Source organism: Micromonospora sp. NPDC050495, assembly GCF_040655175.1.
In the GTDB taxonomy this organism is placed as follows: domain Bacteria; phylum Actinomycetota; class Actinomycetes; order Mycobacteriales; family Micromonosporaceae; genus Micromonospora.
This window is the reverse complement of the sequence record NZ_JBFAJK010000013.1, coordinates 1-55017: the sequence shown is the minus strand read 5'-3', so window position 1 is coordinate 55017 and position 55017 is coordinate 1. Positions and strand designations below refer to the sequence as shown.

Sequence of the window (55017 nt, the reverse complement as noted above, 5' to 3'; positions counted from 1 at the left end):
CTGGAGACCGACCGCTCGTGCCGGGCGATCGTGCTGGCCGGCGCGGGCGGCGCGTTCAGCGCCGGGCAGGACCTGCGGGAGCACGTGCAGACGCTGGAATCCGCCGACGCCGACCCGCTCGGCACCGTGCGGGCCCACTACAACCCGATCGCCGCCCGGCTGGCCAACCTGCCCAAGCCGGTGGTCGCCGCGGTCCGGGGGATGGCCGCCGGGGCCGGCGCGTCGCTGGCGTTCCTCGCCGACTTCCGGATCGGCGGGCCGAAGACCCGCTTCCTGATGGCCTTCGCCGGCGTCGGGCTCGCCGCGGACACCGGCGCCTCCTGGACCCTGCCCCGGCTGGTCGGCCACGCCAAGGCGGTCGAGCTGCTGATGCTCGCCGAGCCGGTGGGCGCCGAGGAGGCCTGCCGGCTGGGCCTGCTCACCAGGCTGGTCGAGGACGACGCGCAGGTGCTGCCGACCGCTCAGGAACTGGCCGCCCGGCTGGCCGCCGGCCCGACCGTCGCGTACGGGGCGATCAAGCGGCAGCTCTCCATCGCCGACGCCGGCACCCTGGCCGACGCCCTCGCGGCCGAGGCGCAGGCCCAGGCGATCTGCGGCGCCACCGCCGACCACAAGGCCGCCACCCTGGCCTTCGTCAACAAGCAGAAGCCGGTCTTCGAGGGCCGCTGACCGCCCGGCCGGGCACCGGTCAGTCGTCCTCCTCGGGATCCTGGTTGGCCTCGACGCCGAGCACGAACGCCTGCATGGCCAGCTCGTCCCCGGACGGCGAGACAAAGGCCGGCAGCTCGCGCGGGCCCAGCTCCTGGACGTACGACCAGAAGAGCCGGACCGCCTCGGCCGGTGAGGCCGCCTCGATCGGCAGGTCGAGGCTGACCAGCCAGGACCGGCGGGCCGGCGGCGGGCCGATCCGGTCCGCCAGCGACCGCCAGCCGGCCGGGTCGAGCGCGGTCACCGGCCCGGCCAGGGTCAGGCCGGTGACCGGCACCGGCTCGTCGAGCGTGCGCCGGGTGTACGTCACCACGAGCGCCCCCGGCCCGGCCTCGGACTGCGGGTCGTCCGGGTCCTCCCGGGTCTCGCCGGTGGTCAGGGCGACCCGGCCGAGCGCCACCAGCCGCAGCGGCTCGTCGACCAGCACCGCGACCGGCTCACCGGGGCGCGGCCGGGCCGCGCCGTCCAGCCCGGTCAGCTCCAGCGTGTCGTGGTGGACCAGCCGCTCGGCGCCGTACCGCTCGGCGGGCAGCAGCACCGCCCAGGCACCGGCGGCCTCCGGCTGCTCCGGCTCGGCGCGCCGCGACCAGCCGTCGGGGCCGCCCTCGCTCGTCCCGCTCGTGCGCGGCTCGGTGTCGGTCATATCCCAATCCCATCACGCCGGGCCCGGGCCGGTACCGGCACGTCCACCGCCTGCGAGCACGCCGGCCCGACGCGCCGCCCGGGCCACGTGGCAGCCGGCGAGGTGGTCGTCCACCATGCCGGTGGCCTGCATCAGCGCGTACGCCGTGGTGGGGCCGACGAAGCGGAAGCCGCGCTTCTTGAGCGCCTTGGCCAGCGCGGTGGACTCGGGGCTGATCGCCGGCACCTCGGCGAAGGAGCCGGGCCGGGCCGCCCGGGCCGGCGGGGCGTACGACCAGAGCAGGGCGGAGAGGCCGTCGGGCAGTTCCAGGGCGGCGCGGGCGTTGGCGACGGCCGCCTCGATCTTGGCCCGGTTGCGGACGATCCCGACGTCGGCCAGCAGCCGGGCGACGTCGGCCTCCCCGTAGCCGGCCACCTTCTCGATCCGGAACTCGTCGAAGGCGAGCCGGAACGCGGGGCGCTTGCGCAGGATGGTCAGCCAGGACAGCCCGGACTGGAACGCCTCCAGGGTCAGCCGCTCGTAGAGCGCGTCGTCGCCGCGCAACGGCCGGCCCCACTCCTCGTCGTGGTAGACGGCGTAGTCCGGGGTGCTCGCTCCCCAGGCGCAGCGGGCCAGCCCGTCGGCGCCGGTCACCAGGTCAGTCACGCCGTACACGGTAGGCCGGCCCACCGACAGTCGACGACCGCCGGCGGTCAGGGCAGCCGGCGGGTCAGCGCAGCCGGCGGTCAGGGCAGCCGGCCCTGCTCCACCAGCCGGGCGAACTTGCGCAGCGCCTGGGTCAGGCTGAGCTTCGAACCGGGCCAGAGCACCGGCCGGGCCACCCGGCCGGCCGGCCCGCCGGGCAGGTGGAACCACTCGTGCCAGACCACCTGGGTCCGCTCCCGGTCCATCGGGGTGCACCGCAGCACGCCCGGCCCGCGCAGCAGCTTGCCGCAGTGCACCACGCCGACCTCGTACGGGGCGTCCACCCGGACCACCCGCATCTCGTCGCGCAGCGCGGCCGGGCCGAGGGCGGTGACCGCCTCGATCAGGCTTCCCTCGCCGCCGTCGCCCTCGACCACCCGGACGGTGGTGAGCGGGATCCAGTCGGACTGCCGCTCCCAGGCGGTGAGCGCGGCGAAGACCCGCTCGGCCGGCGCGTTCACCACCACCGTCGCGGTGACCTCGCCGGCGCCGGGCTGGGCCGCCTCGGCGAGCCCGTCCGACCGGTCGGGGCCGCCGGAGCCGGCCCGGCCTGCGGGGCCGGTCACGCGGACTCCGAGCGGACCACCGGCCCGCGGTCCCGGTCCCCCTCGGTGTCGGCGTCCTTCTCGGTCCCAGCGTCGCCGGCATCGGCAGCTTCGGTCCCGGCATCGGCCCCATCGGCAGCTTCGGTCCCGGCGTCGCCGGCATCGCTGTCGGCCTCGTGGGCGGGCTCCGGGTCGGCGGCGTGGCCCTGCTCCGGCTCGGCGCCGGCGGGGTCGACCGGCGGCCGGAGGCTGACCCCGACGGCGGCCGGGGCGACCGGAGCCGCGACCGGGGCGATCGGGGCCGGTCGGCCGGCGGCCGGCACCGGACCGGTCGGGCTCGGCCGGGCCGCCACGTCCTCGACGGCGGCGGCGGCCGGCGCCTCCGCCACGCCAGCCTCGGCCGGCAGCACCTCGACGGGGCCCACCGCGGGGCCGGGCTCCGGGGCGGTCGGGGCGTCGTCGGCCGGGCCGGTGGCGGCGGCCTCCTCGCGGGCCCGGCGCAGCGCGTCGGCCTCCTCGATCCGCCCCTCGCGCAGCGCGTCGACCTCCGCCTCGAGCACCCCGATCAGCTCCGACTTGTAGCCGATGTCGTACGCGGCCCGGCGCAGCGCCTGGTCGACCTGGGCCATCCGGTAGCCCCGCAGCGCAGTGTCGAAGCGCACCCCGGCCACGTCTGTCTCGGCCAGTGGACGGCCGCCGGGCAGGGGCACGGCCCGCCCGTCCGGCTCGGCCGGCGCCAGGCCCGGATCACGCCCGGAGACCAGCATCGTCACCCCGAACACCACCACCGCCACGGTCAGCACCACGGCCAAGAGGAGCAGAACCTCACGCATGGGGAGATCGTGGCACGCGGGACGGCGCGGGGCGAGCCCTCCACCGCCTCCGGTCTGAAGATCCCGGCGTACCGCCGGGGCCGGCCGTGGGGCGCCGGGATAGCGTCGGGGGCGGACCAGCGGAGATCAGGAGGACGGGATGGCCGGCACGCTGCGGCTCGGTGGACGGACCTTCTCCCCCGATGAGCTGGTGGTGATGGCGATCGTCAATCGCACGCCCGACTCGTTCTTCGACCGGGGGGCCACCTTCGCTCAGGACAGCGCGCTGCGGGCGGTGGAGCGGGCGGTCACCGAGGGCGCGGAGATCATCGATATCGGTGGAGTGAAGGCCGGGCCGGGCGACGAGGTCGACGTGACCGAGGAGATCCGCCGGACGGTGGACACCATCGCGGCGGTCCGGGCCGCCTTCCCGGACGTGGTCATCTCGATCGACACCTGGCGGGCCGAGGTGGCGGTGGAGGCGGTGGCCGCCGGCGCCGACCTGCTCAACGACACCTGGTCGGGGGCCGATCCGGCGCTGGCCCGGGTCGCCGCGACGACCGGCGCCGGGCTGGTCTGCTCGCACGCCGGCGGGCTCGCCCCGCGTACCCGGCCGCACCGGGCCGCCTTCGACGACGTGGTGGCCGACGTGCTGACCACGGTGACCGGGCTCGCCGACCGCGCGGTCTCCCTCGGCGTACGGCCGGACGGGATCCTCATCGACCCGGCGCACGACTTCGGCAAGAACACCCGCCACTCGTTGGAGATCACCCGGCGGCTGGGCGAGCTGACCGCGACCGGCTGGCCCTTGCTGGTCGCGCTCTCGAACAAGGACTTCATCGGCGAGACGCTGGACCTGCCGGTGCCGGAACGCCTGGAGGGGACGCTCGCGGCCACTGCCGTCTCCGCCTGGCTGGGCGCCCGCGTGTTCCGCGCCCACCAGGTACGCCAGACCCGCCGGGTGCTCGACATGGTGGCCTCGATCCGGGGCGACCGCCCGCCCGCGCTGACCCGGCGCGGCCTCGCCTGAGCGGGGCTCAGGTCCAGCGGAGGATGTTCCGGCGCCAGGCGTAGAGGATGCCGAGCGCCACCACGGCCACGAAGACCGCCATCTCCACCACGGTCGTCACGCCGAACCCGGGGCGGTCGAAGACCAGCGCCCAGGGGAAGAGGAAGACCGCCTCGACCGCGAAGAGCACGTAGAGGTACGCGTAGACGTAGTAGCGGATCTGCATCTGCGCCCAGTCGCCGCCCACCGGGTCGAGGCCGCACTCATAGCTGGTTCGCTTGCCCCACGGATCGGCCGGACGGCCAGGACGTAACACCCGGTTGGCTGAAAACGCCGTAACGAAGAAGAGCACGGCAGCGAGCAGCAGGAGACCGAGCGTGGCGTACGAGCCGAGGTATCCGGTCACGGTCGGGAGCCTACCGGGCCACCCGGCCGGGCCGCCCCGGACACGTTACGGATTTGTTTCCTCAGCAGACTAGTGCTGGATGGCAACTGTTGCCGAATAATGACAACTCACTGAGCGTCACGGAGGAGAGATGGCCCGCCCCCGCGTACGCCCCGCCCGGCGGGTCGCGCAGCCTCGAATGTCTGTACTGCTCATGCGCGCCCTGGCCGCCGGGTTGGTGGCCGCGGTCGCGGTCGCGCCCGGCTTCGCGGCGGCCTCGCCGACAGTGACCGGCGCGGTCCGGGCCATGGCCGAACCGCTGCCCGGCGAGCCGAGCGACCCGGTCGGCGGACCGGGCACCGATCCGACCGACAGCACGCCGACGGCCGACCCCACCGACACCGGGCCGGCGCCCACCACCGCCCCGCCGACCGAGAGCGCCCCACCGGAGACCACCCCGCCGCCGCCCACCGAGCCGGCCCCGGCCACCACCGCCCCGGGCGATCCGGTCCCGACCACCACCGCGCCGAGGACCACCGCGCCCGCGCCGCCCCCGCCCCCGCCCGGCCGGCCCGCGCCCGCGGGGAGCCCGCTCGGGGTGCACGTCACCACCGGGGACGTCGCCCTGCCGCCGGCGTACTGGAACGCGGACAGCACGGTCACCACGCTGCGGGTGACCGTGACGAACACCGGCCGGGTGGCGGAGCGCATCGGGCTGGGCTACACCCTGCCGGCCGGCCTCGCCGACGCCGGCACCCCCGGCTGCGCCCCGGCCGGCGGCGGCGCCTACCGCTGCGGCGAGTGGACCGCCGCGCCCGGCAGCCGGTTCAGCAGCCGGATCCGGCTCCGGGTCACCGGTACGGCCTGGCGGTCCATGCCGCTGAGCGGGACGGTCCGGGTGACCGCCGGCGCGGCGGGGGTCACCGGCACGGCCGGCGACGACGAGGGCTTCGCGGTCCTCTTCCCGCCCGGCCCGCCGGTCCCCGGCATCGCGCTCCGCGCCGACGAGGTGGTCTTCGACATCACCGGCGCGCCGACCACCCTCTCCGTACACCTCGGCAACACCGGCCGGGTCGACGCCGCCGGCCGGGTCGAGGTGGTCCTCCCCGACGGGGTGGCCGTCACCGACCCGCCGCCCGGCTGCGCCGCGGCGGCCGCCGACCGGACCCGCTGCGACCTGGGCAGGGTGGCTGCCGGCCGCGGCGTCGACCTGCGGCTGCCGCTGAGCGCCACGGCGGAGGCCCAGCACCGGGCCCCGCTGGCCGGCGCCGTGATCGGGTGGCTGGACCCGCGCAGCGGCCGGGACCGTCAGGTGCAGATGAGCTTCCGGATCGCCGCCGCCGCGGCGCTGAGCACCCCGCCGGTCACCTCGCCCACGGCGACCGGCTCCCAGGGCGTGCTGGCCGCCGCCGAGCAGGACGCCGAGCGGGAGCGGGACGGCACGGCGCGGCGGACCGCGGTCGCCCTGATCGTGGTCTCCGGGCTCCTGGTGGTCCTCGCCCTCGCCCTGGCGACCACGTCGCTGCGCCGCCGGCTGAGCGATCCGCCCGGCGGGGACGGCGGGGACGGCACCCCCCGCTCGCCCGGAACTCGGTGATCTGAATTACGGGTCGCGGTACTAAACGGTCCATAGCCGGGCATACACCGACCCGATCAGTTCCCATACGTCGGACCTCCACCAAGGTTGCCCTAAGCAGTCGACGTACGCTCTGACGTGAGAATCGGAGCGGGCCGCACCGGCGACGGACGGCCGGCGGCAGCGGCGCGTCGAGGAGGGCACGTGGCGGGGCAAGGCGGGGTCACCAACATGTTCAGCCGCCCCTGCGACGGCGCTGAGCGAAGCGAGGTGCGGGCGTGACCAAGCAGATCCGTCAACTGGACCGGGTGGTGATCCGGTTCGCCGGTGACTCGGGTGATGGCATGCAGCTCACCGGTGACCGGTTCACCTCTGAGACGGCCCAGCTGGGCAACGACATCTCCACGTTGCCCAATTTCCCGGCCGAGATCCGGGCGCCCGCCGGCACCCTGCCGGGCGTGTCGAGCTTCCAGGTGCACTTCGCCGACTACGACATCCTGACCCCCGGTGACGCCCCGAACGTGCTGGTGGCGATGAACCCGGCGGCGCTCAAGGCCAACCTGGCCGAGCTGCCGCGCGGCGCGGACATCATCGTCAACACCGATGAGTTCAACCGGCGCAACCTGGCCAAGGTGGGCTACACCACCAGCCCGCTGGAGGACGGCTCGCTGGCCGGCTACGTGGTGCACCCGGTGGCGCTGACCTCGATGACGGTCGGCGCGCTGGCCGAGCACGACGTGTCCAAGAAGGACGCCGAGCGGGCCAAGAACATGTTCGCTCTCGGCCTGCTGAGCTGGATGTACTCCCGCCCCTACGAGTCGACGCTGCGCTTCCTGGAGCGCAAGTTCGCGGCCCGTCCCGAGCTGGTCGCGGCGAACATCGCGGCCTTCCGGGCCGGCTGGAACTTCGGCGAGACCACCGAGGACTTCTCCGTCCGGTACGAGGTCAAGCCGGCCAAGATGCTGCCGGGCACCTACCGGAACATCACCGGCAACGCGGCGCTCTCGCTCGGCCTGGTCGCCGCCGGCGTCCGCTCCGGGCTGCCGGTCTTCCTCGGCGCATACCCGATCACCCCGGCCTCGGACATCCTGCACGAGCTGAGCAAGCACAAGAAGCTCGGTGTGGTGACCATGCAGGCCGAGGACGAGATCGCGGCGGTCGGCGCGGCGCTGGGCGCGTCCTACGGCGGCTCGCTCGGGGTGACCACGACCAGCGGTCCCGGGGTGGCGCTGAAGAGCGAGACGATCTCCCTGGCGGTGGCGCTGGAGCTGCCCCTGGTCATCGTCGACGTGCAGCGCGCCGGGCCGTCCACCGGCATGCCGACCAAGACCGAGCAGGCCGACCTCAACATGGCGCTGTACGGCCGGCACGGCGAGGCCCCGGTCGCGGTGATCGCGCCGAAGTCGCCGGCGGACTGCTTCTACGCGGCCCTGGAGGCGGCGCGGATCGCGCTGACCTACCGCACGCCGGTCATCCTGCTCTCCGACAACTACGTGGCCAACGGCTCCGAGCCGTGGCTGCTGCCGGACGTGGCGAGCCTGCCCGACCTGCGGGTCGAGTTCGCCAGCCAACCCAACGGCGAGGACGGCACCACCTTCCTGCCGTACCTGCGGGACCCGGAGACCCTGGCGCGGCCGTGGGCGGTGCCCGGCACGCCGGGCCTGGAGCACCGGATCGGCGGCCTCGAGAAGGCCGACAAGACCGGCGACATCTCGTACGACCCGGCCAACCACGACTTCATGGTGCGTACCCGGGCGGCCCGGATCGAGACCATCCCGGTGCCGGACGTCGAGGTGGAGGACCCGGACGGCGACGCGCGGGTGCTGGTGCTCGGCTGGGGCTCCACGTACGGCCCGATCGGCGCCGCGTGCCGGGGGCTGCGGCAGCGCGGCCTTTCCGTGGCCCAGGCGCACCTGCGCCACCTGGCCCCGATGCCGGCCAATCTCGGTGAGGTGCTCCGCTCCTACCAGCGGGTGGTCATCCCGGAGATGAACCTCGGCCAGCTCGCCCACGTGATCCGGGCGAAGTACCTGGTCGACGCGGTCGGCTACAACCAGGTCCGCGGCCTGCCGTTCACCGCCGCCGAGCTGGAGACGATGCTGGAAGAGGTCGTGAAGAATGTCTGAGCCCATCGCCCTCAAGCTCACCGCCAAGGACTTCAAGTCCGACCAGGAGGTGCGCTGGTGCCCCGGCTGCGGTGACTACGCCATCCTGGCCGCCGTCCAGGGCTTCATGCCGGAGCTGAACATCCCCCGGGAGAACATCGTCTTCATCTCGGGCATCGGCTGCTCCTCGCGTTTCCCGTACTACATGAACACGTACGGGATGCACTCGATCCACGGCCGGGCCCCGGCGATCGCCACCGGCCTCTCCACGACCCGGCCCGACCTGTCGGTCTGGGTGGTCACCGGGGACGGCGACGCGCTCTCCATCGGCGGCAACCACCTGATCCACGCGCTGCGCCGCAACGTCAACCTCAAGATCCTGCTGTTCAACAACCGGATCTACGGGCTGACCAAGGGGCAGTACTCGCCGACCTCCGAGGTCGGCAAGATCACGAAGTCGACGCCGGTCGGCTCGGCGGACGCGCCGTTCAACCCGCTCTCGCTGGCCCTCGGCGCGGAGGCCACCTTCGTGGCCCGGACCATCGACTCCGACCGCAAGCACCTCCAGTCGGTGCTGCGGGCCGCCGCCGCCCACCAGGGTTCCGCGTTCGTGGAGATCTACCAGAACTGCAACATCTTCAACGACGGCGCCTTCGACCCGCTCAAGGAGCCGGCGACCCGGGACGACCACCTGATCCGGCTGGAGCACGGGCAGCCGATCACGTTCGGCAAGGACGGGCAGTTCTGCGTCGTCCACCCGCCGGGCGGCTTCGGGCTGGAGGTACGCGAGACCGCGGCCACCCCGGCCGAGGAGATCGTGGTGCACGACGCGACGGTCAAGGACCCCGCGTACGCCTTCGCGCTGTCCCGCCTGCCCGGCCTGGACCTGCGCAACACCCCGATCGGCGTGTTCCGCTCGGTGCAGCGGGCGTCGTACGACAGCGTGGTGCAGGAGCAGGTGGCCAGCGCCCGGGCGGCGGTCAGCGAGACCCCGGAGGAGCAGCTCGCCGGTTTGCTCGCCGGTGGCGACACCTGGACGATTCTCTGACCGGTCGGTACTGACCGCGAGAGGGTGGCGCTCCGAACGGAGCGCCACCCTCTCGGTCTCTCGGACGGCCCTGGTCAGGCCGCGGCCGAGGCGGGCACCCAGAGCTCGTCGATCTCCCGCTCCGCGGTGGCCAGGCTCGCCTCGTGCAGCGGGATCAGCTCGGCCATGGCCGGGTTCACCGGAGCCAGCGTCAGCTCGGCGGTGATGAAGCGCGGCTGGATCCCGGTCAGCGAGAGGCCGTGCGGCAGCCAGGGCTCGGCGTGGTCCCAGCCCGCACGCGGCGTGCCCGGGCCGTAGCCGCCGCCCCGGCTGGCCAGCACGATGAACTCCCGGTCGCCCAGCAGACCGGCGTTGGTGACCGGGTCGTACGCGATGCCCGGCGCGATGAGGTGGTCCACCCACGTCTTCACGCTGCTGGGCGCCCCGTAGTTGTAGAGCGGCAGCCCGAGCAGGACGGTGTCGGCCCGCTTCACCTCGGCCACCAGTTCCTCGGAGAGCGCCCACGACGCGCGCTGTTCCGGACTGTGCTGCTCCGCCGGCACCATCCGGGCGAGGCCGCCGGCCTCGTCCAGGTGGGGCAGCGGGTTCCGGCCCAGATCCCGGTAGGTCACGGTGCCGCCGGGATGGGCGGCGCGCCAGGCCGCGGCGGCTCGGGCGGTGAGCCGCCGGCTGATCGAGTGCTCGCCCCGGATGCTCGAGTCGATGTGCAACAGCTGTGCCATTTGGCTAACCCTCCAAGGATCGTTTGTGAAGCACGAACTATTTATAGCAGGCAGATCTTCCGCTGGCTCGGTAAACTGGGTCACATGCCTGCCGTGCCGGTCGACGAGTCGGAGCGCCGCTCCGGGGCGCTCCTGGACCACCTGGCCCGGCGGATGCGGCTGCGGTCGGAGTCGGTGCTCGCACCGCTCGGCCTGCGGCCCCGGCATCTCGTCGCGCTCACCGTGCTGCGCGACGCCGGGGACATCAGCCAGCAGGGCCTGGCCAGCACGTTGCAGATCGACGGCACGAACGTGGTCGGCCTGCTCAACGACCTGGAGGCGGCGGACCTGGTGGAGCGGCGGCGCTCAGCGGCCGACCGGCGCCGGCACGTGGTACACCTCACCGAAACCGGCGGAAAACGCCTCCGGGAGGCGGAATGCGCCCTCGCCGCCGCCGAGGCCGAGGTGCTCGGCGCCCTGGAACCGGCCGAGCGCGACACGCTCTACGAGTTGCTCCGGCGCGCCGCCAGCGGCGCCCCGGTCACCTGCACCGACGCCATGACGGACGGCGGGGAACCGGACACCGCCTGCTGAGGGGCGTCGACGCGATGAGGGCCGGCGCAGGCACCGACGCGATGAGGGGCCCCAGCGGCGCCGACCGGGCCCGGTCAGCTGACCGTGGCCGAGTGCGGGCGGTCGTCGCGGACGTGCACCAGCATGTCGCCGGTCTCGATCACCGCGGCCGCCCGGTCGTTCAGCGTGACCACCTTGCCCCGGCGGACCAGCGCGATGACCAGCGACTCCAACTCCCGGGGCGACTTGCCCACCTCGCTGCGCTCGGCGGACCGCATGGCCAGCGCCATGCCCTGCCCGGGGGTGAGCAGGTCCTCCACCACGTCGATCAGCGGCGGGGCGGAGGTGGAGAGGCCGAGCAGCCGGCCGGCGGTCGCCGAGGAGACGATCACGTGGTGCGCGCCGCTCTGCTTGAGCAGGGGCGCGTTCTCCGCCTCCCGGGCGGCCGCGATGATCCGCACCTGGCCGGCGGTGAGTTGGCGGACGGTCAGCGCCACCAGCACGGAGGCGTCGTCACTGTCGGTCGCGATGATCACCGACTTGGCGGTCCGGACGTGGGCCTGCTCCAGCACCGACGAGCGGGTGGCCGAGCCCTCGATCGCGACCAGGCCGGCCGAGGTGGCCTGCCGCAGCGCGGGACCGCTCCGCTCCACCACCACGATCTTGGACTTGTCCGCCCCGTTCTCCAACAGGGCGGAGACCGCGCTGCGACCCTTGGTGCCGTAGCCGCAGATGATCACGTGGTCCTTCACGGTCCTCCTCCAGTGCGACAGGCGACGGCCGGTCCGGTACTGCTCGGTCAGAACTTCCAGCGTGGTGCCGACCAGGATGATCAGGAAGAGCACCCGGGCCGGGGTCACGAAGAGGACGTTGACCAGGCGCGCCGACTGAGCGGACGGGGTGATGTCGCCGTACCCGGTGGTGGAGAGCGACACCACCGCGTAGTAGAAGCAGTCGAGCACGGTGAGCCCGTCCTCGTTGACGTCGCGGTAGCCGTCCCGGTCGAGCCAGACCACGAACACCACGGCGAACACCAGGCCCAGGGCGGCGAGCAGGCGCAGACTCAGCGCGCTCAGCGGCCCCCGCCGTTGCGCGGGAAAATGGATCACTGTCGGTCCCGCTCCGCCGCCGTCGCCTGCACTGGCACAAGATAGCCGGTACGCCGCCGCGCGGCCTCCCGGGCCAGGTTCCCCGCGCCCTCCGCACCAACGGTAAGGATCTCGTCACATCCGTGGCCGTGCCGGCCGGCGACACTCGGGGGCGTCGATCGTCGTCACGAGGGGAAGCCGGATGCGCAACCGCAGGTTACTGGCCACGGGTGCCGTGGTCCTCGGAATGGTGCTGACCAGCGCCGCGCCCGCGGTGGCCGGCCGCCCGGGCGCCTCGCCGAAGCCCCGGCCGTCGAAGCCCACCAGCTCACCGTCGCCCACCGGCTCACCCGCGCCGTCGCCGACAGCGGCACCAACGCTGTCGCCGACCGCCACGTCGTCGCCGACCCCCACGACGCCACCGACCACCCCTTCGTCGCCGACCCCCACGACGCCCGCGCCGATGCCGACCGCCGCCCGCACCCCGGTCCTGCTGCCGTCGCTCGATGGCCTGAGCGCCGGCGCGAAGGACATCAACGGGCAGGGCGTGGTGGTCGGTGCGGCCCGGCGGGCGACCGGATACTGGCACGCGGTGCGCTGGGTGGACGGGCAGATCGAGGATCTCGGCACCCTCGGCGGCCCGAACAGCCAGGCGGAGGCGGTCGACGAGCGCGGCCGGATCGTCGGCATGAGCCAGGACGTGGACGGGCACACCCACGCCGTCGCCTGGGTGGACGGCCGGATCCAGGACCTCGGCCGGCTCGGCGAGTTCGGTGCCATCGCGTACGACACGGCCGGCGACCGGGTGGTCGGCAACTACAACGTCGTCGACGACCCGTCCGGCCGGCGCGCGTTCGTCCAATCCGGCGACCGCACCGTCACCCTGGACGTCCCGTCCGGAGCGAGCGCGTACGCCGTCAACGAGGTGGGCCAGGTGGCCGGCACCTACGGCTTCCAGTCCTGGGACGACCCGCGGCCCTACCACTACCAGGCGTTCGTCTGGCAGAACGGCGTGACCCGCACCCTCGGCACCCTGGGCGGGCCGACCAGTAACGCCAACGGACTGAACGACCTGGGCCACGTGGTGGGCACGAGCGTGACCGGGACGGGCCAGTTCAGCTCGTTCTTCTGGGACGGTACGGCCCTGCGTCGCCTGGCCACCAGTGCCGCCTCCCCGTCCGCCCAGGCGGTCAACGACTCCGACCTGGTGGTCGGCACCGACGGGGCCACCGGACTGGCGATGATGTGGCCGGACCCGTCCGCCTCGTCCCAGCTGCTGCCGCTGCCCGACGGCGCGGTCGGCAGCACCGCGATCAACGTCAACGACCAGGGGGCGATCGTCGGCGAGGTCTCCTACGTCGCGCCGAGCTGGCATTCCCGAGCGGTCGTCTGGCGCTGACCCCGGCCGGCCCGGCCGGTGGCGTGACCAGCAGGCGCGCGACCGGCCGGGCCGGTGCCGGCGGCCCGGACGGGGCATGATGGGGGCGTCCCCGAACGACGACCGCGAGGAGGCCCGCATGTCGTTGCTGCGCCGGGTGATCGGTGGGGTGCTGCGCCGGGTACGGCTGCGGCAGGGCCGCACGCTGCGCGAGGTCGCCCAGGTGGCCGGGGTCTCGCTGCCGTACCTCTCGGAGGTCGAGCGCGGGCGCAAGGAGGCCTCGTCCGAGGTGCTGGCGGCGATCTGCCGCGCCCTCGGCATCCACCTGTCGGACCTGCTCGAGGAGGCCCGCGACGAGTTGCGCCGGGTGGAGCGGCGGGCACCGGTGACCTCCGGGTCGGGCCTGGTCCGGCTGGAGCGCGCCCCGGCGGGCCGGGACGGCATACGCCTCCAGGTCGGGTCGCGGCGCTCCCGGCCGTCGGCGCACGTGGTGTGCCGGCCGGCGGCTCCCGCCGGCGGGCTGGGCACCCCGCTGCTCGGCGCCCGGGGCATGCTCGGGGCGTCGTTCGGGCCGGCCTCCGGCGGACCCGGCGGGTACGCCACGCCCATGCTGGGCGCGGGCACCCGGTTCTGGCTGCTCCCGCCGCCGCCCCGCCGCCGCCCGCGCCGGTCGATCATCCGGCGGCGGACCGCGGGCGTCTGACCGCACGGCACGGGCCGACCCGGACCGGAGCGCCAGACACGCGGCAGCCGGCGGGGCTCGGCCCGCGGCCTTGCGGTGCCAGCCGGCTCGGCCGTGGCGTCCCGATGCCGGCTCGGCCATGGCGTCCCGGTGCCAGCTCGGCCCGTGGCGTCCCGGCAACGGCTCGGCCCTGTGGCGTCCCGGTGCCGGCCGGTCAGGCGGCCGGCACCGGGCTGCGGCCCCCCGAGGGGACCTGCCCCGGGCACGCTGGGAGGAAGCCAGCGCGCCCACGCTGCCGCCCTGCCACCCGACGGGGTGAGGCTCGGCGCGGGTAGTCACCACCGGCAGTGGTGCCCACTGGGGCAGACGATATACAGCCGCCGATGACCGGTAAAGCCCTGACAACCGTCGATGCCTGTGATTGATCTCCCGTGCCGCTGCCCCGGCAGCTACGGTGTGTGCCATGACCGGCCTGACGCCCCTCGTCGACGCCCTCATCGGGCTGGGTCTCACCCAGTACGCGGCGCGCGCGTACCTCGCCCTGGTGACCCGCGAGCGGTACACCGCCGCCGAGCTCGCCCGCGCCTCCGGCGTACCCCGGCAGCGGATCTACGACGTGCTGAACTCGCTCAGCGAGCGCGGCCTGGTCCGGGTCCGCCCCGGCCCGGTGGTGCGCTACGCGGCCGTGGACCCGGAGGCCGCGGTCAACCGGATGATGGCCGTGCACCGCAGCGCCTACGAGCGGCGCGAGCGGACCGGCGCGGAGCTGGTCGACCAGCTCACTCCGCTGTGGACGCGCGGGCGCGCCGAGGACGATCCGCTGGACTATGTGGAGGTCATCCGCGACCGGGAGCTGCTCGCCGAGCGCTTCGCCGAGCTCCAGGCCGGCGCTCGGCACCAACTGCTCACCCTCGCCAAGCTGCCGTATCTGGTGGCGGAGAACCCGACCGGCCTGGAGGTGGCGCGCCGGCTGTCCCGCGCCGGCGGTGACGTGCGCTGCGTCTACGAGCACGCCATGCTCGATGACCCGGCGAAGGTCGCCCACGTCCGGGGGTTCGTCGGCGCCGGCGAGCGCGCCCGGCTGGTGCCCGAGGTGCCGATGCGGCTCTGCATCGCCGACGGCGCCCGGGTCCTCATGTCGATGCGCGACCCGCGGGCGGACGAGGCGTCGAGCACCTCGCTGCTGATCGAGCACCCAGCGCTGGCCCAACTGCTGATCCAGGCGTACGAGACGATCTGGGCCGGGGGCGTCGACTTCGCGACCGCGACGGCCGGGGCGGCCGCGCCGGCCGGCTGAGCCGTTCTGCCGACGGCGGATCTGCCGCCGGCAGAAATGCTGGGCCGCCCACCTCCGCCCGCCGCAGGCTGGAGACCGCCGGTGTCCCGGGCGGTCCCGCCCGGCCGGCGCATGGAGGGGGTCAGGTCATGGGGTACGGCATCTGGATGCTGGACGAGGGACAGCCGGCCCTCGGCGACCGGGTCTTCGAGAAGCTGCTCGCCGAACGCATCATCTTTCTCGGCACCGAGGTCACCGACGCCTCGGCCAACCAGATCTGCGCGCAGATCCTGCTGCTGGCGGCCGAGGATCCGGAGCGGGACATCTTCCTCTACATCAACTCGCCGGGCGGCTCGGTCAGCGCCGGGATGGCGGTCTACGACACCATGCGGTACGTGAAGAACGACGTCGCGACCCTGGCGCTCGGGCTGGCCGGCTCGATGGGTCAGTTCCTGCTCTGCGCGGGCGCGGCCGGGAAACGCTTCGCGCTGCCGCACTCGCGGATCATGATGCACCAGCCCTCCGGCGGGATGGGCGGCACGGCCGCCGACATCACCATCCAGGCGGAGAACATGCTGCACGTGAAGCGGACCATGCAGGAGCTGACGGCCCGGCACAGCGGGCGCACCGTGGACGAGATCCAACGCGACTGGGACCGGGACCGCTGGTTCACCGCCGAACAGGCCCGCGAGTACGGCCTGATCGATCAGGTGGTCACCCGGGCCGAGCAGCTTCCCGGTTGAGCCCGGGTGTCCCGGGCCACGGGGGCTGCCCGGCCGTCCCGCGATCGCGGCACGGCCGGGCCGGGTGCCCGGGTCAGGGGTAGCTGACCACCGGGCTGGTGCCGTAGGAGCCGACGACCGGGGTACCGGCCTCGTTGATGGTGCGCTCGATGCCGCCGTCGCCGTCGAGGAAGACGGTGATCGCGTCGTGGAAGCGGACACCGGCCCGGCGGGGCGCCTCGATCGCCCGGTCGCAGCGGATGTCCACCTGCTGATTGAAGTACGAGTAGACGCCGAGCCCCCAGGCCTCGTGCTCGCGTACGTCACCGGCGACCTGGTAGGAGGCCCAGCCGTTGCCGGTGGGGCTGCGCCAGGCGGCCTGGCTCGGCGGGTCGTAGGGCAGCTCGCTCTGGTAGAAGACGGTCCGGCCGCGCTCGCCGGTCCAGATGGTCTGCCAGCGCTGGTAATGCTCGACGAAGAGCCCGTACGCGGTCACGTCGTCGCCGTTGACCACCACGCCGGTGGCGGCGGTGTTGACGGTCCAGCCGATGGTGCCCGGCTTGCCGTGGTCACCGCGCCACGCCCAGATGTTGTCGATGATGGTGTGCCGGCTGTTCACCACCAGGCTGGTCACCGCCCTGCCGACCTGCGGGCCGCCGATCCGGAAGAAGACGTCCTGGAGGGAGATCGGGTTGGTCGCGTGCGACCGGTGGCTGTGCCGCTTGCCGACCTCGACCAGCACCTCGGACTCGACCGGCCCGGCGTCGACCAGCAGCCCGGCGATCCGTACCCCGTCGACGTCCTCGATCCGCAGGGCGGCGTCGCCGGTGGTCGGGGCGAGGCTGGGCATGCCGAGGCCGAGCACGACGGTGTCCGGGTGCTTCACCCGCAGCGCCCGGTCCAGTCGGTAGACGCCCGGGGTGAGCAGCAGGTGCCGGCCCCGGGAGAGTTCCTGGTTGATCCGCTTCGCGGAGTCGGTGGGCCGGGCGATGAAGAAGTCGGTCAACGGCAGCGACGGCACCGGTGCCGCGCCGGCGCCCCAGGTGGTGCCGGCGGTGTCGCGGCGCAGCCGGGGCACCGCCACCCGCCACCGGCCCTGCCCGTCGACGAAGAGGTACGGCTTCTCCCGGGTCACCGGGCTGGTCGGCAGGGTGGTGTACGGCGGGTCGGGGAAGCCCTGCGCGGGCGCGCCGACCACCCCGGAGAAGACCTGGTTCCAGACCCCGTTGGTCCAGTCCCCGCCCAGCTCGCTGTCCCGGGTCAGCCACTGCTGCTGGGAGCCGTTGATGGTGATGCCGTCCACCTTGGAGTCGGCGATGTAGCCGCCGCTGGAGTAGCCGCCGTTGCCGGGCTCCAGCCAGAGGATGCCCTTGATGTGGACCCGGCGCATCGGCGAGGCCTGGGAGACGGCCCACTGGTTCGACCAGTCGGTCGGGGTGACGGCCAGGTTCTCCGCCGAGCGCCAGAAGTTGGTCAGGGCGGAGATCCCGGCCTCGGAGTTCGGGTCGGGCTGGCCGATCACCCGCACCGCGCCGTGGATCTCCACGTCGTCGGGGTGCGCGCCGAGTCCGGCCACGGTGGTGTAGTAGCCGAGCCGGGCGTTCACCTCGTACCGGCCGGGCTTGAAGAGCACGGCGTACCGGTCGCCGCCCATCTCGTTGTGCTCCTGGGCGGCGAAGAGCCGGTCCAGGGTGGACTGGATCTCCTCGACCGGGCTGGTGGGGTCGTACACGAAGACGTTGGGGCCGAGGTCGGGCTCGGCGTCGTGGCCGTGCTCGTGGCCGGCCGGGGACGCGGCGGCGGCCGGCAGCGCCGGCAGGCCGAGGGCGGTGAGCGACGCCGCGGAGGCGGCGGTGACGGTGAGGAAACGGCGGCGGGAGGGGTCCATTGAGCTCATCTGCCTGCCTGTTCGGTGAGGGTACGGGAGAGCGCTCTCAGCGCGTTCCTACCGCATCGACACCGATCCCGCCAGCCTCCGCCGGTTCCGGAACCGCCCGCCCCCGGCCGCCGTCCCTCGGTCCGGGGGGCGGTCAGGCCGGCTCGGTCCGCAGCTTCACCAGGTCGTCGACGAGGGTCTCCACGTAGTCGGCGGTCTCCTCCCAGCGGGTGACGGCGACGCACCGGATGCCCATGGCCTTGACCGGGTAGTCGTTACCGCCCACGTCGAGCCGATCACCGACGAAGAGCACGTTGTCGATCTTCAGGTCCAGGCACTCCAGCAGCTTGCGCATGCCGTACGCCTTGTCCACGCCCTTGCGGGTGACGTCGATCGAGGTCGAGCCGCCGCCCCGCACCTCCAGGTCGGGCAGCTTCGCGGCGACCGCGTCCCGCAGCCGCTGCTTCTTGCTGCCGTCCGGGTCCCAGCCGTACTTCGCCGCCGGCGGTGCGGACTGACCCAGCGCCGAGAAGGTGATTTGGCTGCCCCGGTCCTCGATGATGTCGCCCCAGGGCTTCGGCTCCCAGAGGTCCAGCGCCTGCGCCGACTCGGTGAGCGCGGCAACGACCCGGGCCTTGTCGGCCTCGCTGAGGTCCTCGGCGTAGACCTGCCGCCAGTCCCCGTCCAGCCAGCGGTAGTAGCGGGTGCCGCAGGTCGGCATCAGGTGCAGCCGGCCGCGCTGCTCCTCGGTGACGTCGAGGTGGGCCAGCAGCTGCGTCACGAACTGCTCGAACCGGCCACCGGAGATGACCAGCACATCCACCTCGGTGAGCAGGTGGCCGAGGAGTTCCGCCATCCGACGATCGACCTGGGACTTGGAAACCGCCAGCGTGTCGTCCAGGTCGAACGCCACCACTCGAAGATCGTTCACGAAGTACCACCATGTCGTCGCGGGCAGGCCAGGACTAGCAGGGTACCGACTGACCCACTGCCACCCCGACGGCCCGGGGCTGGCGCCCGGTCGGGGCCGCCGACCACCCGGCGCAGCCCCTCGCACGCAGATTAACAGCGCGGACCGGGAGACATCGGCCGGTTTCCGGAGGCCCGTCCCGCACGGCCGCGGCATCGCCTGGACCGGTAAACCCGTTGCACCGGATCCGCCTCGGCGGCGATCGTGGCACCGTGCGCCAGGACGAGATCTGGGACGCCGAGGCGGCCCAACGCTACGACACACCGGGCACCGGGATGTTCGCACCGGAGGTCCTCGGGCCGACCGTGGACCGCCTCGCCGCGCTCGCCGGCGGCGGGCGCGCTCTCGAGTTCGCCGTCGGCACCGGCCGGGTGGCCGTCCCGCTGGCGCAGCGTGGCGTGCCGGTCACCGGGATCGAGCTGTCCCTGCCGATGATCGAGCAGCTCCGGACGAAGGCCGACGAGGCCACCGTCCCGGTCGTCGTCGGCGACATGGCCACCGCCACGGCGCCCGGTGAGTACAACCTCGTCTACCTGGTCTACAACACCGTCTCCAACCTGCTCGACCAGGCGGAGCAGGTCGCCTGCTTCCGCAACGCGGCCCGTCACCTCCGGCCCGGCGGGCGGTTCGTCATCGAGCTGTGGGTGCCCGAGCTGCGCAAGCTGCCCCCGGGCGTGCAGGCGACGGTGTGGCACACCGAACCCGGTTACCTCGGTCTGGACACCTACGACGTGCTGCGCCAGCAGGTCGTGTCGCACCATTTCCGGTTCGGCGAGGGCAGCGAGGCGCGGTTGTACCGCAGCCCGCACCGCTACATCTGGCCCGCCGAGCTGGACCTGATGGGCCAGCTGGCCGGCTTCGAGCTGGAGTCCCGGCACGCGGACTGGTCCGGGGCCGAGTTCACCGAGGAGTCCCGCTCCCACGTCTCCGTCTACCGCCTGCCCGGCTGACCCGTCCTCGGTCGGATCATGATGCCGGCACCCGCCCGGTCGCCGACCCGGGCGCGGTCCGACGCGCGCTCACACCGACCACGGCGAGCAGGAAGACCGTGCACATGGTGAGCATCGGCGGCAGCAGCTTGATCGAGTCCTCGAGCTGCCGGTACGCGCCGTCGACCAGGCCCGGATCCCACCAGCTCATCGTGGACAGGTACCACAGCGGCGCGTTGTGCCGCGGGGCGCGCTCAGCCGGCAGCGCGGTGAACACGTACACGGCGGTGACCGCGTCGAGCAGCAGCAGCGCCCCGATCCCGCTGCTGAGCCAGGCAGCGGCGCGGCGACCCCGGCGCAGCAGGACGCGCACCGCCCAGCCGAGCACGATGGCGCCGAGCGCCCAGCAGGCCACTGCCGCCAGCGATCCGGCCCGCACCTCGCCGAGCACCTCGCCGACGGGCCGCACGGCACAGATGCCCGCGACGCCCAGCGCGAGCGCCGCCGGGACCACGACAGCGGCCGCGACGATCGGCTCCGAGCGGGCCATCCACCGGCCGAACCACCACATCAAGGCCGCGGCGAGCGCCACGGCCAGCGCGTACCCGTAGGGCGCGGCTTCGTACGCCCCGGTCGCGTCGGCCAGCAGACCCGCCGTGGTCAGCAGCAGCAGGAGCAGCACGCCGAACGCGAGCGGCGCGACGACCAGCTTGATCACGGTGAACGCGGCGGTGCGCGCCTGCGCCACGGTGATCATGCCCGGCCGCCGGGTGAGCCGGTCGTGCACCGCGCACCGGGCGGTGTCGGCCAGGTCCCGGACCGGGGTGTCGCTGGCGGCGAGCAGTTCCGCGATCTCGTCGCCGTAGCGTTCGCGGATCGCGGCCGGATACAGCGCCAGCACGGCGCGGATGATCCGGGCGCGCATCAGGCAACCGCCAGCCGGCGCAGCCCGGTCGCGGCGAGGGACCGCATCCGCTGCAGCTCCGCGCCGAGGGCGGCGCGGCCGGCATCGGTCAACCGGTACGGCTTGCGCCGGTCCTGCTCGGGCAGGGCCTCGATGTATGCGTGCTCCTCCAGGCGTCGGATCGCGCCGTAGAGCGTGCCGGGGCCGGGGCGGGCGCCGGTGAGCTCACCGATGTCGTCCTGCATGGCGTACCCGTGCTTGGGCCCCGCGGCGAGGCTGATCAGGATGTGCAGGGCCGGTTCGGAGAACCGGCCGAGGTCGGCGAGTCCGGCCATGGCGGCCTCCTTACTTACTACGTCCGGCGTAGCATCGCAGTACGTAGCAACCCCGTCAAGCCGCATCGCGCCGCAGCTACCGAATGTTAGGGTCACGCGATGCCTTCACTCCTTACCAAGCCCTTCCCCGCCGGACGCACCGCGTTGATCGTCGTGGACCTGATGCCGCGCATCGTCGAGCAGGACATGGGTCCCCACAAGGGGGCCGACGTGGTGGCCCGGGCAAGCCGCCTGGTGACAGCGTTCCGCCGGACCGGCGGCACCGTGGTGCTGGTCCGGGTGGATCGGCCGGGCGTTGCCGAGCAGCCGCCGGGCAGTGGGTTCGTCCCGGAAATGGAGCCGCAGCCCGGCGACATCGTTGTGGTGAAGCAGACCATTGGTGCGTTCTACGGCACGGGCCTGGCCGACGAACTGCGCAAGCGCGGCGTGCACTCAGTGGCCATGACCGGCCTTGCCACGACGATGGGCGTCGAGTCGACTGCGCGCGCCGCGTCCGATCACGGGTTCGAAGTCATCTTCGTGGCCGACGCGATGAGCGGTATGACGGCGGCGGAGCATGACCACGCACTGACGGTGGTCCTGCCCCGGTTCGGCGAGGTCGTCACCACTGACGAGGTGCTCAACTGGCTCAGTTGACGCCCGTCCCGCTGACTGGCCGGTGGATTCTTGCCTCGCTCGGCGTCGTCACCAGAACGCGCATTCCCAGGCCGTGGCCGACGAGCGGCTCCGGGTGGCGTGGGCTGCACACCTGATCGACGGTGCGATGGCTTACCCGCAGGCCAGAGGGGCGAATTGCCTGATCCTCGAGGTGCCCCCGGCAGGATTCGAACCTGCGACACACGGTTTAGGAAGGGAGTAGCGCTCGCTGCGCATACCCTCCTGCGACCTGGGCCTACGCCCTACCCCTTGCCGGCCCAACCCATGATCATTCCGCACATGTTCCGGATCTTGATTCAGGGCACTGCCAGTATGGGCTCACGGTCGTTTAGGCGCACGACTTTGGCCATTCGATCATCGATCGTAGCGATCTCGGTGGTTTCAAAGCGCTCCGCCGTTGCGATCACGGCAGCGTCAGCAGCACCCAACGGCAGGTCAGCGTATTTCCGGACTAGACGAGCCATTCGGGCCAAGTCGGATCGCCCGGGTGAAAACAGACGAAAGTCTGCTGGCGTTCGCGCTAGCTCGTCCAGAAAGTTGGCCTCCGCATCACTTCCCGCTGTCGTTCCCAAGAGGTAGCAAACCTCGGTCACGATCGGCATCGGTATGATCAACTTTCGACGTCGAGCCAGCGCCCTCGTTAGCCACTCAACACAAGCTGCATGATGCTCGTCGTTAGCGTTGATCAGGGCGACCAGGGGGCCGGTGTCTACGACAACTGCCGACCGTCGATGTGGAGTAACGGTCACTTGTCGGTGTGACCGCCACGAACGATGTCCTTAGCGCGCGCCGCAAGATCGCGTTGCCCGTCCTTGAGCATCCCTACAAAGCCAGGCAGGCGTACTTGATCAGATTTGAAGGTTGACTTGGGAGAGGAAGGTCCCTTCTCCAGCTCAGATACCTTAGCGCGAGCGCGGACCGCTCGTTCCTTCATGCGCAAGAGAACGCTCTTCTCGCGTACGGCAGCCTTCTTGGCATACCGAACGACCGCCCGCCGGGCGGTTGACGCGGAAGCCTGCTTTCTCTGCGGCATGCAGCAAGAGTAGCTTCTCGGGACAGCGGAGTACATCGACAACAACGACACGAGAGCGAGTATCTCCATCCCGTCTGCCGCCGACCCGCCCTCCGGGGGAGCGGGCCGCCGCCCGGCCCGCCACGTCAAGCGGACCTTGACGCACGGACGGACGCTGGCGGGTCGGGCGGTGGTCTGCTCGGCTTGCCCGGGTCGGTGGCAGACGGGATGGCTCTGCGCAACCACCCACGGACCGCAACGCGCGGACGGAGCCCCGGCCATCCTGGAGTCGTTGCGCCCCCGCCGGAGGCGCAGTAACCGCCACCCCGCGACCGCCGCCAGCTCGCCGACGCTGCCGGCGTGCCCTTCCCTACGCCGCGCGGGCTCGTGGCCGCGCGGCCCGGCCGGCTGCCGGCCCACCACACCAACGGTCAACGGCCTGTCGTTCTGCGGCGGCCCTCCGGGCTTCCCGCTCTCCGCGCCAGCCGCCGGGCGTTGGCGTGACGGCCGCAGAGCGACAGCGGCAGCGGCCGGCGCGCGCCCAGGCGGCGGCGCGTGCGGCCCGTTGCGGGCCGCCTTGAAGACGTACAGAAACTTTGAACAACTTCGCCGGCAGGCCGGCCGGCCTACTCGGCCCGGGACCAACCGCGGCTTCCGGATCAGGCGCTGGCGGCGGGATAGGGCGTCTGTAACGCGACGGCTCGTGACTCAATGAGCTGCATGCGAAGCTGCCACTCTTCGGTCGCAGTCCAGTCGCTCTGGGCGGTGATCTGGTCGGGGTGCTTGCGGTACAGGAGCCCTGGTTCTGCGATGAAGTATCCGTCGGTGACGACTGATGCGGCGATCAGTAGGCCGGTGTCTTCTCCTCCGGGTAGGGCCATCCAGCCGCCGAGGGCGAGCGCAAGGTTGCGTCGGATGCACAGCGTCGCTGGGTGGATCGGAAGCCGGTAGCCGTTGGTGCGGAAGTAGGTCAGCACGTCGCCCTGGTGGAGGGTGCCGCCTGGTGGGTCGGCGTGTTGCCAGCCGATCGTTGATCCGTCGGGCATCAGGTCGAGCACGCTGCATGTTGTCCAGCCGACGTCGGGTCGGCTGGCAAGTATCTCGATCTCGCGTGCGAGGGCGCCTGGTGTGAGTTGGTCGTCTGCGTCCAAGACTCGCAACAGGTCGCCGTCGCTGCGTGCCATGGCCATGTTGCGGGCGGTTCCTGGACCGCCTGGTTTACCGGTCCCGCTGAGGACGCGCGGGTCAGCGGGCAGGGAGGCTGCGACCTTGCCGGTGCGCCCGTCCTCTTGGACTAGCCACTCCCAGGTCCATCCATCTGGCAGCTCTTGAGATCGGAGTGATTCGTAGGCGTCGGCGAGGTAGGGGATGCTCGGCGGGTGAACCGGAGTGATGACGGAGATTTTCACTCGGACCACCGCGTGAGCTTCGTTGTGTAGACGAACTCGGTCCGGTCGCCAGGAAGTACAACGTTCGAGACCTCGACGACGCAGTCCTTGGTGTCGATGGAAATCTTGCGAAGGATGAGCACTGACACTCCTGGGGGCAGCTTCAAGGCTTCGGCTTCGTCTGCCGAGGGCGGCCGTGCGGTGATCTCGTCAACGATCCGGTCTAGCTCAATGCCGATGGTGAAGAGCTGGTTCTGAGTTCCGCCGGGCCATGGCTCATTGTGGGCGTCGATCAGCGCGGGGTTCTCGGCAACCACGTCGTAGACCATGTAGGACGTGTTCAAGCTGAGCGGCACCCGTTCCTTGCGCGAGCTCGTGCGGTAGACGCGCTCCAACATCTTTGCCCCGACCGGAACGCCGAAGAGCCGAGCCAGGTCGGCGCTTGCCGGGACGGTCCGGTACTCGGCCGAGAACTCAAGGTCTTGCATGGTCAACCCCGTGTCACGCTCGGTCGCACCTGTGCGGCGTCGCTGGGACTCGGGCAGTCGGGCTCGATCCTTCTCCCACTGATACCGCTCGGGAGAACGGCGTACTCGCTGCCGGGGTGCTCGAACGAAGGTGCCTCGACCGTGGCGGCGGTCGACCAGACCTTCTGCTTCGAGCGTGTCGAGCGCTTGCCGAACGACGGGCAGGCTGACCTCGTAGTCGGCCTTCATTTGCTGCTCGTTTGGCAGCCTCTTTCCCGGCTCGATTTCGCCCGAATGTATCTTCTCACGCCACTCTGCGGCGATTCGCTCCCACTTAGCCATGTCGTCACACTCCTTCACGTCGACCTCCAGTTTAGGTCTTCATGAAGTCTTGACGCGACCGAACGAAGCGTCGTACGTTGTCTCCACGTCTTCATGAAGACATGATGACGACGGAGTGCATCGGCAAGCGGTGCCCCAAGCAGACAGGAGACGGCCTTGAAGCTGTACGTGGACACCACGAGCAAGCAGGTGACGGCGTCGAAGGACCCGGAGCCGAAGAACGACCAGAACGGCAACCAGAAGTCCGAGAAGAACACGGGCCGGCCCATGTGGTCCACCCAGGTCTTCGTGCTCGACGAGACGGGCGGGGAGGTCATCACCATCACGACGGCGGGTGAGAAGCCGAACGTGAAGGTGGGGGACTTCCTCGCGGTCGAGCAGTTGGAGGCCATTCCGTGGGCGACCAACGGGCGTAACGGCGTCGCGTTCCGGGCGGTGTCGCTGAAGCCGAAGACTGGTTCTCCGGCCAAGTAGGTCTCTTCGCACGTCGTGCTGTGTGAGCCGCCGGTGTCCGTGGCTCGCTGAGGCGGCCTGATGGTCCGCTGATCCAACCCATGCGGTTCCGGGAGTGTTCCTGACTCCTACGTTCCCGGTCCGGTCGCCACGACAGGTGGCGGCAACACAGGAATTGGCCCGGGGTCGGTACTGACTCCTACATCTGCCGACCCCGGTGCCGTCCAACTCATCCGATCCCAACTTGCACTTGGGAGGACTCGTCGTGTCCAAGTCTAGCCCCCGCCGGTTCGCCGGCAGGTCAACCGGAACGGTGACGGTCATCGAGGCCAAGGTTCACCGTTCCTCCGCGCGGAACGCCAAGGTGGCGTTCATCCTGACGGCGATCGTGGTGGGTGTGCTCGCGGCCGTGGTGGCCGCCGCCTACTGGCACCCGATCGTGGCCCTGTTCGTCGGTGCCCTCATCGGCGTGCCGACTGGTGCCGTGGCCTGGCTGCTCGTGCGCATCTGGCCGGTACTGCGGCTGGTGTGGTGGTGGGCGACGGAGATCGTCCTCGCGGCTGGTCTGCTCACCGCCTGGGTGCAGCTCGCCGGCCACGCCCCCACGGTGGTGACGCTGCTCGTCGTCGCCCTGGTCGTCGGCGTCCCGGCCGCCGTGCCGGTGATCCGCCGCCAGGTCATCGCCTGGGCATGGTGCCTGATCGTGCGGCACCGGCTGCGGGTGTGCTTCGCGCAGTTCATCATCGCCAACCAGTCCGGCAGCCTGCCGCTGATCCTGTGGGCTCGTCCCACGCCGGTCGGTGAGCGAGTCTGGGTCTACCTGCGTCCCGGCCTGTCGGCCAAGGACCTGGAAGGCCGCCTCGACAAGATCGCCGTGACCTGTCACGCCTCCACCGTGCTCATCGAGCGCGCAGCGGACAACAACGCCGCCTATCTGCGGTTCGACATCAAGCGCCGAGAGGTGCTGACCGCCCACGTGGGCTCCCCGCTGGTCGACGCCATCGACCGCAACGCGCCCGTCTCGGCGTCGCCGCTGACGGTGCCCACCGCCCTGGACCTGCCGGACGTCGACGCTCCGACGATCACCCTTCCGACCCAGGGCAAGCCGGCGCGCAAGCCGCCGGCGACCACCGCCAACGGCAGCAAGCCCGCGGCTTCGTCCTCGGCCCCTGAGGACGACGTCTCCGACTGGATCTGATCCCAACTCAACCCGGGACGCGAGGAGCCATTGCGGCTCGTTCGTGTGGCTTCTCGCGCCCACTTTTCCGCCCAAGGAGGGCAGTCATGACCACCACGATTCCCACCCCCGCCGCTGGGGTGCCGGTGGGTCCTGGCCTGTCGATGTTCGACCCGATCTTCATCGGGATCGACGAGTTCGGCCAGCCCGTCTACCTGGACGTCATCTACCGCAACATCCTCATTGCCGGGGAGCCGGGCGGCGGGAAGTCCGGCCTGGTCAACAACATCTGCGGCCACGGCGCGCTGTGCGACAACACCCGCCTCGTGCTGTTCGACGCCAAGCTCGTCGAACTCGGCCCCTGGCGCAACCTCGCCGACGCCTTCATCGGCCCCGACATCGACCAGGGCATCGAGGTGCTGCGCCGCCTCCTGGTCGTGGCCACCAACCGCTACACCTGGCTGCTGGCCAACCGGCGCCGCAAGCTCGCCCCCGGCGACGGCATGTCGGTCATCGTCACCATCATCGACGAACTCGCCATGTTCTCCACGGTGCTGGGCACCAAGCCCCAGCAGGAGGAGTTCTCGTCGCTGCTGCGCGGGCTCGTCTCCCTCGGCCGGGCCTGCGGCATGCCCGTCGTGGCCGCCACCCAGCGGCCGTCGTGGGACATCATCCCCGCCAGCCTGCGGGACCTGTTCGGCTACCGGGCCGCGTTCCGCTGCACCTCGTTGAACAGCTCCAACATCATCCTCGGCCAGGGCTGGGCCGAGCAGGGCTACACCGCCTCCGACATCTCGCCCACCAACCAGGGCGCGGCCTACCTCCTGGCCGAAGGCGGCGTTCCCCGCCGCATCAAGGCCGCCTACCTCACCGACACCGACATCTACAACATCGCCGACTACGCCGCCTGGACCCGCCGGCCGACCCCGGCCGGCAACCCGAGCCTCAACCCCACTGAGTGGGAGATGGCGGCATGACCACCCGCGAGCGCACCTACGCCAAGGCCAACAGCCAGCGGGCCGCCCAGTACACGGAACTGTGGATCGTCGGCCGTCCCGAGGACATCGCCGCCATGGTCCAGGTCGCCTCCGCCAGCGGCCGACTCGTCTACCTCTCCGCACCGCGCCCCATGGGCGGAGACGACACCCGACAGCGCCGCTACCTGCGGCTGCGCACCACCTGAAATCGGCCGACAGGACCAGGTCTCGCCTGGCAGCAGTGCTGGTCCTGCCGACCTCCACCAACAGCCCCGAAAGGACGTGGCTGCCATGAAGGCTACCCAGAAACCGCCCGCGCTCGCGCCGGTCACCCCGGCCGACCTGCTGCGGATGGCTGCCCTCTACCTGCGCCGGCACGGCTGGCACCAGGGCACCTACTACAACGCACTCTTCCCCTCTGACTTCCCGACCCCGCCGGCCTGCGCCGCCGGGGCCATCGGCATCGCCTGCGCCGGCCACCGAGTCGAGCACTTCGCTCAACTCGACCCCGACGCCCTCGCCGACTACCTCGCCACCCTCGCCGCACTCGTCGACTACCTCGACACTCACGAGCCCCTGTTCCTCGTCGACGAGGACGGCTTTGTCATCGACGAGCACACCTCGCCCTACTCGTGGAACGACGACCCGGCGCGTACCGCCGAGCAGGTCATCACCGCCCTCGACGCGGCTGCCGATGAGTGGGACCGCCTCCACACCCAGGGGGGCGAGAACTGATGTTCACCGTCAAGGCGTCCTTGACGCACACCCCGTCTCGCCGGAAGCGGCGTGAGGTCGTCGAGAACGACTCCTTCGCCGCGTTCGCTCGCCGCATCATCCGCGCCCACGGCCGTCGCGTCGCCGCCGGTGACGTGGAAGCCCTCCGCGACCTCGTCGCGCTGTCCGCGTCCATCGATGACGCGATCGGTGAGGCCGTCGTCGGGCTGCGGGCCTTCGGCTACTCGTGGGCCGAGATCGGCTCCCGGCTTGGCATCTCCAAGCAGGCCGCCCAGCAGCGCTGGGGAGGCCAGTCATGACCGTCACCTACGACGCGACCGGGTTCGACACCTTCGCCTACCGGATGGCCCCGGAGGGCCTGGCCACCCGCCGGCAGCTGCGCGCCGCTGGCCTTCGTCCCGGTGGTCATGACCCGGTCGCTCAGATCTTGTGGCGTCGCGGTAAGCGCGTCGCCTACCTCTACCGCCTGGACCTGGCCGCCCCGAAGCGGGTTGCCACTCCGGCCCAGCGGGCCGCCATCGCCAAAGCCCTTCGGGCTCGCCGTACCTGCCGCCTCTGTGGGCTGGTGCAGCCCTACTACATCCCCCGCCGCTACGGCTGCTGCTTCGACTGCCACGAAGGGAGTCCGTCGTGACTTTCCACCTGTCTGACCCGTGCCTGTGGTGCATCGAGGGCAGCAGCCCTGCCGGCATCCACGACGTTCTCGGCCCGGTCTACAAGCCCTGCCCCGCCTGCCTCGGCCGCTGCGCCCTCTGCGAGGGCGAGGGCCTGTTCCCGGCCGACTTCACCTGCCTGCCCTGCTTCCGGCAGCAGCTCGCCGCCCAGGGCCTGGCCCCGATCATGTGCGCCCACTGCTCCGGCGTGGTCGACCTCATCCCCCTCGACTCGATCCCGGCCCCGGAGGTGACTCCCCATGTCGAGCACTGACCCGGCCACGGTCACCGAACAGTTCGCCGCCGAGTACGCCCGCAACGCCGTCCCGGCCATGCTCAAGGCGATCGGCTCCATCAAGCGCTACAACCGCTTCGTCCTGCTCGGCGCACTCGCAACCAGCTACCTGCACCAGGGCCACTACCTGTGGACCCAGAACGCCGGCTACTTCGCCTACCTGGTGCCGCTGATCTTCGACGCCGCCATGGTGTCCATGCTCACCGTCGTCCGCACCTCCGGCATCGCCCGCGACGCCAAGCGCGGAGCACTGGTCGTGTTCGCCGCCGCCGCGCTGCTCTCGGCCACCATCAATTTCGCCTCCCCCGGCAGCCTCGGCCTCCGGCTGGTCTTCGCCCTGGTCGTCGTCCTCGTCATCGGCGTCGAACTCGTCGCCGGACGCATCCGACCCGACTTCGCCGCCATCCAAGCCGAAGCCGCCGCCCTGCTCACCGCCGCCCGCGACCTGGCGACCACGAACGAGCCCACCACCAAACCCACCGACACCACCGCTGGCGTCGCCCAGCTCGTCGACGAGCCGCCGGCTGCCGACATCCCGCCGGCCTCGACCCCGACCGTCGACACTCCGCCGGCTGCGCCGGCCGCCATCGAGGCACCCATCAACTCGCTACCCATCGCCCGACCCGAGGTGCCCGCGCACCTGGTACCCACCGCCCGCTTCGTCATCGGCCGACACGAGCAGAGCACCGGCCGGCCCATCACCACCGATGAGTTGGCCGCTCTGCTGTCGGTCACCCCGGACATCGCCCGGGAACTGCTGCACACCCTCGGCGGCCACACCCCCGTGAACGGCACCCCCGTGGCCGGTGGTGCCCGATGACCATCCACGTCGTCGACATCGAGCAGGTCACCCACACCTGCCCCGCCTACCCGAACGAGCCGCACCCCTACGACACCCGACGCACCGTCATCCACGTCATCCCCGGCGGCCCCTGCCGGACCCCGGTCACCATCCGCTGCGGCCAGGTGACCACCACCATCGCGTGCCACCGGCACGAACCGGCCGACCGCCAGTGCGGAGCCTGCCGGACCATCGTCACCCAGCACTCCATCACCGACCGGCCCGAGGTGGCCGCCTGATGGCGTCGACGCTGGACCTCACACCCCGGACCGCTCTGGCCCGGGGTGTGGGCTCGAACGCCGACACCACCACCCCCGTCTACGCCTACACCGCCGCCGGCTCCGCGTTCCAACGCGCCACCCAACCCGACTACTTCGGCTGGCTCGACCACATCCGGGCCGCAGCCGGCTGCACCCGACCCATCCGCCTCGCCGGCCAGCTCCTCACCGTCGAACCGACCACCGGACGCATCCTCGACCAGCGGCACACCGACGCCATGCCCGACGCCGCCATCTACAAGGCGTGCGGCAACCGCCGCGCCACCGTCTGCCCCGCCTGCGCCACCGTCTACCAACGCGACGCCTACCAACTGCTGCGCGCCGGCCTCATCGGCGGCAAGGGCGTCCCCGAAACCGTGTCCCGGCACCCGGCCGTGTTTCCCACCTTCACCGCGCCGTCGTTTGGGCCGGTTCACGCCCGGGTGGTCAAGAGGCACACCTGCGCTGATCGCCGCCGCTGCGACTGCCGACCCGACCCCTGCCACGCCCGCCGCGACACCGGCCAGTGCGAGCACGGCCAACCCGCCGTCTGCTGGGCCAGACACGAACCCGATGACGCCCTGCTCGGGCAACCGCTGTGCCTGGACTGCTACGACCACGACCACCAGGTCGTGTGGAACCTCTTCTCCGGGGAGCTGTGGCACCGCACCAAGCAAGCCGCGGAACGCCACCTCGCCAAACTCGCCCGCCGCCGCGGCATCCCCCGCGTCCAGGTCGCCACCCCCTCCGGCAAGACACGCACCGTGTCGCCGGTCCGGCTCTCCCACGGCAAAGCCGCCGAATTCCAGGCACGCGGAGCCGTCCACTTCCACGCCCTGGTGCGCCTGGACGGCGTCGACCCCACCAACCCGACCGCCGTCATCCCCCCACCCGCCAGCTTCACCGCCGCCGACCTCGTCGACGCGCTCCACGCCGCCGCCGAACAGGTCACCTTCACCACCCCCGGCCACCCCGACCGGCCCCAGGGCTGGCCCATCACCTGGGGCGACCAAGCCGAGATCCGCCCCATCTCGCTGACCGGCCGTGGTGAGGTCACCGACAGCATGGTCGCCGGATACCTTGCCAAGTACGCCACCAAGAGCACCGAGGTAACCGGCCACCGCTCCGTCAGGCTCACCGCCGACACCATCGGCGACTACGCCGACCCCGACGGCGACCACACCGCCCGCCTCATCGACGCCTGCTGGCGACTCGGCCGACCCACCGACACACCCGCCCCGCTGTCCCAGCGGCCCCGCGACCAACGGCCCGCGCCCGGCTTCGTCGCCCCGTGGGAGTGCCCCGACTGCGGCACCCACACCCGCTACGCCGGCTGCCCCGTCTGCGTCGCCCACCGTCAAGCCAACCTTGACGCCCAACCGGCGAAACCGGCCGACACCAACCCGTACACCCGGCTGCGGCGGTGGGCGCACATGCTCGGCTTCGGCGGCCACTTCCTCACCAAAGCCCGCCGCTACTCCGTCACCTTCCAACTCCTGCGCGACACCCGCGTCACCTACCGCCGCAGCGAGGACCACGACCAGGGCGCCGGCGAACCCATCCACGCCGTCGACCACCTCGACGACACCACCCTCATCGTCGGCACCCTCACCTTCGCCGGCGTCGGCTGGCACACCACCGGTGACGCGCTCCTCGCCAACACCGCCGCCGCCCTCGCTCGCGAGCGGCACGTCACCGGCCGCGAGGAAATCGCCCACGAACTCGGCACAACCCCGGCCGGCTCCACGCCGGTCGCCGCTTGATTCGACAGGAGGAAGGACCCGACCGTGGATGACGACCTGATGACGGTTCCGGAGGTGCTCGCCGCGCTCAACAACGTGTCCCGCCGGACGTTCTACCGGTGGCGTGAACTCGGTATCGCCCCGGCCTGCATCCGGCTTCCCAACGGAGAGCTTCGGATTTCGAGGAAAGACCTCCGGATCTGGCTGGAGCAGCGGCGCGAGGTGGCGGCGTGAAGTCCCGTCGCGTCCGCATCTGGGCGATCAAAGCCAACACTGCCGCGCCTGGCGGGTCGAAGAAGGCCAAGCGGTCGTACACCGTCCGGTGGGTGGTGGCTGGCCGCGAGAAGTCCCGCACGTTCGTCACCCGGGCCTTGGCCGACAGCTTCCGCTCCGATCTGATGCAGGCAGCCAACCAGGGCGAGGCTTTCGACACGGACACCGGGCTACCGGACTCGCTGACGGAAACCCCGGCGGCCACAACCTGGTTGGACTTCGCCAAGAAGTACGTCGACATGAAGTGGGCGGGCGCTGCGGCCAAGTCCCGCGACAGCATGACCGAAGCGCTCGCCGCCGTTACAGCGGCACTCGTGAAGGACGCCACCGGACGGCCGCCGGTCGAGCTGCTTCGCCAAGCGCTGCGTAACCATGTGCTGCCGCCGCCGGCTCGTGGCCTGGACATGCCGCCGGACATCGCTGACGCGGTGCGCTGGCTGCGCCACGCTTCCCTGCCGCTGCCTGACCTCCGGGAAGCGGGGACCGTTCGGAGTGCGCTCGACGTCCTGGTGGTGAAGCTCGACGGCAAGCCAGCCGCCGCGACCACCGCGCGTCGGAAGCGGTCGGTGTTCTACAACGCGCTTCAGTACGCGGTCGAGCTGGAAGAGTTGGAGTTCAACCCGATCGACAAGCTTCGGGTGCGGTCGCAGCGGAAGAAGATTGCCGAGGTCGTCGATCGCCGGGTGGTCGTCAACCAGCGCCAGGCGCTGGAACTGCTGATCGCTGTCACCTATGTCGGCCAGCGGGGACGGAAGGCCAAGCGCGGTGAGCGCCTGGTGGCGTTCTTCGCCTGCCTGTACTTTGCCGCGCTTCGTCCGGCAGAGGCGTTGGCGCTGCGAGAGCAGGACTGCGACCTACCCGAGACCGGATGGGGTCGGCTGACGCTGGCCAAGAGTCGACCCCAGGCGGGCAAGCGGTGGACCGACAGCGGCGAGGTTCACGACGATCGAGGGCTGAAGCACCGCGCCGAGGATGAGCCGCGTAGCGTGCCGATCCCGCCCGCGCTCGTGGCGATCCTGCGCGCACACATCAAGCGGTTCGGGGTCGCGAAGGAGGGCCGGCTGTTTCAGAGCGAGCGGGGCAACGTCGTAGCGGCCTCGACGTACTCGCGCGTCTGGGATGAGGCGCGCCGGCTGGCGTTGACGCCGCGCCAGGTTGACTCTCCGCTCGCCGGTCGGCCGTACGACCTGCGGCACGCTGCCGTGTCGCTGTGGCTCAACGCTGGTGTGCCGGCAACCGAGGTAGCCGACCGGGCCGGGCACTCCGTGGACGTACTGCTGAAGGTCTATGCCAAGTGCATCGACGGTGCGGAGGCCACTGTCAACGACAGGATCGCTGAGGCGCTGACCGGGGTGGCGTGGCCCGCATGATGGTCGCCGTTCCGGATCTTGCCCCGTTCATGTCGGCTGACCTGGGCAGATGGCTTCAAGGTCATTCCGCGCCTGTTCCGCGACCGGCGACAAACGGCGGCTTCCGGTGACCTACGGCTGCACACCTGTTCTAATTGAAGGCCGTGTGTATTGCCAGCTCAGATGGCGTTTCAGCTGCGTATTGATGTGCCCCCGGCAGGATTCGAACCTGCGACACACGGTTTAGGAAACCGATGCTCTATCCCCTGAGCTACGAGGGCGCGAGGACCCAGTCTAGCGACCTGGGGGTTCACCTGGGGTGGCAGGGAGTGGCCCGCGTTCACCCACGTTCCCCGGACCGCCGTTGTCCCAGCCCAGGACCACACCCGGAGCACACGAACCCGGGTTTGCGACCGGCGGTCGGCCGGGGTGACCCGCGTTGGCACGGGTTGACCCGGGTTGGCATCCGCTAGAGAGCACACACCGCGCACATCATCGAACATGATGGTGCCGTCTGCCCCCGCTCAGGGGTCGCCAGCCGGCAGGAGCGGCCGGCGGCGGTACTCCCCCTTAAGCTTCAGGCGCCGGCTCAGGCACGAGGCCGAGGCGGGCCGGCGTTCGGTTGAGCAGTGGCAGGCGATTCGCTGCCCGGCGATTTGCCGCTGGGTCATGGCGGTGTCAGATGAGGCCGTTGCGCAGCGCGTACGCCACGGCGTGGCAGCGGTTGCGGAGGTGGAAGCGGTTGGTCAGGTCGTGGAGGATGGTCTTGATCGTCCGTGGGGAGTAGGAGAGCTTGGCGGCGATTTCGGCGGTGTTGAAGCCGTCGGCGAGGAGCCGCAGTACCTCGATTTCGCGGTCGCGTAGTCCGGTGATGGTCAGGCCGCGCGGCGTGAGCAGGTCTCGTTGCAGCGCTGCGACGTGGTGGAGTAGTCGGCCGAGTAGGTCTGGTGGGAGGCTGCCGTCGCCGTCTGCGGCGGCGCGGATGACCGTGATGAGGCGGTCCGCGTCGGCTTCGCAGCGGCGGATGATTCCGGCGATGCCGTGTTGGGCGGCGGTGATCAGCCCGGCGTCGTCGACGTGGGTGACCACCAGTACGAGTGCGGGGGCCGCCGTCCGGCGGCGCAGCGTGCGTAGGGTTCGCAGGGTTGGTTCGTTGATGCTGTCGCAGACGACGAGCGTCACCTCGGCTTGGTCGGCTTCGGCCTCGTCGAGTAGCAGTACCTCTGGGCGGGGGCGGAGCTGACTGACCAAGCCGACGCGGGTGATGGCGTCGGTGGAGATCAGACTGATCGGGGTGCGGGGCATGAGGGCTTCCGTGGTTGGGTGTTTGGTGATCGCGGGTGAGGGGTTGCCTGCTGGTGTTCGCTGGTTGGTTCGCTGCGGAATCGTCGTCGCGATGCCAGCGCACGACGTCCCGCGTCGTCTGCTTCCCGCCGTCTGCGACGTAGCAGGCGCGGTGGCGCGACCAGGTCGAACCGGCCGCCGACGTGGTCGCAGTCAGCGGCGGTGCGGTGGTGGGACGTTGGCAGGTATGCGGTGGCTCATGCCTTGGGGTCTCGTCCGCTTGCGGGCACTGCTGCCCCTACGTCCGCACGGCCGTTCGTGAGCGGCGCGAGGCAGAGTGAATCGATGACCGCCACGAAATTGGATTCGGCCGACATGGAAACGTCAAGTCGTTTTGTTGGCAGGCCCGGCCAGTCGCCAGAGATATGCATCTCGGCGGCGAATGCTTGCAAATATCCCAGGTATCCGGGCGTCACGGTCTGAGACGATGTGAGGCGCGGAAGGGCCGTCTGGAGCGCCTTCTCGCCCTCGCCAAGTTCGATCGCCACGCAGGGTTGGACGTTGGTGAGTGCTCGGACCGAGGCGGCCAGATTTTCCCGAAGAGGTTCGAATGCCGTGTGTCGTTCGTGGGCGTGGGCGCGGGCGGATGCGTAGACGGTCTTCGGCCCGCGATCAACCAGGTGCACGCGGTCTTGTGCGACGCTCAGGTCGCGTAGATCATCGAGACGATCAATCATTGCCCCGATGAGCGCCTCTGCAACGTCCATACCTGTGGTATTGACGACCCAGGAGGCGAACTGTTCCGGCGCGGCGATCGTGGGGAGGTAACGCCACAGTGGGCTGGAGACGACTGCTTCAGTGCCACTGCGGTTCAGGCCGGTGGCAAGGTGTCTGATGAGAGTCGTCTTCCCGCTACCATCGATCCCGTCGATGAAAATGATCATAGGGATGCCGACTCTTCGAGCATGCTCCTCACGGCCACGAGCGCACTTGGCACCCGTGCGGCGAGCAGTTCGGCCTGTGCTATGTCGTCTGCGCCTGTACGGCGGTAGGCGTCGTAGTCTTCAAGGAGCGATCTGAGTTCGGTGTCCGGCCAGTCGCGCAGCGCCTCGACCACCTCGGGAAGCCGCAGGCCTACCTCTGGCGCTCGGTGTGCGACAAGCAGCCGACCGGCACTCGACAGCACCGACAACACCCGGCGTGTGGCGTCCTCGCGCTCCGATTCTGTGTGGTGGCTCGCGGCCAGACGGGCGACGGCGAACTCGTGCAGCATGGCAACGTCACCAGCGAGATCGGTCAACTCTGAGGCGACGGCCGGCGTAGGGGCGGCGGCACCTGCGATCACGGCAGTGTCAAGCCCTACGCGGCGCAGCACCATCCGCATCTTCATGTCGTAGAGCGGACCGAGGCGACGGGCGTCGCCCCCATGGTTGTCCGCGAGGTGCAGTGACGCTCGAGAACCGTGGCGTCGGGCCGCTTCACTGACGATCTCGTAGAGCGACGTGGCGGCGGCCGACGTGGGGGGCAGGTTCCAAGCGATGAAGTCGACATCGCTCCAGCCCTTGACGAAGTCTCCTCGTGCGGCGGATCCGCACAGCCCCACCCCGGCATCCGGATGTCCGGCGATGACGGCCTGGGCCTCTGCCGCTACCTGGTTGACCAGGAAACTGAGCTCCCGGCTGAAGGGCAAGGGATGAGCGGCACGCCAGGTGATGACGGCAAGGGCACGATCCAGCACCTGCTGGAACTGGGGATGGCTGGCGGCCTGCCGGGCGGCGGAAGTCTCGAGCCAGCGGGCCTGGACGAAGCCTTCGTCTCGGGCCGGCGTCGTGGCGGTGGTGGATGTGGTGAAGAGGAACCAGTCCACGATCTTTGCCGCTGGCGTGCCGTCGTTGTCGGTGAACGTGTAGGCCTCCTGTCCGAGATATGCGCTGTAGTACGTCCTGCTGAGGCCGGCTTCCTCGGCCACCTCCCTCTTGGCGGCGAGAAGCGGGGCCTCGCCCGGCTCGAGTCGGCCTTTCGGGGCGACGGTCTGTCGTTCGCCGGTCTTCCGGACCTGATCCAGGAGCAGGACTTCCGGAGACCTGAGGTCGTCGGTCGCGACGACGGCACCGGCGGAGGCGTATCGACGGGTCATGGCTGGAGGCCTCCTGAGGTTGTCTGCATGGTCTGGAACACGTCGCGGAGACGAGCCCTGAAGGTGATGATGTTGGCAGTGTTGTCGACCCAATGATCGGTAATTGCGCGCCAGGCCGGAAGCTGTTCATGGACGCGTTTCCGCTCGTCTTTGCGTCGGATGATGCGTCGGGCCTCGTCGGCAGTCAGCCCTCTGGCCTGCGCGAGGCGTTTGACGCGGACGGGTTCTGGTGCCGTGATGAAGATGATCGAGCATGGCGCCGGCCACGTGCGCTTTACAGTCATAGCCAAAGCGGCGTCGATGAAGCTCTCGACTGCCAAGGGTGTCTCGCCGCGGTCGGAGAGTTCGAGGAGTTTCGAGACGAACTCGTCGTACCCGAAGCCTTCCCGCGTCTCCACGCCCTCGTGGTAGGCCTGTCGACCCGAGGTAAGTTGCACAAGGATCGTTCTGATCTTGACGCGGCGGGCGCCAAGGGCGGCCAAGTACTCGCCCGCGCTCGACTTTCCGGCCTCGCTAGTGCCTGCGAGGAGGAGTATCGATGGCGCGGCTAGCTGCCGCATCACGAATTTCCTCTTATCCGACGGATCACCGCGGCAACGCTGGTGGGTAAATCATCTGGTTTGCCGATGCCGACGCGGACGACCGGTACAGCGGCCAGTGCGTCAAGCGCCTTCTCTCCGAAGTTGAATGCGGGAAGGCTGCCCCTGATGGTGACCTCGTCAGCCGAGGAAAAGATCGAGACGTGGTCCAGAGTCGGATCGCGTAGCTTCGCCTCGTGGTCGGTCACCGCCACGCGCACCAGATCGCGGGCTGATGGAGCAGGCGTCTCGCGCAGTTCGCCCGGCGCAAGGCCTTGATCCGGAATGACGATGAGGCTCAGCGGCAGCGGGCGGTTTCCGGCGGTGGTGGGGGCGGGGAGATCTACCGCGTAGAGGAGCCGTTCGGTGGCGTGAGGTGCCAGCAGCGGTGCCATGTCGGCGCGAACATGCCAGGGCAGGGTGGGCATCGGCACCACACAGGGCTGACCGCAGGGGAAGGCAGCGAAGGTGAACTCGTCGACCAACAGGCTGCCTTCGTGAGCGGCGACGCCCAGCGCGAGTGATGTCTTGCCCTGCCCGCGTCCACCGTCCAGCACCGCTATGGCCGACCGTCCGCCGTTTGCGGTCACCGCACTCCCGTGCAGGAGCGCCAGTTCGCCGTCCCCCATGACGGCCAAGGAACGTGCTGCGGCCTGGAGCAGCCCGATCTCCAACGTGGCGGGATCGCCAGCCAGCTCCGCAGCCAGTTCCAGGAGGACCTCACCTCTATTGACGTCGACGGTCAGCCGGGTTCGGCGCCCACCACGTACCTGCATGCCCTGCCCGGTGGGTATGGTCGGCAGTTCTGTGCCAGCGAGTCGGGCGACAAAGCGCCGCAGGCAGCGTGGTGCCGACCCAGCGACCCGGATGTCCAGCGTGCGGTTGTCGACTCTCAACAAGCTCATGACCGCTCCTCGGGCTTACGGAGGACAAGCCACATCGAGTACCGGCGGTGTCTGCCGCGTACCGGGAGCGCGGGGGTCGACAGGACACCCTCCTCCGATGTCACGGTCGCGTACTGCCGGATCCCGCACGCCGCTGTGAGGAGGTACAACTCATGGGCGGTGGTGAGGTGGGCGTAGCCGGGCGCGGCTCCGCTGGTCTTGTTGGCGAGGTAGATGATGTCGCGCGCTGGCAGGGGCCGTGAGCCGCTGCGACGCTGCCCCCGCCATCGCGCGGCGCGGGCGGCCAGGTCCAGCAGATTGGCGATACGCACAAGCCCGAGCCGGCCGGCGTAGTGCCAGTTGAACGTCTCCACCAGGACGGTGCCTCCCGGGGCACACACCCGCCACATCTCGTGCAGGGTCTCCACCCGTTCGGCCTCGGTTGCCAGCGCGTTGAAGGAGAAGCGCAGGCACCACACCTGGTCGAAATTGTCCGTCGGTAGTGGCAGGGCGTTCATGCTGCCGTGCACGAAGGTGCCGTTCGGGCACGCTGCTTGGGCAACGGCCAGGGCCGCGTCGTTGATGTCGACGCCGACGATGTCGCCGCCCAGTGCGGTTATCGCCCGGGTGACGCGACCTGCACCGCATCCCACATCGAGGATTCGCGCCCCCACACCGAGCCGGTCGTAGAGCGCCTCCTCGCAGGGGCGCAGCGGTGCGTTGTTGTAGAACGACGTCTCCCCCGCGTAGTGGACCTGGTTCAGGGCGCGGATCATCGCTGCGTAGTCGATCTCGGTGATGCCGCCGTGGGTAGTCGTCATCGCAGCCCCAGTCCTCCGTCGACGTGCAGCGTGCTGCCGGTGATGTACGACGCCTCCGGTGACAGCAGGAACATGATCGTGTCCGCCACCTCCTCCGGTTCACCGCAGCGCCTGGGAAGGCAGCGGTGACCGGCGGCCTTGTCGGGGGTCATCTGTGTGGCGATCGCACCCGGCACGACGGTGTTGACGCGGATGCCTCGATCGGCCAGTTGTCGGGCGGTCGCTCGGGTGAGCGCCTCGACGCCACCTTTGGCCACCGCGTACCCGAGTCGCTCCGGGTGCCCGTAGTGGGCGTTGACGGAACTGACGTTGACGATGGCGGCAGGAGCGGCGGCATACGCGACGAACTCACGGATCACCAGGAAAGCCGAACTCAGATTGACCGCGAGCATCCGCTCCCACTCCGCGATGCCTGCGTCGATGATCGAGGTACGCTCCACCGCTCCCGCACAGTTCACCAACCCACCCACCGAACCCGGCTTGACGTGATTGGCGAAGAACGACTGCACCTGCTGCTCGTCCGCGACATCGACGTCATGCCAGGAGGGGCCCTGGTCTCCGCGCGGAACGTCTGCGGGCACGTGAACATCCAACCCGTACACATGAAGGCCCTTGCTCATGGTCGCTCGCACGGTGGCGAGTCCGATACCCCGCCCGGCACCCGTCACGATCAGGGCGGATGGAACTACTTCGTGCTCCACTGGCACCTCCCAGGGTCGTGAAGAACCAGGGCGGATCTGACGAGTGGTCGCGCCCCGTTCTCCTCACACTCGCCCTCGGCGCCGCTGTCGTGAATGCTGGGCATGCGGACGAAGGGGTTGTCCGCATGCGGCGCGCCTCTTGGCCCGAGGGTCATGCGAGGTAGTTGGTGGCGATCCTGGTTGCGCCGCGCTGAACACTGGGTGACCCTAGGTGCGCGATGTCCACGCTGCTCAACGCCGCCGACGGCGAGCAGCCCGAAAGGCGGTGTCATGGGCCAGACCCCGCGGACGCTCCAGCCATTCCTGTCCGAGCGCCACTTCTTCGGTGCTGAACTGCGCCGGCTCCGCGAACGCACCAACCTCTCGCAGGCGCGGCTCGGCATCATGATCCGTTTTAGTGCCGATCTCGTGCGTCGTGTGGAGACGGCCGACCGGTTCCCCTCCCGCGAGTTCGTTGAGGCCTGCGACAAGGCGCTGATGGCCGGCGGCTCCCTGATACGCCTGCTACCGCTGCTCGACAAAAACCGGACCAGCGACGGCCGGCCGAGTACCCCCTCACCGGCCGGAGCACTCAGCAGCGCCCTGTCCAAGCGCCCGGCAGAAACGTTGGGGCTGGCCGAGATGGTCGCTCACGTTCCGTTCCAACCCGGTGTCCTCGATCGCGCCGCCCTTGACTGGCTGAACGCTGCGGCGGGACTCCGGCCGCCCGTGGCCCGACGACCTGGCTTGCCTGACCAGGTTGATGAGGAGGATCTTCATTCGGCGGAGACCGCTCTGGCGATGTTCCGGCAGTTGGACCACACCCACGGCGCCGGACAAGTCCACGCGCAGGTGCAGCGGTACGTCGAAGGCGAGCTGAACCGGCTGTTGGCGAACACTCCCACCTCCGAGGCTGTCGGCCGCCACCTGTACACGCTCGCGGCGGGATTCTTCGAGCTCTGCGGGTACCAGGCGGTCGACACCGGTGCCCATGGCCTCGCCCAGCGCCGCTACCTCCGCGCTCTACGTCTGACGGAAGCCGCCGACGACCGCCTGTACGGCAGCTATCTGCTCGCCGTGAACATCGGCCACCTCGCACTACACTGCGGCCATCCCGAGCCGGCACGCCGGATGGCGCTGACAGCGGTGAGAGGAAGCGAGACCCAGGCGACGCCCGCCGTGGCAGCAGCGCTGCACGCGGTGGTGGCGCGCACGCAGGCCCGCCTTGGACGCGAAGACGACTGCCTGACCCACCTCGACATCGCGGAAAGGCAACTGGCCCGTGCCAAGCCCGAGGACGAGCCGGCGTGGATCGGGTACTTCGACGCGGCGTACCTCGCCGACGAGATCGCCCACTGCTTCCACGACCTGGGCCGACCGCAGCACACCCAACGGCACCTGGGCGACGCCCTCACCGCCCTGAGCCCCACCCACGTCCGGCGACTCGCCATCGACACCGCGCTCCTGGCCTCGTCGCTGGCCGCCGCCGGCCGCATCGACGAAGCCTGCGCCACCGCACGCGAGGCAGTCGACCACGCCGCACGAACCACCTCACACCGCTGCCTGCAGCGCATCGTCGAGGTGCAGGCCGACCTCGAGCCCTACCGGTGCGAGCCGGAGGTCCGCGAGTTCGGCGAGTACGTGCGTCACCGACTACCGCTGGCGGCCGTGTAGCCCCCGTTAGTCGTTGGCCGCATCCGCCATCACCGAGCGGTAGTGACCCAGCTCCGCCTCCAGCGCCGCGCCCGCTCGACGGGACGACGCCACATAGTGGCCGACATCGGCAAGAAGCAACACCTCAGGTGCCATGCCGAGAGACGTCAACTCGTCGGCGAGTTCGCGGACATCCTCGACCACGGCCACCTCGTCGGCGGTGCCATGAATGAGCAGCACCGGCCGTTGCACAGCAGCGGCACGGACACGGCCGGCACCACCTCGCAGCCGCATCGCGTGCGCCCGCTGGAACCGGGGCACCGTCTGCGCCCACCGGTCAGGATCCACGATCGCCGACACGGCCGTGGCAGCGGCGAACGGGCCGTCCTGGGCCACCGCGTGCAACGCGGTGTAGCCGCCGGCGCTGGCACCACGGATGAACACCTGCCCCGGCACCGCCCGTCCCGTCGACAGCAGGTGAACCGCCACCGCCGCGCAGTCGCCGACATCGTCCAGGCCCCACCGGCCGTACAGCGATTCCCGGAACGCGCGGCCGTACCCGGTGCTACCCAGGTAGTCGACATCAACAACGGCGAACCCGCGGCTGGTGAAGAACTGTGCCTGCCAGTCCAGGCGCAGCAGGCAGGACGCGGTCGGCCCGGGATGCGCCCGGACGATCACCGGCGCCCGCCAGTCCGCCGCCGAGCCCGTCGGCGGATACACCAGGGCAAGGACCTCCCGCCCACTGGCCACTCGGACGCGCAGCTCCGTTGGGGTCGATACTCGCGCGCGGTCGAGTGCGGCGTGCTCCGGCCTGGCAAGCACCTTCACCTGGGGGTCAGCCTCAGCCAGGTCTACGAGCGCGACCTGTGGAGCTACGGTCGGCGATGATCCGATCAACGCCACCGTCGTCCCTCGGAGGGCGAGGTACGGCTTGATCGACGTGTACGGCAGGTCGACCGGGCGGACAGTGCCGTCGGGCTCGATGACGACAAGGCGGTGTCGCGGCCCCTCCTGCACCACCAAGACAATCCGACCACCGTCGAGGAAGCCATACGACGCGTAACTCAACTCCCACGGCTCCGCAGCGCACTCACCCGCGATCGGCGCCACCGCCTTCACCCTGTGGCCGTCCCACCGGTAGAGGTTCCACCAACCGCTGCGGTCCGAAACGAAGTACAACGCCCCGTCGGGTCCCCACCGCGGCTCCACCGCAGACTCCTCCGGACCGCCGGCCAGTCTCACTGCGCCGTCGACCTGATGACGCGGTGAGTAGGACGCCACCCATATCTCACACGCGTCCCAGGGCATGTCGCGCTCGCTCCACCTGGTCCAGGCCAACCAACCCGGACCCGGCCGAGGCGCACCAAGAAACCCCGGGGACGAGACGAGAGTTCGCACCGTCGGAGCACCGGTGAGCGACACCGCGACGAGTTCGTCACCCTGCTCCGACTCCCGCACAGCCAGCAACTCGCCGTCGCCGACCGTCAGGTCACCGAAGGATCCATGAGCGATCAATTCGAGTTGATCGTCGGAACGACCGCTCCGGTAGAGGCCATCTCGGCCGACGCACCACAGCGTCCCCTTGGCAGCAGCGAAAGATCCACCCCCGTACGCGTGAACGCCGCTGGCGACATCAAAGCCCTTCGGACTGACATCACGCTTGCCCTCGCCGGACCGCCATCGTGTCACCGCCGTGCAACCGCCGGCGTCGGGACGGGTCTCCAGCCAGTACAGGGCGTCATCACCCATACGCAGTTGGTCGTAGCTCACCGAGGCGCGGACGGCGTCTTCCACCGACACTTCAGCGATCCTGTCAGCCGGCCTCACGGGTCCTCCTCGAACAACTGCACGCGGGGCGGACGACGGCGGTCTAGTCAATCGGTCGCCGGGACACCGGGACGGCCAGGTCTTTCGTACCGGTGTGCGGGCTTAGACGGCCGACTCTACGTCCGAGCGCCGTGCCCCTTCCCCTGCCCCGGAGCACCCGCAAACTGCCTCCGCCCGATCGCTCTCCCCGGGGGGCAAAGTCGATACGGACAACAGCTCCCGTTTAGCATCACTCCTGATCATGCCTTGTGTCTCAACAGGAGGCCGTGATGGTCGGCGAAAGAGCGAACGAGGTCTTCGAGTACGGCTTTGCCCTGGGCTGCGGTGGCGTGGGACGGCAGGCCGATGACGCCGCTGGTGGTGTAGCCACTCATGCCCTGCGTAAGGAGGTGACGCCGATCGTCCGCTAGATGGTCGGCATGCTGGAAGCCGTCACGCACTACCTCGGGCGCGACGTGCAGGAGCAGCGAAACCTCGAGCTCGCCCGCGTGCATGTCCTGGTGGGCTGTGCTGTGTAGGCCTGCGGCCACTCGGGCGTCGTCCCAGTCGGCCCGAGCGGGGAACAGGGTCATCTTCGGTCCGGCGACGTTGGCTTCCTGAACGACGTTGGCAAGCGCGTAGTTGCCGCCGTGCCCGTTGATCACAGCGAGCTGATTGATGCCTGATTGACGCAGGGAGGCGGCGATGTCACCGACCACGGCGGCGAGCGTGGTGGCGCTGATACTGACCGTTCCACGCCACGCCGCGTGTTCGTGGGAGCAGGAGATCGTCACGGGCGGCAGCAGAAAGAGGTCGTAGCGCTCGGCGACTGCCTTCGCGATCGCGCATGCCACGATAGTGTCCGTCAGCAGCGGCAGGTGGGCGCCGTGCTGTTCAAAACTCCCGACCGGAAGGACCGCGACGGACGCCGCTCGCTCGGACTCCTCGGTGCTCGTCGCCGTCGTGATCAGATCCACGGGCTAATGGTTGCACGCTTCAAGAGTGGCCTGCCGATAGGCGCGCACGAAGGTCGCCGCCTCCGGAACGGCTGTCTGCTGGCGCAGGGCCACCGCCGTCGGGTTCAACCAGCGCAGAGCCCGCGCGGACGAGGTACCCGTGGCCAAGGCCAATGCGTTGGTGGCCTCGACCGCTGCGCGCTCAACGTCGCCACTGTTGACGTAGGCGGTGGACAAGGCCGATCGCCACAGGGCCTCATCGACGCGCCACTGATCTGGCCATTGGCGCAGGAGTTGCTCGTAGAGATCGGCTGCAGCCGCCGGTTGACCGAGGAGAAGACGGCATTGCGCTTCGTGGGCAGCCACATACACCAAGTCGCAGTGGGCACCAACATCGACCGGCAACGTCGAGCCCCAATCGGCGCGGCCGGCGATCCTGTGCGCCTGGTCGATGGTGGCTGCGCAGGCGTTCTGGTCACCTCCCATCGCGTAGGCCTGAGCCTGGCGGACCAGCAGTAGAGCGCGGATGCGGCCTGGTAAACGAACCTCGTCCAGCGCCCGCTGCGCCAAGGCAGCAGCATTACGCGGGTCGAAGCGCTCAAGGGCTCGTTGGCTCTGCCTCATCAGGACATAGCTGGCAAGCGCTGGCGCGTTCGCTTCGACGGCGTGCCGCTGGGCGCGTCGCAGCCAGGCGTCAGCCTCGGCGGCGTCGCCCTGCTCGTCGATCCAGCTGAGGAACTCCGCCCACAGCGCCTGGGCGATTAGTATGTCTCGGCGGTCGGCTGAACGGCTTCGCCGCCCGATGGCGGCTGCGACGCCAATCTGCGCATGGGCAGTGGACGCCATCCCTACATATCCGGTGCGGTTTCCGGCAACGGCCAGACTGGCGAGCTGCTCGTGCCACGAGCGGAGCAGGTCGGTCTTGTCGGGGTGATCGATGGAGGCCCGGAGTTGGCCCTCCGCGCCCTCGGCCAAGCGGTAGCCGACACTGGTGAAGCGGCGCGCACTCTCCAGGTCTGCCAGGAAGCGGACCAGCTCGCCACCTGTCTGCAGTGCGCCCTCACACGACTCGACGAAGCGGGCGGACGGCCAACGTTCGGCCTTCTCCACCTTGCCGATGAGGTCCCCACTGACGTGCACCAGCCTGCCTAGAGCACGCTGGGACAGCCCGCGGCGCTCGCGCCACTGCCGAAGCACGGCACCGAACCCATGCAGCGCCGATCGATGCGGGGTCAGCCGTCGTGGAGTTTGCGCCACCGGTACTCCTGGGTGCCGTCTGTCCGTCGCTGCCGGATCCGGACAGGTCTGACCGTACGTGGTCGAACGCTACGCGGACAGTTGCATGCGGACAACACCGTATGTCCGCATCAACGGTATCGACTCACCTAGCCCGGTGAGCAATTCTCGTTGCCGAGATACCCGTTCGCATGCTCCACGAAATCGTTTGTGGCGGTTCAAGATCGAAGAAGCATTTGCCTTCGCTGACGAGTGGGCTGCGAAATAGCGCGATTAGCCAGGACCCAAAAAAGCTTGAGGAGTCTGATGAGTTTCCAGAATGACCTCTCCAAATATGGTTATCGGCAGGAGTTGAGCCGTCAACTACGATTCCGGGACCTGGTCGCGTACGGCCTGGTGTACATGGTGCCGATCGCGCCGATGGCGATCTTCGGAAGCGTGTACGCCGGCTCCGGCGGGATGGTGGCCTTGGCGTACACGGTCGGCGTGGTCGCGCTGGTGTTCACCGCGTTCTCGTACGCGCAGATGGTCAAGGCGTTCCCCATGTCCGGCAGCGTCTACAACTACGCCGGCCGAGGCATCAGCGCGCCGGTCGGGTTCCTGGCTGGCTGGGTGATCCTGCTCGACTACGTCCTCGTACCGGGCCTGCTGTACCTGGTGGCGTCGGTAGCGATGCACTCCACCGTGCCGGCCGTGCCGGTGTGGCTGTGGTTGCTCGGGTTCGTCGCGGTCAACACGATCGTCAACTCGGTGGGGATCCGGATGACCGCGATGGTGACCCGGGTGATGCTCGTCGGCGAGCTGATCGTCCTGGCGATCTTCCTCGCCGTCGCCGGCTGGGCCCTCGCAACGGGCAGGGGCCGGTTCAGCTGGGAGGCGTTCTACAACGCCGACACCTTCACCTGGTCCCTGGTAGCCGGGGCGGTGTCGATCGCGGTGCTGTCCTTCCTCGGCTTCGACGGGATCTCCATGCTGGCTGAGGAGACCAAGGGTGGCTCCCGGCAGATCGGCCGGGCGATGGCCGCCGTCCTCGTCCTGGCCGGTGTGCTGTTCATCGCGCAGACGTGGCTGGCCGCGATGCTCGTCGCCGAGCCAGCCTCCCTGCTCAGTGACGGTGATCCGAACGGCACTGCCTTCTACGACGCCGCGCAGGTGGCTGGCGGAGGTTGGCTGGCGACGTTGTGCGCGGTCGCGACCGCGATCGCGTGGGGCCTGCCGAACTCGATGGTCGCGCAGGTCGCCACGTCTCGGCTGCTGTACGCCATGGCCCGGGACCGGCAGCTTCCCGGCTTCCTGGCGAAGGTGTCGATCCGCCGCAACGTGCCGATCAACGCGACCATGCTCACCGGCGTCGTGTCCCTCGCGCTGGGCCTGTACATGGCGACCCGAGCGGACGGGATCACGCTGCTGTCGTCGCTGATCAACTTCGGGGCGATGGTCGCGTTCCTGGTCCTGCACGTCTCCGTCGTCGTGCACCACCTCATCCGCCAGCGCAGCCGCAACTGGTGGGCACACCTCATCATGCCCGGTATCGGCTTCGCGATCCTCGCCTACGTGGTGGTCAACGCGAACATCGCCGCGCAGCGTCTCGGTCTGGCCTGGCTCGCCCTCGGCATGGTCGTGCTCGCCGGCCTGTACCTGACCGGTCGCCGGCCCGCCCTGTCGGGTCTGGCGCCCGCGCAGCCGCAGGCCCGCCACGTCGAGCGGGTGTGACGACCATGGACGCGATCAGCTACCGGCCCGCCCGCGACGAGCTGGCCTACACCTTCGGTGGTCGGATGCCCGTAGCCCACATCCGCTCCGGTGACACCCTGCAGGCGCACACCGAGGACTGCTTCGGCGGCCTCGTCCGCGGCCCGGCGGACCTGCCGTCGCAGGTGTGCCGCATGCCCTACCTGAACCCCGTGTGCGGGCCGTTCTTCGTCGAGGACGCCGAGCCAGGCGACACCCTCGCCGTCCACCTCGCCTCGATCGTCCCGGCCCGCGACTGGGGAGTCTCCGCGACGTTCCCGCACTTCGGGGCACTGACCTCCACCGCGCACACGGCGACCCTGCAGCCGCCTCTCCAGGAGCGGGTGTGGGTGTACGACATCGACCAGCAGGCCGGCACGGTCCGCTTCCACGCCACCGACAGCGACCACACGGTCGACCTGCCGCTGGCCCCGATGATCGGCACCATCGGCGTGGCCCCGGGCGGTTTCGAGGCGCGTTCGACCATCGTGCCCGACAGCCATGGCGGGAACCTCGACACACCGGAGCTGCGCGCCGGTACCACCCTGTACCTGGGGGTGAACGTGCACGGGGCGATGCTCGCCCTGGGCGACGGCCACGCCCATCAGGGCGAGGGTGAGGTCTGCGGCGTCGGGGTGGAGATCGCCACAACCACCACCCTGATCATCGAGGTCATCAAAGGCGTCCCGACGGTGTGGCCCCGCCTCGAGACCGACACGTCGATCATGTCAGTCGGCTGCGCCCGCCCGTTGGAGGACGCCTACCGGATAGCGCACCGCGACCTGGTCGGCTGGGTGGGTGACCTCACCGGCCTGGAGCAGCTCGACGCCTACCAGCTGGTGTCCCAGGCGGGACGGGCGCCGATCGGCAACGTCTGCGACCCGAACTACACCGTCCTCGCCGCCGTCGACAAGCTGCTGCTTCCGCAGCCGCAGGCCGCCTACGACGGGGTGCACGCCCGCCTCCGGCAGCACACCGACGGTCCGCGGTAGGGGACGGGATCGAGATGACCTCGTCCATCCCGCAGTTGCCGTTGCGGGACGAGTTGTTCCTGCTGGGCCACGACGACGACACCGGCCAGCCGCACATCCACCGCCAGGCCCTCGCCCTCGGCCTGGCTGGTGCGGTTCTCATCGACCTGTTCCTCGCCGGGCGGATTGCCCTCGACACCACCGATGACACCGGGCCGGGCGGGGAGCAGCGGCTGTGGCTGCACCTGGACCGCCCGGTCGGTGATCTGATCGCCGACACTGCCCTGGCATCGATCCGCTACGCCCATCCGGCCCCGCCGCTGCGGGGGTGGCTGCGCGGGTTCGCCGCCGACCTGTACGACCGCACCCGCGCCGGCCTGCACGCCGGCGGGATCCTGCGCCACGACGTGCGCCGCCGCCTCGGCGGGCTCGCCCGCACCGACCGCTACCTGCCCACGGACCTCAAGTGGCCGGTCGTCGCCCGCGCCCGGCTGCACTACATCGCCGCCGGCCGTGACCAGCCCGACAACCACACCGCCGCCCTCGGCGGCCTCGTCGCGACCCTCGGCCTGACCAACCACCTGTACCTCGCCGACGACACCGCCGCCCTCACCGTGCAACTGCGCACCATCGCCGCGCAGCACCACCGGCAGGTACGCGACATCACCGCCGCCGTCGACGCCGCCGTCGGTGACCTCGCCACCGCCACCTACCGGTAAGCCCGCCCCACCCACCCGCTGCCCTTGGAGGCATCCCATGGACGTCATTCCGCGTATCCGTGCCGCCCGGTGGGCGGACAAGGAACCGGTCGCCGCGCTGATCGCCGACGCCCTGCATTCCGGCCCGCTCGCCCAGTGGCTGGTACCCGACCCGACCTGCCGGCGGCGGCTCCTCACCGACGTGGCGGTCATCTGGATGGAACACGCCATGTTCTTCGGCGACATCCAGATCACCGACGACCTGAGCGCCGCGGCGATGGGGTTTCACCGCTACCGCAGCATCCCGCCACCGTCGAACTACCACAGCCGACTGACTTACGCCGCCGGCCCGCACGCGCGGCAGTTCGAACTCCTCGACCAACTACTCACCAAGGTCCGACCCACCGAACCTCACTACCACCTGGCAGTTCTCGCCGTTCTTCCCGCCGCCCAGCGGCGCGGTATCGGCGCGGCGATGCTCACCCACCATGAAAGCCGCGTCGACCGCATCGACATGCCCTCGTGGACCGAAATCGCGCCCGACAGCCAGGACCAGTACCGCGGGCACGGCTACCTCCCGAGACCCGCGCTCACCCTGCCCGACGGGCCGGTCCTCGCCCCGATGAGCCGCAACCCTCACCCGAACCGCAGCTCCTGGCCTCTGAACACCGCCAGGCCGGCAACCGTCACCGCCGCGGCCCGCGCCCAGTCCGACGCCCAACGCTAGGCCCTGGGTTTCGGTAGCCAGGTCCGGCTACCGGCTAGCACCGCCCCTCTCTGTCGCCGCCCCGCGTCGTCGCCCACCCTCTGCGTCGGGCCCACATCGGTGCGTCCAAGCCGGTCGCCCGCCCGTAGAGGGAGGGCAGCGGCGACCGACGTGGCCGGCGACGACAGCCCCCCACTGTCGTCGCCGGCCACACCCTCCGCTCACATGCACCGTCTGCGGATCATTACGAACTTCACAAACCCGGCGCCGCTCCCACCGCCTGAACGCAACCATGAACCCCAAGGAAGGAACGCCGATGCCGACGCGGACGACAGCCATCCCCGCGTGGACACCCGCCTTCGTCGCCGAGGTCGTCGCCGCGACCATCGAACAAGCCGCCGTCCACGGCCTGCACCAAGCGCCCCGGGACGTTGCCCGCAGCCACCACCTGTCGCCCGCGACGGTTGAGGAATGGGTCTCGCGGGCCCGCGCCGTGCAGGCCGCGCCCGTCCCACCCGGCCTCCTGGCCTGCCACACCTGCGCGCGATCCATGATCCTCATCCAGCTGCCCGGCAGCGGCAGGGTCTACCTGTGCGCGCCGTCCTGCGGGCGCGCACCGGTGCCGGCCGAGGAGGTCCGCGACGCCGTCGCCGCGGTGATCCTGCACCGCACCCCACACCTCGTCCCACCCGGAAAGACGACCCAGGCCGCCTCCTACGCGCTCGGCCCTATCCAACGCGTCACCGTCGGCGCGACCGGCACAGACCTGCACATCACCTGGAGAGCCGTCTCCCTACAGGTCACCGGCCCGATGATGGCCATGGCCCAGCGTCTACACCTAGCCCAGCGCCACGCCGCCGACAACAAGCCCGAGCGTGCCATCGACGTCCTGCACAGCGGGCTCCTGCACATCGACCCCACCAGCGGCAGGCTCGCCCTGGACACCGCGACCGCCCGCGCCGCCGCGCTCCTGGCCACCCTCACCCTCACCAACGGCGACCCAGCCGCCGCGCTCCCCTGGGCCCAGTGGGGACACCGCAGCCTGCGCCACCTCCTCCGAGACCCCACCAACCCGGAAGTCCGCGCCGCCCTGCGCGTCCTGGCCGCCACCCACCGCGCCGCCGGGAACCTCACCGCCTCCGCCGACTGCTACAGCGACCTCATCCGCCACCACACCCAAGCCGACGGACCCTACGCACTACCGACCCTCGCCACCCAAGCCACCCTCGCCGTCGTCCTGCACGAACACGGCCGCCAAGAACCCGCGCAGCAACTCCTCGCCCGCACCATCGCCGATCACCGCCGTGTCCATCCCCGCCACCCCGCCATCGCGCGCATGACAGCCGTCCTATACCGCATGCACACCACAGCTACCGTCCCTCGGGAAGGCGGTGGCGCAGACCGCCAGGTCGAAGGTGTCGTCGGGTAACGGCACGGTGGTGAAGTCGCCCTCGATGACGGTCACGTCCTGGCCGGTCAGGTTCGTTCGCAGCCGGGCCACCAGCCGGCCACCGAGTTCCACCGCCAGCACCGACGTGCAGGCGTCCACGAGGGGACGGGTCATCTGCCCTGTTCCCGGTCCGACCTCCAGGACGCGCACCCGGTCGCAGCCCGCGCTCGGCAAGCACCTCGTACACCCTTGGCGGGTATCCCGGCCGGGCCGCCTGGTAGTTGTCCGGGTCCTCGCCGAAGCTGCACCGCCGGCTCAGCCGCTGGTCGTCACCGCTCACGTCGCGAGCGTATTCGCCCAGGTGACCGGGTCGGGCGTGGCCGCACGCGGTCGTCCGCTGCCGCTTCGATGGAGGTGGGTTTCACCCCGCCTTGCGGCGCATCCGGTTGATCTTCTTGGCGACAGCATCGGCGGCGTCCTGGTGCATCCGCTTGGTGACACTCTGGTAAGTGTCGCGGGTCAGGGTCGTGGTGGAGTGGCCGAGTTGCTCGGAGACGACCTTGATGTCGACGCCGGCGTCGAGGGCGATGGTGGCGGCGCTGTGGCGCAGGTCGTGCAGCCGGATCGGGGGCAGCCCTGCTTTGCGGATGAGTTTGCGGAACCGTTGGGTGACGGCGTTGGGGTGCCACGGCTTGCCGTCGGGGCGGACGAAGAACAGGCCGGTGTCGGGCCATGCGTCGCTGGCGGCGAGTTGCCAGGCGGCGCGGCGGGCCTTGTAGGCGGTGAGGACTTTGGTCGTGTCGGTGTCGAGGGCGACGTCGCGGTTTCCGGCCCTGCTCTTCGGTGGTTTCTGCACGGCGGTGTAGCCGTGGGTGGCTATCTGGTTGTTGATCGTGGTCTCGCGGCGGTGCAGGCGCACCTCGCTGTCGCGCAGGCCGCACGCCTCGCCGCGGCGGGGCCCTCGGTAGGCCATGTAGTGCCACATCGGGTGCAGGTCGGGGGCGTGTACGGCGGCGTAGTCGAGGAACTGCACGACCTGGGAGTCGGTCCACACCATCACCGGTCCAGGGACCTCGCCGGTGGCCTTCCACCGCTGTACGCGTTCGTCCTCCCACACGATCGGTAGGGGCCGGTCGGCGGGGACCTTGACCAGGGCGGCGGGGTTGGCGCCGACGATGAGTTCGTCGGCAAGGGCGTCGTTGATCGCCTTCCGCAGGCAGGCGCGGATGCGTTGGCGTGTGGTGGCACCAGTGGGTCGCACGCCGGTGACAGACGCGCGGATGGCTGGGTCGGTGCTCGCCTTCGCGGCGGTGATCTCGTCGTTGCGGCGCTCGATGGCGGCGAACATGGCGCGGATGTGGGTGGTGCGCAGTTTGTCCAGCGGGATGTCGCCCAGGTGTGGGATCAAGTGGACCCGGGCGATCGATTCGTAGCCGCGCTGCGTGTTCGCGTCGATTGTGAGGTGGGTCAGCCAGCCGGTGAGGTACTCGGCGACGGTGGGCATGTCGGCCAGCGTGCCGTCGCCGCGCAGCCGCTGGCGGATACGGTCGACCTCGGGCAGGGGGCGTTTGGCGCGTACGGCGGTTTGCAGCAGGTCGGCGATCTCGGTACGGCGGCGGCGGTCTCCGTTGGCGAGGGCGAGCAGGTCGCGGGCGTGGTCGAGTTCGTCGGCGGCGGCACGGCGGGTGGAAAAGCTGGAGCGGCGTAGCTGCCGGCGCCCACCGTCGGTGGTGGGTGGTAGTTCGAGCTGGTAGGCCCAGTGGCCGTGGTCGGAGCTCCAGGCGCGGTTCGCGCGGCGTAGTTTCGGGCAGTCGTTTCCCAGTGGCTTGCCCGTGTCGGGGCGGCGGCAGCCGCAGCGCTTGAAGATGCTTCCGTCTGGCATCGGTGGTGGTGCTCCCGTTCGTCTGGGGTGGGGCATCGGTTTGGTCGATCGACATCCACGCGTGACCGGCGGCCACGATCAAGTCGCGGTTCCAGGTCCGGTGGGTGGTCCATGCGCTGGGGCCGGTGACCGGCGAAAGTCAGATGCGCCCTGCTGGGGGAGTCTGGGATCCTGTCCGGTTCGCATGTGAGATCGGGCATGGAGGACGGCCAATGGTGGCGACAGATGACGTGGCGAGGGGCCGGGTGCGGCGCCCACAGCTGCACGCGGCAGTGGGCCAGTTGATGGCGGCGGTGCTCGGCGACTTGGCCGCTCGCGACGGCGTGCCGGTGTTCGCGACCGTTCCCGACTTCGGCGAGTGGCACCGCCACGGGCAGCAGTCGTTCGTCGCGATCCGCCGCGACGTCTGGCAGATGCCGGGCCGGGTCACCGACTACCGGTTCTTGGACACCTTCGCCGAAATGGAGACGGTGCGGGCCGTCGTGGCCGCTGATGAGGTGCTGCGCGAGCGGGTGGATTGCCTCGTCGGGGTGGAGTTCGCCCTCACGCTCCGGCAATTGGGGTGGACGCTGGTTAAGCACGTCCTGGAACCCATGGTTGCCGCCGTCGGGGGCTACCGGTTCGACCAGGACGCCTTCGACGCCGCATACAGCAGGCTGGAGGACGGTCTGCTGGCCACGCGGGCGCGGCTGGTCGAGGTGGTCCCGCTCAACGCCTTCACCCCCACCGCGGGCATCGAGGCGGTCACGTTGCCGGACGGCCTGGTGCTGCAGGCGATGAGCGACCGGCAGGTGAGCGCCTCGATCGGCTACCTCGCGGTGCCGATCGCCTTCGCGGGCGGCCCGACCTCGGTGACCGTGTCACGGTTCCACCAGTGGGCCCTGACCCGCTGCACCTCGTACCCGGTGTGCTCGGACATGGACGTACCCGCCCAACCGACGACGCCGGAGGCTGGCGCGCTGGTCGAGCCAGCCAGCCGTCTCGTGGCTGCGCTGCGGCTGGTGAGCGGCGGGTCCGTCACCGCGACTCGGGCGATCCGCTGCCCACCGGACGACGACTTTCCCCAGGGCATGGGGCCGACGGCGTCCCTGTCGGCGCTACCCGCCTTCGACGAGGAGCGACCGACAATCCTTGGGCGAGAGCAGGTGGAGGCGATGCGCGAGGTGTACGACCTCCTCGCGCATCCCGCGGTTCGGGAGGACCGGGGTCTGCAAACCGCACTGCGCCGGCTGGTCCTGGCCGGGGCCGACCGGGTGCCGACCGACCGGCTCATCGACCTGATCGTCTGCGCCGAAGTGCTGTTCATCAAACTGCCGGGCCTGCCAGCGGATCGTTGGAAGCAGGACAAGATCGTTGACGGAGCGACCGCGCTCCTGGCGGACGACCCTGTCCTGCAGGCGCCGCCCGAGCGGCTCGACGCCCTCCTGCGTCTGGGATACCGGCTCCGCAACGACGAGATGCACGGCGACGACCCGGGCAGGCAGGAACTGCACACCCTCACCGGGCAGCCGACAGATCTCCTGTCAGCGGTCGTGGATGACATCGAGCGAGTGTTGCGCCGCGCTCTGGTCCGGCTTCTCTCCCGCGCCGTCGAGCAGTAGCCAGGGCGACTGCACCAGCACGGCGTACGAAGCCGTGCCGGCGAACAATGCGTACTACCCGGGCGGGGTTACGGCGGTGGCCTGCAGCCCGTGGTGTCCCTGTCCGCGCCCGAATGCCCGTCGGTCTCGTCGGCACCCACCCTGTCGGTCTCACCAGATGTCGGTACCGGTGGGGACTCGAGGTGCAGTTTCCGCAGGATCGGGGCGGTCGGGACGCGGTAGTGCGCGCCGGCCCGGAACAGGGGCACCGGGAAGGCGTCGCGGGCGGCCAGCTTGTAGGCCGCCGAACGGGAGATGCCGAGAATCGCGGCGGCGGTGGCGAGGTCCGTGGTCGCCCCGAGCGCCAGGATGCGCTCCGTGGTCCACCGGCAAGCTGCGGCGTCGCTCCGTGGGTTGGCGGCGGGGGCCGGCCTGCGGGTTCGTCGTGCTGATC

Annotated in this window: 59 protein-coding genes, 1 tRNA gene and 2 pseudogenes (1 of these 62 only partly in view); 32 read left to right on the top strand and 30 right to left on the bottom strand. The window is 70.5% G+C overall.

Annotated features, from left to right (window positions below; translation table 11 throughout):
- Window positions 1-669, top strand: the 3' portion of a protein-coding gene (locus tag AB0I11_RS15685) for an enoyl-CoA hydratase-related protein (protein ID WP_357319781.1). Its footprint begins 123 nt before the window's first position; 669 of the gene's 792 nt are visible here — the last part of the coding sequence; the start codon falls outside the window, past its left edge; it ends in the stop codon at window positions 667-669.
- A gap of 19 nt (window positions 670-688) precedes the next feature.
- On the opposite strand, the gene AB0I11_RS15680 is transcribed toward AB0I11_RS15685, so the two are convergent.
- The 4 genes and pseudogenes from AB0I11_RS15680 to AB0I11_RS15665 form a co-directional block, all read right to left on the bottom strand.
- Window positions 689-1351 carry a hypothetical protein gene (locus tag AB0I11_RS15680; protein WP_357319778.1) on the bottom strand — a complete coding sequence of 221 codons (663 nt, stop codon included), beginning with the start codon at window positions 1349-1351 and terminating at the stop codon, window positions 689-691.
- 12 nt (window positions 1352-1363) lie between these two features.
- A complete protein-coding gene (locus AB0I11_RS15675) occupies window positions 1364-1996 on the bottom strand; it encodes a DNA-3-methyladenine glycosylase I (RefSeq protein WP_357319775.1) in 633 nt (210 codons plus the stop codon).
- Window positions 1997-2076: 80 nt separating this feature from the next.
- Window positions 2077-2601: an SRPBCC family protein gene (locus tag AB0I11_RS15670; protein ID WP_357319773.1), complete on the bottom strand. Its 525-nt coding sequence runs from the start codon at window positions 2599-2601 to the stop codon at window positions 2077-2079.
- 455 nt (window positions 2602-3056) lie between these two features.
- A pseudogene (locus AB0I11_RS15665) lies at window positions 3057-3413 on the bottom strand (DivIVA domain-containing protein); the annotation flags it as partial.
- A gap of 139 nt (window positions 3414-3552) precedes the next feature.
- Here AB0I11_RS15665 and folP point away from each other — a divergent pair.
- Complete coding sequence (folP, locus tag AB0I11_RS15660; RefSeq protein WP_357319770.1) at window positions 3553-4422, top strand: dihydropteroate synthase; 870 nt, start codon at window positions 3553-3555, stop codon at window positions 4420-4422.
- A 7-nt stretch (window positions 4423-4429) separates the two neighbouring features.
- Here the strand turns inward: folP and ndhC are convergent, their stop codons facing one another.
- Window positions 4430-4807, bottom strand: coding sequence for an NADH-quinone oxidoreductase subunit A (gene ndhC, locus AB0I11_RS15655; protein ID WP_357319768.1), 378 nt, complete (start codon window positions 4805-4807; stop codon window positions 4430-4432).
- Window positions 4808-4985: 178 nt separating this feature from the next.
- Here ndhC and AB0I11_RS15650 point away from each other — a divergent pair, with 178 nt between their 5' ends.
- From AB0I11_RS15650 to AB0I11_RS15640, 3 genes are all read left to right on the top strand, one after another.
- Complete coding sequence (locus tag AB0I11_RS15650) at window positions 4986-6383, top strand: hypothetical protein (RefSeq protein WP_357319765.1); 1398 nt, start codon at window positions 4986-4988, stop codon at window positions 6381-6383.
- A gap of 257 nt (window positions 6384-6640) precedes the next feature.
- Complete coding sequence (locus tag AB0I11_RS15645) at window positions 6641-8488, top strand: 2-oxoacid:acceptor oxidoreductase subunit alpha (protein WP_357319762.1); 1848 nt, start codon at window positions 6641-6643, stop codon at window positions 8486-8488.
- A complete protein-coding gene (locus AB0I11_RS15640) occupies window positions 8481-9515 on the top strand; it encodes a 2-oxoacid:ferredoxin oxidoreductase subunit beta (RefSeq protein WP_357319759.1) in 1035 nt (344 codons plus the stop codon). Before AB0I11_RS15645 ends, AB0I11_RS15640 begins: the two co-directional genes overlap by 8 nt.
- A gap of 74 nt (window positions 9516-9589) precedes the next feature.
- Here the strand turns inward: AB0I11_RS15640 and AB0I11_RS15635 are convergent, their stop codons facing one another.
- The gene (locus AB0I11_RS15635; protein ID WP_357319756.1) at window positions 9590-10237 is read right to left on the bottom strand and encodes an NAD(P)H-dependent oxidoreductase; all 648 of its coding nucleotides are present in this window, start codon (window positions 10235-10237) and stop codon (window positions 9590-9592) included.
- An 84-nt stretch (window positions 10238-10321) separates the two neighbouring features.
- On the opposite strand from AB0I11_RS15635, the gene AB0I11_RS15630 reads away from it, so the two are divergent.
- Entirely contained in the window at window positions 10322-10810 is a 489-nt protein-coding gene (locus AB0I11_RS15630; protein ID WP_357319753.1) for a MarR family winged helix-turn-helix transcriptional regulator, read from the top strand.
- A 74-nt stretch (window positions 10811-10884) separates the two neighbouring features.
- Here AB0I11_RS15630 and AB0I11_RS15625 read toward each other — a convergent pair whose 3' ends face one another.
- Window positions 10885-11898, bottom strand: a complete 1014-nt coding sequence (locus tag AB0I11_RS15625) for a potassium channel family protein (protein ID WP_357319751.1) — start codon at window positions 11896-11898, stop codon at window positions 10885-10887.
- Window positions 11899-12012: 114 nt separating this feature from the next.
- On the bottom strand, window positions 12013-12360 hold the full coding sequence (locus tag AB0I11_RS15620) for a hypothetical protein (RefSeq protein WP_357319748.1): 348 nt from the start codon (window positions 12358-12360) through the stop codon (window positions 12013-12015).
- Between AB0I11_RS15620 and AB0I11_RS15615 the strand changes: the two genes are divergently transcribed.
- From AB0I11_RS15615 to AB0I11_RS15600, 4 genes are all read left to right on the top strand, one after another.
- Entirely contained in the window at window positions 12341-13276 is a 936-nt protein-coding gene (locus AB0I11_RS15615; RefSeq protein ID WP_357319745.1) for a hypothetical protein, read from the top strand. The genes AB0I11_RS15620 and AB0I11_RS15615 overlap by 20 nt on opposite strands.
- 118 nt (window positions 13277-13394) lie before the next feature.
- Window positions 13395-13958: a helix-turn-helix transcriptional regulator gene (locus tag AB0I11_RS15610; RefSeq protein ID WP_357319742.1), complete on the top strand. Its 564-nt coding sequence runs from the start codon at window positions 13395-13397 to the stop codon at window positions 13956-13958.
- A gap of 442 nt (window positions 13959-14400) precedes the next feature.
- Window positions 14401-15234, top strand: a complete 834-nt coding sequence (locus tag AB0I11_RS15605; protein ID WP_357319739.1) for a helix-turn-helix domain-containing protein — start codon at window positions 14401-14403, stop codon at window positions 15232-15234.
- A gap of 128 nt (window positions 15235-15362) precedes the next feature.
- Window positions 15363-15956: an ATP-dependent Clp protease proteolytic subunit gene (locus AB0I11_RS15600; protein WP_046569638.1), complete on the top strand. Its 594-nt coding sequence runs from the start codon at window positions 15363-15365 to the stop codon at window positions 15954-15956.
- A 73-nt stretch (window positions 15957-16029) separates the two neighbouring features.
- Here AB0I11_RS15600 and AB0I11_RS15595 read toward each other — a convergent pair whose 3' ends face one another.
- Window positions 16030-17823, bottom strand: a complete 1794-nt coding sequence (locus tag AB0I11_RS15595; protein WP_357319735.1) for an adenylyl cyclase — start codon at window positions 17821-17823, stop codon at window positions 16030-16032.
- A gap of 142 nt (window positions 17824-17965) precedes the next feature.
- Window positions 17966-18742 (bottom strand): HAD-IIB family hydrolase, encoded by a 777-nt coding sequence (locus AB0I11_RS15590; protein WP_357319732.1) that lies wholly within the window; start codon window positions 18740-18742, stop codon window positions 17966-17968.
- Window positions 18743-18993: 251 nt separating this feature from the next.
- Between AB0I11_RS15590 and AB0I11_RS15585 the strand changes: the two genes are divergently transcribed.
- A complete protein-coding gene (locus tag AB0I11_RS15585) occupies window positions 18994-19731 on the top strand; it encodes a class I SAM-dependent methyltransferase (protein ID WP_357319730.1) in 738 nt (245 codons plus the stop codon).
- A gap of 16 nt (window positions 19732-19747) precedes the next feature.
- Here the strand turns inward: AB0I11_RS15585 and AB0I11_RS15580 are convergent, their stop codons facing one another.
- Window positions 19748-20635, bottom strand: coding sequence for a hypothetical protein (locus AB0I11_RS15580; protein WP_357319727.1), 888 nt, complete (start codon window positions 20633-20635; stop codon window positions 19748-19750).
- Window positions 20635-20949, bottom strand: a complete 315-nt coding sequence (locus AB0I11_RS15575; RefSeq protein WP_313720739.1) for a PadR family transcriptional regulator — start codon at window positions 20947-20949, stop codon at window positions 20635-20637. The genes AB0I11_RS15580 and AB0I11_RS15575 overlap by 1 nt, the downstream gene beginning before the upstream one ends.
- Before the next feature lie 99 nt (window positions 20950-21048).
- Here AB0I11_RS15575 and AB0I11_RS15570 point away from each other — a divergent pair, with 99 nt between their 5' ends.
- Window positions 21049-21585, top strand: coding sequence for an isochorismatase family protein (locus AB0I11_RS15570; RefSeq protein WP_357319723.1), 537 nt, complete (start codon window positions 21049-21051; stop codon window positions 21583-21585).
- A gap of 317 nt (window positions 21586-21902) precedes the next feature.
- On the opposite strand, the gene AB0I11_RS15565 is transcribed toward AB0I11_RS15570, so the two are convergent.
- From AB0I11_RS15565 to AB0I11_RS15550, 4 genes are all read right to left on the bottom strand, one after another.
- Window positions 21903-22355, bottom strand: a complete 453-nt coding sequence (locus AB0I11_RS15565) for a PIN domain-containing protein (RefSeq protein ID WP_357319720.1) — start codon at window positions 22353-22355, stop codon at window positions 21903-21905.
- Window positions 22352-22639 carry a hypothetical protein gene (locus AB0I11_RS15560; protein ID WP_357319717.1) on the bottom strand — a complete coding sequence of 96 codons (288 nt, stop codon included), beginning with the start codon at window positions 22637-22639 and terminating at the stop codon, window positions 22352-22354. Before AB0I11_RS15560 ends, AB0I11_RS15565 begins: the two co-directional genes overlap by 4 nt.
- Window positions 22640-23277: 638 nt before the next feature.
- A complete protein-coding gene (locus tag AB0I11_RS15555) occupies window positions 23278-24027 on the bottom strand; it encodes a glycosyltransferase (protein WP_357319714.1) in 750 nt (249 codons plus the stop codon).
- On the bottom strand, window positions 24024-24833 hold the full coding sequence (locus tag AB0I11_RS15550) for a GntR family transcriptional regulator (protein WP_357319711.1): 810 nt from the start codon (window positions 24831-24833) through the stop codon (window positions 24024-24026). Before AB0I11_RS15550 ends, AB0I11_RS15555 begins: the two co-directional genes overlap by 4 nt.
- Window positions 24834-24971: 138 nt before the next feature.
- On the opposite strand from AB0I11_RS15550, the gene AB0I11_RS15545 reads away from it, so the two are divergent.
- The 13 genes from AB0I11_RS15545 to AB0I11_RS15485 all read left to right on the top strand — a co-directional run bounded on the left by AB0I11_RS15545 (window position 24972) and on the right by AB0I11_RS15485 (window position 33588).
- Window positions 24972-25289: a hypothetical protein gene (locus tag AB0I11_RS15545; protein ID WP_041799353.1), complete on the top strand. Its 318-nt coding sequence runs from the start codon at window positions 24972-24974 to the stop codon at window positions 25287-25289.
- Window positions 25290-25581: 292 nt separating this feature from the next.
- Window positions 25582-26466 carry a hypothetical protein gene (locus tag AB0I11_RS15540; protein WP_357320069.1) on the top strand — a complete coding sequence of 295 codons (885 nt, stop codon included), beginning with the start codon at window positions 25582-25584 and terminating at the stop codon, window positions 26464-26466.
- Window positions 26467-26552: 86 nt separating this feature from the next.
- Window positions 26553-27422 carry an FtsK/SpoIIIE domain-containing protein gene (locus AB0I11_RS15535; RefSeq protein WP_357319708.1) on the top strand — a complete coding sequence of 290 codons (870 nt, stop codon included), beginning with the start codon at window positions 26553-26555 and terminating at the stop codon, window positions 27420-27422.
- Window positions 27419-27628 carry a hypothetical protein gene (locus AB0I11_RS15530; protein WP_357319705.1) on the top strand — a complete coding sequence of 70 codons (210 nt, stop codon included), beginning with the start codon at window positions 27419-27421 and terminating at the stop codon, window positions 27626-27628. Before AB0I11_RS15535 ends, AB0I11_RS15530 begins: the two co-directional genes overlap by 4 nt.
- An 85-nt stretch (window positions 27629-27713) precedes the next feature.
- Window positions 27714-28157: a hypothetical protein gene (locus AB0I11_RS15525; RefSeq protein ID WP_357319702.1), complete on the top strand. Its 444-nt coding sequence runs from the start codon at window positions 27714-27716 to the stop codon at window positions 28155-28157.
- Entirely contained in the window at window positions 28157-28456 is a 300-nt protein-coding gene (locus AB0I11_RS15520; RefSeq protein ID WP_357319699.1) for a hypothetical protein, read from the top strand. Before AB0I11_RS15525 ends, AB0I11_RS15520 begins: the two co-directional genes overlap by 1 nt.
- A complete protein-coding gene (locus AB0I11_RS15515; RefSeq protein WP_357319696.1) occupies window positions 28453-28791 on the top strand; it encodes an RRQRL motif-containing zinc-binding protein in 339 nt (112 codons plus the stop codon). The genes AB0I11_RS15520 and AB0I11_RS15515 overlap by 4 nt, the downstream gene beginning before the upstream one ends.
- The gene (locus tag AB0I11_RS15510) at window positions 28788-29084 is read left to right on the top strand and encodes a hypothetical protein (protein ID WP_357319693.1); all 297 of its coding nucleotides are present in this window, start codon (window positions 28788-28790) and stop codon (window positions 29082-29084) included. The genes AB0I11_RS15515 and AB0I11_RS15510 overlap by 4 nt, the downstream gene beginning before the upstream one ends.
- Window positions 29071-29925 (top strand): DUF2637 domain-containing protein, encoded by an 855-nt coding sequence (locus tag AB0I11_RS15505; protein WP_357319690.1) that lies wholly within the window; start codon window positions 29071-29073, stop codon window positions 29923-29925. Before AB0I11_RS15510 ends, AB0I11_RS15505 begins: the two co-directional genes overlap by 14 nt.
- Window positions 29922-30185 carry a hypothetical protein gene (locus AB0I11_RS15500; protein WP_357319687.1) on the top strand — a complete coding sequence of 88 codons (264 nt, stop codon included), beginning with the start codon at window positions 29922-29924 and terminating at the stop codon, window positions 30183-30185. Before AB0I11_RS15505 ends, AB0I11_RS15500 begins: the two co-directional genes overlap by 4 nt.
- A complete protein-coding gene (locus AB0I11_RS15495; protein ID WP_357319684.1) occupies window positions 30185-31966 on the top strand; it encodes a replication initiator in 1782 nt (593 codons plus the stop codon). Before AB0I11_RS15500 ends, AB0I11_RS15495 begins: the two co-directional genes overlap by 1 nt.
- A 24-nt stretch (window positions 31967-31990) precedes the next feature.
- Complete coding sequence (locus AB0I11_RS15490) at window positions 31991-32179, top strand: helix-turn-helix domain-containing protein (protein WP_030504500.1); 189 nt, start codon at window positions 31991-31993, stop codon at window positions 32177-32179.
- Complete coding sequence (locus tag AB0I11_RS15485; protein WP_357319680.1) at window positions 32176-33588, top strand: tyrosine-type recombinase/integrase; 1413 nt, start codon at window positions 32176-32178, stop codon at window positions 33586-33588. The genes AB0I11_RS15490 and AB0I11_RS15485 overlap by 4 nt, the downstream gene beginning before the upstream one ends.
- Window positions 33589-33775: 187 nt before the next feature.
- Here AB0I11_RS15485 and AB0I11_RS15480 read toward each other — a convergent pair.
- From AB0I11_RS15480 to AB0I11_RS15445, 8 genes are all read right to left on the bottom strand, one after another.
- Window positions 33776-33848, bottom strand: a tRNA-Arg gene (locus AB0I11_RS15480).
- 397 nt (window positions 33849-34245) lie between these two features.
- Window positions 34246-34872 (bottom strand): response regulator transcription factor, encoded by a 627-nt coding sequence (locus tag AB0I11_RS15475; protein WP_357319677.1) that lies wholly within the window; start codon window positions 34870-34872, stop codon window positions 34246-34248.
- A gap of 236 nt (window positions 34873-35108) precedes the next feature.
- Window positions 35109-35795 carry a hypothetical protein gene (locus AB0I11_RS15470; protein WP_357319674.1) on the bottom strand — a complete coding sequence of 229 codons (687 nt, stop codon included), beginning with the start codon at window positions 35793-35795 and terminating at the stop codon, window positions 35109-35111.
- Window positions 35792-36988, bottom strand: coding sequence for an NUDIX domain-containing protein (locus AB0I11_RS15465; RefSeq protein WP_357319671.1), 1197 nt, complete (start codon window positions 36986-36988; stop codon window positions 35792-35794). The genes AB0I11_RS15470 and AB0I11_RS15465 overlap by 4 nt, the downstream gene beginning before the upstream one ends.
- Window positions 36985-37548: a cytidylate kinase family protein gene (locus tag AB0I11_RS15460; protein WP_357319669.1), complete on the bottom strand. Its 564-nt coding sequence runs from the start codon at window positions 37546-37548 to the stop codon at window positions 36985-36987. Before AB0I11_RS15460 ends, AB0I11_RS15465 begins: the two co-directional genes overlap by 4 nt.
- Window positions 37548-38471, bottom strand: a complete 924-nt coding sequence (locus AB0I11_RS15455) for a hypothetical protein (protein ID WP_357319666.1) — start codon at window positions 38469-38471, stop codon at window positions 37548-37550. Before AB0I11_RS15455 ends, AB0I11_RS15460 begins: the two co-directional genes overlap by 1 nt.
- Window positions 38468-39271 (bottom strand): class I SAM-dependent methyltransferase, encoded by an 804-nt coding sequence (locus AB0I11_RS15450; RefSeq protein WP_357319663.1) that lies wholly within the window; start codon window positions 39269-39271, stop codon window positions 38468-38470. The genes AB0I11_RS15455 and AB0I11_RS15450 overlap by 4 nt, the downstream gene beginning before the upstream one ends.
- Window positions 39268-39939 carry an SDR family oxidoreductase gene (locus tag AB0I11_RS15445; RefSeq protein WP_357320066.1) on the bottom strand — a complete coding sequence of 224 codons (672 nt, stop codon included), beginning with the start codon at window positions 39937-39939 and terminating at the stop codon, window positions 39268-39270. Before AB0I11_RS15445 ends, AB0I11_RS15450 begins: the two co-directional genes overlap by 4 nt.
- A gap of 303 nt (window positions 39940-40242) precedes the next feature.
- Here AB0I11_RS15445 and AB0I11_RS15440 point away from each other — a divergent pair, with 303 nt between their 5' ends.
- Complete coding sequence (locus tag AB0I11_RS15440; RefSeq protein ID WP_357319660.1) at window positions 40243-41625, top strand: helix-turn-helix transcriptional regulator; 1383 nt, start codon at window positions 40243-40245, stop codon at window positions 41623-41625.
- Here AB0I11_RS15440 and AB0I11_RS15435 read toward each other — a convergent pair.
- The 3 genes and pseudogenes from AB0I11_RS15435 to AB0I11_RS15425 form a co-directional block, all read right to left on the bottom strand.
- Window positions 41598-42786 (bottom strand): annotated as a pseudogene (locus AB0I11_RS15435) (prolyl oligopeptidase family serine peptidase). The gene AB0I11_RS15440 and the pseudogene AB0I11_RS15435 overlap by 28 nt on opposite strands.
- 887 nt (window positions 42787-43673) lie before the next feature.
- Window positions 43674-44390, bottom strand: a complete 717-nt coding sequence (locus AB0I11_RS15430; protein WP_357319657.1) for a creatininase family protein — start codon at window positions 44388-44390, stop codon at window positions 43674-43676.
- A 3-nt stretch (window positions 44391-44393) separates the two neighbouring features.
- Window positions 44394-45626 carry a helix-turn-helix transcriptional regulator gene (locus tag AB0I11_RS15425; protein ID WP_357319654.1) on the bottom strand — a complete coding sequence of 411 codons (1233 nt, stop codon included), beginning with the start codon at window positions 45624-45626 and terminating at the stop codon, window positions 44394-44396.
- A gap of 285 nt (window positions 45627-45911) precedes the next feature.
- Here AB0I11_RS15425 and AB0I11_RS15420 point away from each other — a divergent pair, with 285 nt between their 5' ends.
- From AB0I11_RS15420 to AB0I11_RS15400, 5 genes are all read left to right on the top strand, one after another.
- The gene (locus AB0I11_RS15420; RefSeq protein ID WP_357319652.1) at window positions 45912-47318 is read left to right on the top strand and encodes an APC family permease; all 1407 of its coding nucleotides are present in this window, start codon (window positions 45912-45914) and stop codon (window positions 47316-47318) included.
- Window positions 47315-48328, top strand: a complete 1014-nt coding sequence (locus AB0I11_RS15415) for an acetamidase/formamidase family protein (RefSeq protein ID WP_357319649.1) — start codon at window positions 47315-47317, stop codon at window positions 48326-48328. Before AB0I11_RS15420 ends, AB0I11_RS15415 begins: the two co-directional genes overlap by 4 nt.
- 14 nt (window positions 48329-48342) lie before the next feature.
- Window positions 48343-49026, top strand: a complete 684-nt coding sequence (locus AB0I11_RS15410; protein WP_209959900.1) for a GPP34 family phosphoprotein — start codon at window positions 48343-48345, stop codon at window positions 49024-49026.
- Window positions 49027-49063: 37 nt separating this feature from the next.
- On the top strand, window positions 49064-49732 hold the full coding sequence (locus AB0I11_RS15405) for a GNAT family N-acetyltransferase (protein WP_357319646.1): 669 nt from the start codon (window positions 49064-49066) through the stop codon (window positions 49730-49732).
- 295 nt (window positions 49733-50027) lie between these two features.
- Entirely contained in the window at window positions 50028-51140 is a 1113-nt protein-coding gene (locus tag AB0I11_RS15400; protein ID WP_357319643.1) for a tetratricopeptide repeat protein, read from the top strand.
- Here the strand turns inward: AB0I11_RS15400 and AB0I11_RS15395 are convergent.
- Complete coding sequence (locus AB0I11_RS15395; protein ID WP_356958437.1) at window positions 51060-51275, bottom strand: methyltransferase domain-containing protein; 216 nt, start codon at window positions 51273-51275, stop codon at window positions 51060-51062. The two genes, AB0I11_RS15400 and AB0I11_RS15395, sit on opposite strands and share 81 nt — an antisense overlap.
- Before the next feature lie 247 nt (window positions 51276-51522).
- Window positions 51523-52983 carry a tyrosine-type recombinase/integrase gene (locus AB0I11_RS15390; protein ID WP_357319639.1) on the bottom strand — a complete coding sequence of 487 codons (1461 nt, stop codon included), beginning with the start codon at window positions 52981-52983 and terminating at the stop codon, window positions 51523-51525.
- A gap of 272 nt (window positions 52984-53255) precedes the next feature.
- Here AB0I11_RS15390 and AB0I11_RS15385 point away from each other — a divergent pair, with 272 nt between their 5' ends.
- The gene (locus AB0I11_RS15385; RefSeq protein ID WP_357319636.1) at window positions 53256-54584 is read left to right on the top strand and encodes a hypothetical protein; all 1329 of its coding nucleotides are present in this window, start codon (window positions 53256-53258) and stop codon (window positions 54582-54584) included.
- 68 nt (window positions 54585-54652) lie between these two features.
- Here AB0I11_RS15385 and AB0I11_RS15380 read toward each other — a convergent pair.
- A partial coding sequence (locus AB0I11_RS15380; RefSeq protein ID WP_357319633.1) for a DNA-binding protein occupies window positions 54653-55017 on the bottom strand: 365 nt, incomplete at its 5' end.

Excerpts from the sequence above, each read along its gene's own strand:
- AB0I11_RS15680 (WP_357319778.1), bottom strand. The coding sequence starts at position 1,351 with ATGACCGACACCGAGCCGCGCACGAGCGGGACGAGCGAGGGCGGCCCC.
- folP (WP_357319770.1), top strand. The coding sequence starts at position 3,553 with ATGGCCGGCACGCTGCGGCTCGGTGGACGGACCTTCTCCCCCGATGAG.
- AB0I11_RS15650 (WP_357319765.1), top strand. The coding sequence starts at position 4,986 with ATGTCTGTACTGCTCATGCGCGCCCTGGCCGCCGGGTTGGTGGCCGCG.
- AB0I11_RS15640 (WP_357319759.1), top strand. The coding sequence starts at position 8,481 with ATGTCTGAGCCCATCGCCCTCAAGCTCACCGCCAAGGACTTCAAGTCC.
- AB0I11_RS15635 (WP_357319756.1), bottom strand. The coding sequence starts at position 10,237 with ATGGCACAGCTGTTGCACATCGACTCGAGCATCCGGGGCGAGCACTCG.
- AB0I11_RS15630 (WP_357319753.1), top strand. The coding sequence starts at position 10,322 with ATGCCTGCCGTGCCGGTCGACGAGTCGGAGCGCCGCTCCGGGGCGCTC.
- AB0I11_RS15615 (WP_357319745.1), top strand. The coding sequence starts at position 12,341 with ATGCCGACCGCCGCCCGCACCCCGGTCCTGCTGCCGTCGCTCGATGGC.
- AB0I11_RS15610 (WP_357319742.1), top strand. The coding sequence starts at position 13,395 with ATGTCGTTGCTGCGCCGGGTGATCGGTGGGGTGCTGCGCCGGGTACGG.
- AB0I11_RS15605 (WP_357319739.1), top strand. The coding sequence starts at position 14,401 with ATGACCGGCCTGACGCCCCTCGTCGACGCCCTCATCGGGCTGGGTCTC.
- AB0I11_RS15600 (WP_046569638.1), top strand. The coding sequence starts at position 15,363 with ATGGGGTACGGCATCTGGATGCTGGACGAGGGACAGCCGGCCCTCGGC.
- AB0I11_RS15595 (WP_357319735.1), bottom strand. The coding sequence starts at position 17,823 with ATGGACCCCTCCCGCCGCCGTTTCCTCACCGTCACCGCCGCCTCCGCG.
- AB0I11_RS15580 (WP_357319727.1), bottom strand. The coding sequence starts at position 20,635 with ATGCGCGCCCGGATCATCCGCGCCGTGCTGGCGCTGTATCCGGCCGCG.
- AB0I11_RS15575 (WP_313720739.1), bottom strand. The coding sequence starts at position 20,949 with ATGGCCGGACTCGCCGACCTCGGCCGGTTCTCCGAACCGGCCCTGCAC.
- AB0I11_RS15570 (WP_357319723.1), top strand. The coding sequence starts at position 21,049 with ATGCCTTCACTCCTTACCAAGCCCTTCCCCGCCGGACGCACCGCGTTG.
- AB0I11_RS15560 (WP_357319717.1), bottom strand. The coding sequence starts at position 22,639 with ATGCCGCAGAGAAAGCAGGCTTCCGCGTCAACCGCCCGGCGGGCGGTC.
- AB0I11_RS15535 (WP_357319708.1), top strand. The coding sequence starts at position 26,553 with ATGACCACCACGATTCCCACCCCCGCCGCTGGGGTGCCGGTGGGTCCT.
- AB0I11_RS15530 (WP_357319705.1), top strand. The coding sequence starts at position 27,419 with ATGACCACCCGCGAGCGCACCTACGCCAAGGCCAACAGCCAGCGGGCC.
- AB0I11_RS15525 (WP_357319702.1), top strand. The coding sequence starts at position 27,714 with ATGAAGGCTACCCAGAAACCGCCCGCGCTCGCGCCGGTCACCCCGGCC.
- AB0I11_RS15520 (WP_357319699.1), top strand. The coding sequence starts at position 28,157 with ATGTTCACCGTCAAGGCGTCCTTGACGCACACCCCGTCTCGCCGGAAG.
- AB0I11_RS15515 (WP_357319696.1), top strand. The coding sequence starts at position 28,453 with ATGACCGTCACCTACGACGCGACCGGGTTCGACACCTTCGCCTACCGG.
- AB0I11_RS15505 (WP_357319690.1), top strand. The coding sequence starts at position 29,071 with ATGTCGAGCACTGACCCGGCCACGGTCACCGAACAGTTCGCCGCCGAG.
- AB0I11_RS15500 (WP_357319687.1), top strand. The coding sequence starts at position 29,922 with ATGACCATCCACGTCGTCGACATCGAGCAGGTCACCCACACCTGCCCC.
- AB0I11_RS15495 (WP_357319684.1), top strand. The coding sequence starts at position 30,185 with ATGGCGTCGACGCTGGACCTCACACCCCGGACCGCTCTGGCCCGGGGT.
- AB0I11_RS15475 (WP_357319677.1), bottom strand. The coding sequence starts at position 34,872 with ATGCCCCGCACCCCGATCAGTCTGATCTCCACCGACGCCATCACCCGC.
- AB0I11_RS15470 (WP_357319674.1), bottom strand. The coding sequence starts at position 35,795 with ATGATCATTTTCATCGACGGGATCGATGGTAGCGGGAAGACGACTCTC.
- AB0I11_RS15465 (WP_357319671.1), bottom strand. The coding sequence starts at position 36,988 with ATGACCCGTCGATACGCCTCCGCCGGTGCCGTCGTCGCGACCGACGAC.
- AB0I11_RS15460 (WP_357319669.1), bottom strand. The coding sequence starts at position 37,548 with ATGCGGCAGCTAGCCGCGCCATCGATACTCCTCCTCGCAGGCACTAGC.
- AB0I11_RS15455 (WP_357319666.1), bottom strand. The coding sequence starts at position 38,471 with ATGAGCTTGTTGAGAGTCGACAACCGCACGCTGGACATCCGGGTCGCT.
- AB0I11_RS15450 (WP_357319663.1), bottom strand. The coding sequence starts at position 39,271 with ATGACGACTACCCACGGCGGCATCACCGAGATCGACTACGCAGCGATG.
- AB0I11_RS15440 (WP_357319660.1), top strand. The coding sequence starts at position 40,243 with ATGGGCCAGACCCCGCGGACGCTCCAGCCATTCCTGTCCGAGCGCCAC.
- AB0I11_RS15420 (WP_357319652.1), top strand. The coding sequence starts at position 45,912 with ATGAGTTTCCAGAATGACCTCTCCAAATATGGTTATCGGCAGGAGTTG.
- AB0I11_RS15410 (WP_209959900.1), top strand. The coding sequence starts at position 48,343 with ATGACCTCGTCCATCCCGCAGTTGCCGTTGCGGGACGAGTTGTTCCTG.
- AB0I11_RS15405 (WP_357319646.1), top strand. The coding sequence starts at position 49,064 with ATGGACGTCATTCCGCGTATCCGTGCCGCCCGGTGGGCGGACAAGGAA.
- AB0I11_RS15400 (WP_357319643.1), top strand. The coding sequence starts at position 50,028 with ATGCCGACGCGGACGACAGCCATCCCCGCGTGGACACCCGCCTTCGTC.
- AB0I11_RS15395 (WP_356958437.1), bottom strand. The coding sequence starts at position 51,275 with ATGACCCGTCCCCTCGTGGACGCCTGCACGTCGGTGCTGGCGGTGGAA.
- AB0I11_RS15390 (WP_357319639.1), bottom strand. The coding sequence starts at position 52,983 with ATGCCAGACGGAAGCATCTTCAAGCGCTGCGGCTGCCGCCGCCCCGAC.